At 64.3% G+C, this 54,597-nt stretch carries 58 protein-coding genes, 2 tRNA genes and 1 pseudogene (2 of these 61 only partly in view); 34 read left to right on the top strand and 27 right to left on the bottom strand.

Going from position 1 to position 54,597, the window contains the following annotated elements:
• From puuE to ltaE, 5 genes are all read left to right on the top strand, one after another.
• On the top strand, positions 1 to 573 hold the 3' portion of the coding sequence (gene puuE / locus QCE62_RS06230; protein WP_309808114.1) for an allantoinase PuuE. Its footprint begins 378 nt before the window's first position; only the last 573 of its 951 coding nucleotides appear in the window; its start codon lies off the left edge, out of view; its stop codon occupies positions 571 to 573.
• Positions 570 to 1,091, top strand: a complete 522-nt coding sequence (gene uraD, locus QCE62_RS06235) for a 2-oxo-4-hydroxy-4-carboxy-5-ureidoimidazoline decarboxylase (protein WP_309915575.1) — start codon at positions 570 to 572, stop codon at positions 1,089 to 1,091. Before puuE ends, uraD begins: the two co-directional genes overlap by 4 nt.
• Positions 1,092 to 1,131: 40 nt before the next feature.
• The gene (gene alc, locus QCE62_RS06240; protein WP_309915578.1) at positions 1,132 to 2,145 is read left to right on the top strand and encodes an allantoicase; all 1,014 of its coding nucleotides are present in this window, start codon (positions 1,132 to 1,134) and stop codon (positions 2,143 to 2,145) included.
• Complete coding sequence (locus tag QCE62_RS06245; RefSeq protein WP_309915582.1) at positions 2,142 to 2,645, top strand: ureidoglycolate lyase; 504 nt, start codon at positions 2,142 to 2,144, stop codon at positions 2,643 to 2,645. The genes alc and QCE62_RS06245 overlap by 4 nt, the downstream gene beginning before the upstream one ends.
• Positions 2,646 to 2,750: 105 nt before the next feature.
• Entirely contained in the window at positions 2,751 to 3,755 is a 1,005-nt protein-coding gene (ltaE, locus tag QCE62_RS06250; protein ID WP_309915585.1) for a low-specificity L-threonine aldolase, read from the top strand.
• 169 nt (positions 3,756 to 3,924) lie between these two features.
• Here ltaE and QCE62_RS06255 read toward each other — a convergent pair whose 3' ends face one another.
• The 3 genes from QCE62_RS06255 to uraH all read right to left on the bottom strand — a co-directional run bounded on the left by QCE62_RS06255 (position 3,925) and on the right by uraH (position 6,971).
• The gene (locus QCE62_RS06255) at positions 3,925 to 4,449 is read right to left on the bottom strand and encodes a hypothetical protein (protein WP_309915588.1); all 525 of its coding nucleotides are present in this window, start codon (positions 4,447 to 4,449) and stop codon (positions 3,925 to 3,927) included.
• A gap of 887 nt (positions 4,450 to 5,336) precedes the next feature.
• Positions 5,337 to 6,530 carry a urate hydroxylase PuuD gene (locus QCE62_RS06260; protein ID WP_309808121.1) on the bottom strand — a complete coding sequence of 398 codons (1,194 nt, stop codon included), beginning with the start codon at positions 6,528 to 6,530 and terminating at the stop codon, positions 5,337 to 5,339.
• A gap of 87 nt (positions 6,531 to 6,617) precedes the next feature.
• Positions 6,618 to 6,971, bottom strand: coding sequence for a hydroxyisourate hydrolase (gene uraH / locus QCE62_RS06265; RefSeq protein ID WP_309915591.1), 354 nt, complete (start codon positions 6,969 to 6,971; stop codon positions 6,618 to 6,620).
• Positions 6,972 to 7,430: 459 nt separating this feature from the next.
• On the opposite strand from uraH, the gene QCE62_RS06270 reads away from it, so the two are divergent.
• Positions 7,431 to 8,792, top strand: a complete 1,362-nt coding sequence (locus QCE62_RS06270; RefSeq protein WP_309915594.1) for an 8-oxoguanine deaminase — start codon at positions 7,431 to 7,433, stop codon at positions 8,790 to 8,792.
• Positions 8,793 to 8,828: 36 nt separating this feature from the next.
• Here QCE62_RS06270 and QCE62_RS06275 read toward each other — a convergent pair whose 3' ends face one another.
• Positions 8,829 to 9,761: a LysR substrate-binding domain-containing protein gene (locus tag QCE62_RS06275; protein WP_061124662.1), complete on the bottom strand. Its 933-nt coding sequence runs from the start codon at positions 9,759 to 9,761 to the stop codon at positions 8,829 to 8,831.
• Between the two features lie 271 nt (positions 9,762 to 10,032).
• Between QCE62_RS06275 and QCE62_RS06280 the strand changes: the two genes are divergently transcribed.
• The 4 genes from QCE62_RS06280 (at position 10,033) to QCE62_RS06295 (ending at position 14,856) form a co-directional block, all read left to right on the top strand.
• Entirely contained in the window at positions 10,033 to 11,604 is a 1,572-nt protein-coding gene (locus QCE62_RS06280; protein ID WP_309915595.1) for an ABC transporter ATP-binding protein, read from the top strand.
• 7 nt (positions 11,605 to 11,611) lie between these two features.
• Positions 11,612 to 12,715: an ABC transporter permease gene (locus tag QCE62_RS06285; protein WP_309915597.1), complete on the top strand. Its 1,104-nt coding sequence runs from the start codon at positions 11,612 to 11,614 to the stop codon at positions 12,713 to 12,715.
• Positions 12,716 to 12,736: 21 nt separating this feature from the next.
• Positions 12,737 to 13,666, top strand: a complete 930-nt coding sequence (locus tag QCE62_RS06290) for an ABC transporter permease (protein ID WP_309900712.1) — start codon at positions 12,737 to 12,739, stop codon at positions 13,664 to 13,666.
• Positions 13,667 to 13,770: 104 nt separating this feature from the next.
• Entirely contained in the window at positions 13,771 to 14,856 is a 1,086-nt protein-coding gene (locus QCE62_RS06295) for a BMP family ABC transporter substrate-binding protein (protein ID WP_309915600.1), read from the top strand.
• A gap of 81 nt (positions 14,857 to 14,937) precedes the next feature.
• Here QCE62_RS06295 and QCE62_RS06300 read toward each other — a convergent pair whose 3' ends face one another.
• The 4 genes from QCE62_RS06300 to QCE62_RS06315 form a co-directional block, all read right to left on the bottom strand.
• A complete protein-coding gene (locus tag QCE62_RS06300) occupies positions 14,938 to 15,147 on the bottom strand; it encodes a dodecin (protein WP_309832023.1) in 210 nt (69 codons plus the stop codon).
• 255 nt (positions 15,148 to 15,402) lie between these two features.
• Positions 15,403 to 15,894 (bottom strand): hypothetical protein, encoded by a 492-nt coding sequence (locus tag QCE62_RS06305; RefSeq protein ID WP_309915602.1) that lies wholly within the window; start codon positions 15,892 to 15,894, stop codon positions 15,403 to 15,405.
• Between the two features lie 344 nt (positions 15,895 to 16,238).
• On the bottom strand, positions 16,239 to 16,682 hold the full coding sequence (mscL, locus tag QCE62_RS06310; protein WP_309808131.1) for a large conductance mechanosensitive channel protein MscL: 444 nt from the start codon (positions 16,680 to 16,682) through the stop codon (positions 16,239 to 16,241).
• Positions 16,683 to 16,864: 182 nt separating this feature from the next.
• Positions 16,865 to 18,244, bottom strand: coding sequence for a DUF2252 domain-containing protein (locus tag QCE62_RS06315; protein WP_309919669.1), 1,380 nt, complete (start codon positions 18,242 to 18,244; stop codon positions 16,865 to 16,867).
• A gap of 287 nt (positions 18,245 to 18,531) precedes the next feature.
• On the opposite strand from QCE62_RS06315, the gene glgX reads away from it, so the two are divergent.
• The gene (glgX, locus tag QCE62_RS06320; RefSeq protein WP_309915605.1) at positions 18,532 to 20,742 is read left to right on the top strand and encodes a glycogen debranching protein GlgX; all 2,211 of its coding nucleotides are present in this window, start codon (positions 18,532 to 18,534) and stop codon (positions 20,740 to 20,742) included.
• Positions 20,743 to 20,903: 161 nt separating this feature from the next.
• The gene (locus QCE62_RS06325; RefSeq protein ID WP_309808134.1) at positions 20,904 to 21,026 is read left to right on the top strand and encodes a hypothetical protein; all 123 of its coding nucleotides are present in this window, start codon (positions 20,904 to 20,906) and stop codon (positions 21,024 to 21,026) included.
• 81 nt (positions 21,027 to 21,107) lie between these two features.
• Here the strand turns inward: QCE62_RS06325 and QCE62_RS06330 are convergent, their stop codons facing one another.
• From QCE62_RS06330 to QCE62_RS35255, 3 genes are all read right to left on the bottom strand, one after another.
• Complete coding sequence (locus tag QCE62_RS06330) at positions 21,108 to 22,310, bottom strand: tetratricopeptide repeat protein (RefSeq protein WP_309915608.1); 1,203 nt, start codon at positions 22,308 to 22,310, stop codon at positions 21,108 to 21,110.
• Positions 22,311 to 22,470: 160 nt separating this feature from the next.
• A complete protein-coding gene (locus QCE62_RS06335; protein ID WP_309915611.1) occupies positions 22,471 to 23,151 on the bottom strand; it encodes a PspA/IM30 family protein in 681 nt (226 codons plus the stop codon).
• 267 nt (positions 23,152 to 23,418) lie between these two features.
• Positions 23,419 to 23,844, bottom strand: a complete 426-nt coding sequence (locus tag QCE62_RS35255) for a plasmid mobilization protein (RefSeq protein WP_404987299.1) — start codon at positions 23,842 to 23,844, stop codon at positions 23,419 to 23,421.
• A 517-nt stretch (positions 23,845 to 24,361) separates the two neighbouring features.
• Here QCE62_RS35255 and QCE62_RS06345 point away from each other — a divergent pair.
• Complete coding sequence (locus QCE62_RS06345) at positions 24,362 to 26,947, top strand: penicillin-binding protein 1A (protein ID WP_309915614.1); 2,586 nt, start codon at positions 24,362 to 24,364, stop codon at positions 26,945 to 26,947.
• Positions 26,948 to 27,038: 91 nt separating this feature from the next.
• On the opposite strand, the gene QCE62_RS06350 is transcribed toward QCE62_RS06345, so the two are convergent.
• The 4 genes from QCE62_RS06350 to QCE62_RS06365 form a co-directional block, all read right to left on the bottom strand.
• Positions 27,039 to 27,470, bottom strand: a complete 432-nt coding sequence (locus QCE62_RS06350) for a copper chaperone PCu(A)C (protein WP_309915618.1) — start codon at positions 27,468 to 27,470, stop codon at positions 27,039 to 27,041.
• 5 nt (positions 27,471 to 27,475) lie between these two features.
• Positions 27,476 to 27,838 (bottom strand): copper homeostasis periplasmic binding protein CopC, encoded by a 363-nt coding sequence (gene copC, locus QCE62_RS06355; RefSeq protein ID WP_309915621.1) that lies wholly within the window; start codon positions 27,836 to 27,838, stop codon positions 27,476 to 27,478.
• A 92-nt stretch (positions 27,839 to 27,930) separates the two neighbouring features.
• On the bottom strand, positions 27,931 to 28,326 hold the full coding sequence (locus QCE62_RS06360) for a DUF2946 family protein (RefSeq protein ID WP_309915624.1): 396 nt from the start codon (positions 28,324 to 28,326) through the stop codon (positions 27,931 to 27,933).
• Between the two features lie 211 nt (positions 28,327 to 28,537).
• Positions 28,538 to 28,614, bottom strand: a tRNA-Met gene (locus tag QCE62_RS06365).
• A gap of 262 nt (positions 28,615 to 28,876) precedes the next feature.
• Between QCE62_RS06365 and QCE62_RS06370 the strand changes: the two genes are divergently transcribed.
• Positions 28,877 to 29,374 carry a heme-degrading domain-containing protein gene (locus tag QCE62_RS06370; protein ID WP_309915627.1) on the top strand — a complete coding sequence of 166 codons (498 nt, stop codon included), beginning with the start codon at positions 28,877 to 28,879 and terminating at the stop codon, positions 29,372 to 29,374.
• A gap of 43 nt (positions 29,375 to 29,417) precedes the next feature.
• Positions 29,418 to 29,756: a multidrug efflux SMR transporter gene (locus tag QCE62_RS06375; RefSeq protein ID WP_309808146.1), complete on the top strand. Its 339-nt coding sequence runs from the start codon at positions 29,418 to 29,420 to the stop codon at positions 29,754 to 29,756.
• A 42-nt stretch (positions 29,757 to 29,798) separates the two neighbouring features.
• Here QCE62_RS06375 and QCE62_RS06380 read toward each other — a convergent pair whose 3' ends face one another.
• The gene (locus tag QCE62_RS06380) at positions 29,799 to 30,191 is read right to left on the bottom strand and encodes a hypothetical protein (RefSeq protein WP_309915630.1); all 393 of its coding nucleotides are present in this window, start codon (positions 30,189 to 30,191) and stop codon (positions 29,799 to 29,801) included.
• 330 nt (positions 30,192 to 30,521) lie between these two features.
• Here QCE62_RS06380 and QCE62_RS06385 point away from each other — a divergent pair, with 330 nt between their 5' ends.
• The 6 genes from QCE62_RS06385 to QCE62_RS06410 all read left to right on the top strand — a co-directional run bounded on the left by QCE62_RS06385 (position 30,522) and on the right by QCE62_RS06410 (position 33,923).
• The gene (locus tag QCE62_RS06385) at positions 30,522 to 30,788 is read left to right on the top strand and encodes a hypothetical protein (protein ID WP_309915633.1); all 267 of its coding nucleotides are present in this window, start codon (positions 30,522 to 30,524) and stop codon (positions 30,786 to 30,788) included.
• A complete protein-coding gene (locus QCE62_RS06390) occupies positions 30,785 to 31,141 on the top strand; it encodes a hypothetical protein (RefSeq protein ID WP_309915636.1) in 357 nt (118 codons plus the stop codon). Before QCE62_RS06385 ends, QCE62_RS06390 begins: the two co-directional genes overlap by 4 nt.
• 160 nt (positions 31,142 to 31,301) lie before the next feature.
• A complete protein-coding gene (locus QCE62_RS06395) occupies positions 31,302 to 31,595 on the top strand; it encodes a DUF1488 domain-containing protein (RefSeq protein WP_309915639.1) in 294 nt (97 codons plus the stop codon).
• 231 nt (positions 31,596 to 31,826) lie between these two features.
• Positions 31,827 to 32,006, top strand: coding sequence for a hypothetical protein (locus QCE62_RS06400; protein ID WP_309808151.1), 180 nt, complete (start codon positions 31,827 to 31,829; stop codon positions 32,004 to 32,006).
• Positions 32,007 to 32,067: 61 nt separating this feature from the next.
• Positions 32,068 to 32,817 carry a TetR/AcrR family transcriptional regulator gene (locus tag QCE62_RS06405; protein WP_309915642.1) on the top strand — a complete coding sequence of 250 codons (750 nt, stop codon included), beginning with the start codon at positions 32,068 to 32,070 and terminating at the stop codon, positions 32,815 to 32,817.
• Positions 32,814 to 33,923 carry an enoyl-CoA hydratase/isomerase family protein gene (locus QCE62_RS06410; RefSeq protein ID WP_309915645.1) on the top strand — a complete coding sequence of 370 codons (1,110 nt, stop codon included), beginning with the start codon at positions 32,814 to 32,816 and terminating at the stop codon, positions 33,921 to 33,923. Before QCE62_RS06405 ends, QCE62_RS06410 begins: the two co-directional genes overlap by 4 nt.
• A 72-nt stretch (positions 33,924 to 33,995) precedes the next feature.
• Here QCE62_RS06410 and QCE62_RS06415 read toward each other — a convergent pair whose 3' ends face one another.
• Both QCE62_RS06415 and QCE62_RS06420 read right to left on the bottom strand, forming a co-directional pair.
• Positions 33,996 to 34,421, bottom strand: coding sequence for a hypothetical protein (locus QCE62_RS06415; protein ID WP_309915648.1), 426 nt, complete (start codon positions 34,419 to 34,421; stop codon positions 33,996 to 33,998).
• Between the two features lie 126 nt (positions 34,422 to 34,547).
• Complete coding sequence (locus QCE62_RS06420; RefSeq protein ID WP_309915650.1) at positions 34,548 to 34,700, bottom strand: hypothetical protein; 153 nt, start codon at positions 34,698 to 34,700, stop codon at positions 34,548 to 34,550.
• 296 nt (positions 34,701 to 34,996) lie between these two features.
• Between QCE62_RS06420 and QCE62_RS06425 the strand changes: the two are divergent.
• Positions 34,997 to 35,617 (top strand): annotated as a pseudogene (locus QCE62_RS06425) (IS3 family transposase).
• Between the two features lie 167 nt (positions 35,618 to 35,784).
• Here QCE62_RS06425 and QCE62_RS06430 read toward each other — a convergent pair.
• Both QCE62_RS06430 and dusA read right to left on the bottom strand, forming a co-directional pair.
• Positions 35,785 to 35,860: transfer RNA gene (locus tag QCE62_RS06430), tRNA-His, on the bottom strand.
• A 121-nt stretch (positions 35,861 to 35,981) separates the two neighbouring features.
• The gene (gene dusA / locus QCE62_RS06435; protein WP_309915653.1) at positions 35,982 to 36,986 is read right to left on the bottom strand and encodes a tRNA dihydrouridine(20/20a) synthase DusA; all 1,005 of its coding nucleotides are present in this window, start codon (positions 36,984 to 36,986) and stop codon (positions 35,982 to 35,984) included.
• A 192-nt stretch (positions 36,987 to 37,178) separates the two neighbouring features.
• Here dusA and QCE62_RS06440 point away from each other — a divergent pair, with 192 nt between their 5' ends.
• From QCE62_RS06440 to QCE62_RS06450, 3 genes are all read left to right on the top strand, one after another.
• Positions 37,179 to 37,481: a hypothetical protein gene (locus QCE62_RS06440; protein WP_309915655.1), complete on the top strand. Its 303-nt coding sequence runs from the start codon at positions 37,179 to 37,181 to the stop codon at positions 37,479 to 37,481.
• A gap of 169 nt (positions 37,482 to 37,650) precedes the next feature.
• A complete protein-coding gene (locus QCE62_RS06445) occupies positions 37,651 to 37,854 on the top strand; it encodes a hypothetical protein (RefSeq protein WP_309808158.1) in 204 nt (67 codons plus the stop codon).
• A gap of 134 nt (positions 37,855 to 37,988) precedes the next feature.
• Positions 37,989 to 38,726 (top strand): SDR family oxidoreductase, encoded by a 738-nt coding sequence (locus tag QCE62_RS06450; RefSeq protein ID WP_309915656.1) that lies wholly within the window; start codon positions 37,989 to 37,991, stop codon positions 38,724 to 38,726.
• Positions 38,727 to 38,772: 46 nt separating this feature from the next.
• Here the strand turns inward: QCE62_RS06450 and QCE62_RS06455 are convergent, their stop codons facing one another.
• On the bottom strand, positions 38,773 to 38,973 hold the full coding sequence (locus tag QCE62_RS06455; protein ID WP_309808160.1) for a hypothetical protein: 201 nt from the start codon (positions 38,971 to 38,973) through the stop codon (positions 38,773 to 38,775).
• A gap of 67 nt (positions 38,974 to 39,040) precedes the next feature.
• The gene (locus QCE62_RS06460) at positions 39,041 to 40,468 is read right to left on the bottom strand and encodes an MFS transporter (RefSeq protein WP_309915659.1); all 1,428 of its coding nucleotides are present in this window, start codon (positions 40,466 to 40,468) and stop codon (positions 39,041 to 39,043) included.
• 187 nt (positions 40,469 to 40,655) lie between these two features.
• Between QCE62_RS06460 and QCE62_RS06465 the strand changes: the two genes are divergently transcribed.
• The 3 genes from QCE62_RS06465 (at position 40,656) to gnd (ending at position 45,199) form a co-directional block, all read left to right on the top strand.
• Positions 40,656 to 41,708, top strand: coding sequence for an NADP(H)-dependent aldo-keto reductase (locus tag QCE62_RS06465; protein ID WP_309915660.1), 1,053 nt, complete (start codon positions 40,656 to 40,658; stop codon positions 41,706 to 41,708).
• A 411-nt stretch (positions 41,709 to 42,119) separates the two neighbouring features.
• On the top strand, positions 42,120 to 44,213 hold the full coding sequence (gene tkt / locus QCE62_RS06470; protein ID WP_309915664.1) for a transketolase: 2,094 nt from the start codon (positions 42,120 to 42,122) through the stop codon (positions 44,211 to 44,213).
• 5 nt (positions 44,214 to 44,218) lie between these two features.
• Positions 44,219 to 45,199 (top strand): phosphogluconate dehydrogenase (NAD(+)-dependent, decarboxylating), encoded by a 981-nt coding sequence (gene gnd / locus QCE62_RS06475; protein ID WP_309915667.1) that lies wholly within the window; start codon positions 44,219 to 44,221, stop codon positions 45,197 to 45,199.
• A 60-nt stretch (positions 45,200 to 45,259) separates the two neighbouring features.
• On the opposite strand, the gene QCE62_RS06480 is transcribed toward gnd, so the two are convergent.
• Together QCE62_RS06480 and nodI are read right to left on the bottom strand one after the other, a co-directional pair.
• Complete coding sequence (locus QCE62_RS06480) at positions 45,260 to 46,042, bottom strand: ABC transporter permease (protein WP_409017847.1); 783 nt, start codon at positions 46,040 to 46,042, stop codon at positions 45,260 to 45,262.
• A gap of 91 nt (positions 46,043 to 46,133) precedes the next feature.
• Positions 46,134 to 47,105, bottom strand: coding sequence for a nodulation factor ABC transporter ATP-binding protein NodI (gene nodI / locus QCE62_RS06485; RefSeq protein ID WP_309915672.1), 972 nt, complete (start codon positions 47,103 to 47,105; stop codon positions 46,134 to 46,136).
• 359 nt (positions 47,106 to 47,464) lie between these two features.
• Between nodI and QCE62_RS06490 the strand changes: the two genes are divergently transcribed.
• Positions 47,465 to 47,974, top strand: coding sequence for a universal stress protein (locus QCE62_RS06490; protein ID WP_309915675.1), 510 nt, complete (start codon positions 47,465 to 47,467; stop codon positions 47,972 to 47,974).
• A gap of 30 nt (positions 47,975 to 48,004) precedes the next feature.
• On the opposite strand, the gene QCE62_RS06495 is transcribed toward QCE62_RS06490, so the two are convergent.
• The 3 genes from QCE62_RS06495 to lexA form a co-directional block, all read right to left on the bottom strand.
• A complete protein-coding gene (locus tag QCE62_RS06495) occupies positions 48,005 to 48,607 on the bottom strand; it encodes a DUF2939 domain-containing protein (protein ID WP_309915677.1) in 603 nt (200 codons plus the stop codon).
• A gap of 97 nt (positions 48,608 to 48,704) precedes the next feature.
• Entirely contained in the window at positions 48,705 to 49,034 is a 330-nt protein-coding gene (locus tag QCE62_RS06500; RefSeq protein WP_309915680.1) for a hypothetical protein, read from the bottom strand.
• Between the two features lie 224 nt (positions 49,035 to 49,258).
• Positions 49,259 to 49,936 (bottom strand): transcriptional repressor LexA, encoded by a 678-nt coding sequence (gene lexA / locus QCE62_RS06505; RefSeq protein ID WP_309808170.1) that lies wholly within the window; start codon positions 49,934 to 49,936, stop codon positions 49,259 to 49,261.
• A 258-nt stretch (positions 49,937 to 50,194) separates the two neighbouring features.
• On the opposite strand from lexA, the gene QCE62_RS06510 reads away from it, so the two are divergent.
• The 5 genes from QCE62_RS06510 to QCE62_RS06530 all read left to right on the top strand — a co-directional run.
• Positions 50,195 to 51,229, top strand: a complete 1,035-nt coding sequence (locus QCE62_RS06510; RefSeq protein ID WP_309915683.1) for a sulfate ABC transporter substrate-binding protein — start codon at positions 50,195 to 50,197, stop codon at positions 51,227 to 51,229.
• A 99-nt stretch (positions 51,230 to 51,328) separates the two neighbouring features.
• Positions 51,329 to 52,216, top strand: a complete 888-nt coding sequence (gene cysT, locus QCE62_RS06515; RefSeq protein ID WP_309808172.1) for a sulfate ABC transporter permease subunit CysT — start codon at positions 51,329 to 51,331, stop codon at positions 52,214 to 52,216.
• Positions 52,213 to 53,121, top strand: coding sequence for a sulfate ABC transporter permease subunit CysW (cysW, locus tag QCE62_RS06520; protein WP_309915686.1), 909 nt, complete (start codon positions 52,213 to 52,215; stop codon positions 53,119 to 53,121). Before cysT ends, cysW begins: the two co-directional genes overlap by 4 nt.
• Before the next feature lie 15 nt (positions 53,122 to 53,136).
• On the top strand, positions 53,137 to 54,195 hold the full coding sequence (locus tag QCE62_RS06525) for a sulfate ABC transporter ATP-binding protein (protein WP_309915689.1): 1,059 nt from the start codon (positions 53,137 to 53,139) through the stop codon (positions 54,193 to 54,195).
• Between the two features lie 61 nt (positions 54,196 to 54,256).
• A protein-coding gene (locus QCE62_RS06530) for a CysB family HTH-type transcriptional regulator (RefSeq protein WP_309808175.1) crosses the window boundary here: on the top strand, positions 54,257 to 54,597 show its beginning. 586 nt of this gene lie beyond the right edge of the window; only the first 341 of its 927 coding nucleotides appear in the window; it begins with the start codon at positions 54,257 to 54,259; its stop codon lies beyond the right edge, outside the window.

Here is a 54,597-nt window from a genome sequence, read left to right on the forward strand (position 1 = left end):
CATGGCTATCGCTGGATTCACTATCAGGACATGTCGGCGGAGCGCGAAGCGGAACACATGCGCCTCGGCATGGAAGCGATCGAACGCGTGACCGGCGTGCGGCCGCTCGGCTGGTACACCGGCCGCGACAGTCCCAACACGCACCGGCTGGTGGCGGAGTACGGCGGCTTCCTCTATGACTCGGACAACTACGGCGACGACCTGCCGTTCTGGACCGAAGTGGAGGTGACAGGCGGCGAGAAGAAACCGCATCTGATCCTGCCGTACACGCTCGACACCAATGACATGCGCTTCGCGACGCCGCAAGGCTTCAATACCGGCGATCACTTCTTCACCTATCTGAAGGACGCGTTCGACGTGCTGTACGCCGAGGGCGACGAAGCGCCGAAGATGCTCTCGATCGGCATGCATTGCCGTTTGCTGGGCCGTCCGGGCCGCTTCCGCGGCCTGCAGAAATTCCTCGATCACATCGAGCAGCACGACCGCGTGTGGGTCACGCGGCGCGTGGACATCGCGCGGCACTGGCGCGAGCACCATCCTTTCGATCAATCCAGCAACGGGACGGCGGCATGAAGGCGATGACCTACTCACTCGACCAACTCAATTCCATGCCCGCCGACACCTTCGTGACGGTGCTCGCCGGCATCTTCGAACATTCGCCGTGGGTGCCGGAAGCGGCGGCGCGGCAGCGTCCCTTCAAGGACATCGACACGCTGCATGCGGCGATGTCGCGCATCGTCGAGACGGCGGGCGAAGAGAAGCAGCTCGCGCTGATCAACGCCCACCCGGAACTCGCGGGCAAGGCGGCGGTGCGCGGCGAACTGACCGCCGAGTCGACGCGCGAGCAAAGCGGCGCGGGCCTCGACCTGTGCACGCAGGAAGAATTCGACCGGCTGCAGTCACTCAATACGCGCTATCGCGAGAAGTTCGGCTTTCCGTTCATCCTCGCGGTGCGCGGCTATGACCGGCACGGCATCATCGCGAACTTCGAGCAGCGCGTGCATCACGATCGCGCCGAAGAGCTGCGCACGAGCCTCGACCAGATCTACCGGATCGCCCGTTTCAGGCTGAACGACCTGATCCAGGCTTGATCCGTCTTCACCGCCACGCTCCACGATAAGGACTTGATAAATGGCTATTCCGACACTCGATCCCAACGCACCCGAATTCACGCGCCGCCATGTGAACCTGGCGGATCCGCGTCTGGGCGCGCAGGCACTCGAGGCGAGCGACGATTTCTTCGCGCCGAAGGAGCGCATGCTGAATCCCGAGCCGGCCGTGTTCATTCCCGGCAAGTTCGACGATCACGGCAAGTGGATGGACGGCTGGGAAACCCGCCGCAAGCGTTCGACCGGCTATGACTGGTGCATCGTCAAGCTGGCGCGGCCGGGCGTCATCAAGGGCATCGATCTCGATACGAGCCACTTCACCGGCAACTTCCCGCCGGCGGCGTCGATCGAGGGTGCGCATGTGATCGAAGGCGCGCCGAACCAGTCGACGCAGTGGACCGAGATCGTGCCGTCCACGACCTTGCAGGGCAACAACCATCACTATCTGGACGTGAAGACGGAGCAGCCGTTCACGCATTTGCGCGTGAACATCTATCCGGACGGCGGCATTGCGCGGCTGCGCGTCTATGGCCAGCCGCAGCTCGACTGGAGCCGTGCGGACCGCAATACGCTGGTCGATCTCGGCGCGATGGAAAACGGCGCCTATCTGGTCGGCACCAACAACCAGCACTTTGGCTTGGCGTCGACGCTGCTGATGCCGGGCCGCGGCGTCAACATGGGCGACGGCTGGGAAACGCGCCGCCGACGCGAACCGGGCAACGACTGGTGCATCGTCGCGCTGGCGCAACCGGGCGTCATCAAGAAGGTGGAAGTGGATACCGCGCACTTCAAGGGCAACTATCCCGACCGCTGCTCGCTCCAGGCGGCGTATGTGAAGGGCGGCACGGACAGCTCGCTCGTCACGCAGGCGATGTTCTGGCCGGTCCTGCTCGGCGAACAGAAGCTGCAGATGGACAAGCAGCATTTCTTCGAATCCGAGCTCGAAGCGCTCGGTCCGGTGACGCACGTGCGCTTCAACATCTTCCCTGACGGCGGCGTGTCGCGCCTGCGTCTTTTCGGAACCCTGGCATCATGAAGAAACTCGTCATCGAACCGTTGACGCGCGCTGCATTCGAGCCGTTCGGCGATGTCATCGAGCTCGATGGCGCGAAGCAGATCCCGATCAACCTGGGTACGACGATCCGTTTCCACGATCTGTGCCGTGTCGATGTGACGGACGGCGGCGGTCACGCGATCGTCAATCTCTTTCGCGGGCAGCCGCGCGCGCTGCCGTTCGAATGCACGATGCTGGAACGGCATCCGTTCGGCAGCCAGGCGTTCATTCCGCTGGATGACCGACCGACTCTGGTGGTCGTCGCGCCCGCGGGCGATCTCGACGAAACGAAGATTCGCGCTTTCGTCACGCGCGGCTGGCAGGGCGTCAACTACGCGAAGGGCGTATGGCATCATCCGTTGCTCGCGCTGGACAAGGTGAGCGATTACATCGTCGTCGATCGTGGCGGCGGCGAAGGGCATAACCTCAACGAGCAGGACCTGAGAGAGTCGTTGTGGCTGACTGAAGAAGCCATGCGCTGAGACGCATCGTCGGGCGGACAGGGAAGGACCGGTTGCAGTCGAGCCGGTCCTTTTTGTTTTGGGGCGTTAAGATAGGCGGCTCATTTCCCCGACGACCCACACACGATGATCGATCTGCGCAGCGATACCGTTACCCGTCCCAGTCAGGCCATGCTCGCCGCGATGTCGGCGGCCGAAGTCGGCGACGACGTCTGGGGCGACGATCCCACCGTCCTCAAGCTCCAGGCGACGCTCGCCGAACGCACCGGCAAGGAAGCCGGACTGTTCTTTCCGAGCGGCACGCAAAGCAATCTCGCGGCACTGATGGCGCATTGCGCGCGCGGCGACGAGTACATCGTCGGGCAGGCGGCGCATACCTACAAGTACGAAGGCGGCGGCGCCGCGGTGCTGGGCAGCATCCAGCCGCAGCCCATCGAGAACGCAGCGGACGGCTCGCTGCCGCTCGAGAAGATCGCGGCGGCCATCAAGCCTATCGACAATCACTTCGCGCGCACGAAGCTGCTCGCGCTCGAGAACACCATCGGCGGGAAAGTGCTGCCGGCGTCGTATGTCGACGAGGCGACGCGTCTTGCACGCGCTCGCGGGCTGTCGGCGCATCTGGACGGCGCGCGCGCATTCAATGCGGCGGTGGCGTCGGGCAGGCCGATTGCGGACATCTGCGCGCCGTTCGACAGCGTGTCGATCTGTTTTTCGAAGGGGCTGGGTGCGCCGGTCGGCTCGGTGCTGGTGGGGCCGCGTGCGTTGCTGGACGTGGCGGGCCGCTGGCGCAAGGTGCTGGGCGGCGGGATGCGGCAAGCGGGACTGCTCGCGGCTGCTTGTCTGCATGCGCTGGACCATCATGTCGAAGGGCTCGCGCGGGATCACGAGAACGCCGAGCGTCTCGCCGCGGGGCTTGCGCAGATCGAACCGATCAAGGTGCTGTCGCAAGCCACGAACATGGTGTTTGCGCAGATTCCTGAAACGCATTGCGCTTCGCTGGAGGCGTATCTGAAGGAGCGGGGCATTCTGATGCAGATGCTGTATGCGTCGCGGTTCGTGACGCATCGGGATGTGTCGCGGGAAGATGTCGATACGGTGATTCAGGCGGTCAAGGGGTATTTTGCGCGGTGAGGTGTTTCGATTGCGTATCGGAGAGGCGGGCTCGATGAAATCGTCTGCCTGGTTGAATCGGCTCGGAGGAAAGGGCCGATTCAACCAGCGGTCAGCAGGAGTAGGGAGCATCCGATAGATGCTTCACTCATCCAGGAATTCGATTCCCTTCGGATATGCGAAGTCGAATTCAACGACTGTCGATGTAAAACCCGTCTAGCCGGATCTGCGCCAGATAACCGTCTTCCGTTGCTCCAAACGCAAGCTTTTCATTGATTGCGTACCAGGAGGCCGCAGTGAACCAAGACAGATAGAGCGTGCCGTTTGTGCGTTCGTAGTAGATCCTCGGCTCTTCAATTCCTCCCGCGCGATTGTTTGAATCGACATCCGTCGAGAAGGTGAGTACGGACAGTGGCGCCTCGACATACGGGAAGGTGCAATCAATCCATTGCGCCGGATTCGCCAGAATATCCCAGTCAATCACTCGCTTTCTTGAATCGAGCGCCATTGAGAACGAACTGCCTGTGAGAACGTAGCCACGGGAATGGATACTGAATTGGCAGTCGAGCGCCTGACTTAGCGTCCCGGTGTCTGTCGTAGGTTCGCCATCACCATAAGTAATCTCGCACATCAATGAACAGGCGTTAACATCCCAGTAGCTTTTGACCAAAGGAGGTTCATGCGGTGCCGGCTCTTCCTTGATCATCAGGTTCATTTGATCTGCTTATAGAGAAAATGAAGAATAGTATAGTCTTTCTCGCGTACCAGCACTTCGAGCACATACGCCTTCCCGTTAATCTTGATGGCTTGTTCATACATGGATAACCCTTTCATGTTTCTCGGATCCGGGCCACGCTTTCCAAACATTATTGTGAGTCGCAGGATATGCACGGGCACGAATCGATGGGGGTTTCTCATGTGCGTCAGCGGTTGAGCCGCAAACTTTATTGGTGCACCTGCGCCATCGCAAGATAGCGCGATCGCAATCCGGATAAGGTATGTTCGCCGACAGCCGCCCCTATACCCCGAAGTCCCGAGCGAGTAAAACTTTGCATTCCTGCGCGCCAAAACCCTCCGACCATCAAGATAATGTCGAGTGGATCGAGCAGCGGTGTTTCCAGTGATTTTTCCGTTAAATGCAAGATCCCGCCGAGCGAGTAAATCCGGGAAACGCCCGCAATCTCATCCTGATACCCAATGACGGCGTTCAGATATTCGTCGTAGATTGGTTTCGCCCGTTGTGGGACACCGGGCGGACGCAATTCGAAATGTCAGATGTCACTGGTTTATGCTCATCATCCCAGTGGTACGACGGCTCAGTATGGTCATACTGTACGGACGCTGGAAAATCCATTGTTGACTAACCCGTATCAGAATAAGCGCACAAGCGCGCTATCCAAGCGATACTCTCGCGCCGGATCGAAGGCTGATACACGAATAGTCTTAAAAATACGGATCTGTTCTCGTAAAGCGGTCGCGAACGTATTCGATACCCCGCAATCGGCGCTGCAAAACAAAAACCCCGGTTTCCTGGACCGAAGTCCACCGAACCGGGGTTCCGTTCAAACTTGAACCAGGCTTTTTCAAGCCAGAAGCACCACCTTACTCCACCGCCCCTCCCGCAAACCACGCCGCCACCTTCTGCCGCTCGGCATCGGTCATCTGCGTGACATTCCCCAGCGGCATCGCCTTCAGCGTCACCGCCTGCTGATTCACGCGCTGCGCGTTCTGCTTGATCTCCGCCGGCGTATCCAGCAACACGCCCGCCGGCGCGCTGCCCATCATCGTCGGATGCGCGGAATGACACGTCGCGCAGCGCTGCTGAATGATCGGCTGGATATCCGCGACCTTGATCGTCGGCGCACCGGCGGCCTGCGCGACGGGCATCGTCGGCGCGGGCATCGTCCACGCGAACGCGCCCAGCACCAGCACCAGTCCCGCGACCGGCATGTACCACAGCACCTGGCCGCGATGACGCATCACGAAGAACTGGCGGATCAGCGCGCCGGCCAGCATGATCAGCACCAGAATCAGCCAGTTGAACTTGTGCGTGTAGGTCATCGCATAGTGGTTCGACAGCATCGCGAACACCACCGGCAGCGTGAAATACGTGTTGTGCACCGAGCGCTGCTTGCCGCGCTTGCCGTAGATGGCATTCGGCGTTTCGCCCTTGAGCATCGCGGCGACCATCTTGCGCTGCCCCGGAATGATCACGAAGAACACGTTCGCCGACATGATGGTCGCAATCATCGCGCCGGTGATCAGGTAGGCGGCACGGCCCGCGAACACGTGGCACGCGATGAACGCCGCCACCAGCACATACACGCCTACGCAGATGCCGAGCAGCTTGTCGTTGGTGCCGAGCAGGCGGCACAGCGTGTCGTACACGATCCAGCCGGCCATCAGGAAGCCCAGCGCCGCCGACACCGCGACCACCGGGCCCATGTCCAGCACGCTCTTGTCGATCAGATACGTCGACGGCGACAGCAGATACAGCACGAAGAAGAGGCCGAAGCCGGACATCCACGTCGTGTACGACGGCCAGAACGACCAGTGCAGGTTCTCCGGCATGTCCTGCGGCGCGACGGAATACTTCTGCATGTGATAGAACCCGCCGCCGTGCACGTGCCAGAAGTCGCCGAAGACGCCGCGACGGCGCGCGTTCGGGTCGGTCGGCGGTTTCAGGCTGTTATCCAGGGCGACGAAGTAGAACGATTCGCCGATCCAGGCGATCGCCACGATGACGTGCAGACAGCGCAATACGAGATTGAGCCAGTCGGTGACAAAGCCTTCCATGTACTCCTCCACTACCGATTTGTTTTATGCGCGCCGTCTGCGAGGGGACCAGGGGCAGGGCGCGAAGTCATTGTCTTGAGCGTGTTCTCAGCTGCCGCGATACGTGCTGTACGCCCACGGCGAAACCAGCAGCGGCACGTGATAGTGCGACGCCGCGTCCGCGATGCCGAAGCGCAGCACCACGCGGTCGACGAAGCGTGGTTCGGGCACTTTCACGCCCAGCTTCGCGAAGTAATCGCCCGCATGGAACACGAGTTCGTATTCGCCGATGCGGAATTCGGCGCCTTCGAGCAGCGGCGCATCGGCGCGGCCGTCGTCGTTGGTGTGGATGGTCTTGAGCGCGCGGCGCGAGTCGCCGTCGAGCGCGAACAGTTCGACCTGAAGATGCGCGCCCGGGCGGCCGTGCGCGGTGTCGAGGACGTGGGTAGTGAGCTTGCCCATTCGCAGTTTCCTTGAGTTATGCGAGATCTGGCGGAGCGCTGATCCGAAATTCCGCGTCCCCGGGGCGGGGTGCGTGTGCGGCGGATCGAGGCTCCACGTCAGTGGCTACATACCCGTCGGCGTTTCGGATGCGCGCCGTGTACAGCATTGTAGGAAGTCGCCGCGCGCTGTGCGCCCGCGATAGGAAAGATAATGCCCAACGCATGAGCGCGGTCCGAACAGCCCTCGCGCGCATCTGCCGGGGTCTCCCGGCGATGCTAACCGCGCCAAAAATCAGGAATATATCGGCGGGCTGAGGACGACCATGACGGGAGTCTGATTGCGTCCGAATTTTTGGCTGCGGACAGTGGCAGTGCGCGCACGATATCTGGATACTGTGCCGCGTCCCGAAGACGGCGTCCTGCGCTGGGTAACCGGGGCTTCACCGGACCCCATCACCGTTTTCAGGAGGAACATTCGATGCAAGCCAGAACCCTGTTGGTCAGAAACGCCCACATGCTCGTCACGATGGACGCGCAGCGCCGCGAAATCGCCGACGGCGGCATGTATATCGAAGGCAACCGCATTGTTGCAGTCGGCCCGACGAGCGAACTGCCGTCCACCGCCGACGACATCCTCGACATGCGCGGCCAGCTTGTGATTCCAGGCTTCGTCAACACGCACCATCACATGTACCAGAGCCTGACGCGCGCGATTCCTGCCGCGCAGAATGCCGAGCTGTTCGGCTGGCTCACGAACCTCTACAAGATCTGGGCGCATCTCACGCCGGAGATGATCCACGTTTCCACCCAGACTGCGATGGCCGAGCTGCTGCTCTCCGGCTGCACGACGTCCAGCGACCATCTTTACATCTACCCGAACGGCAGCCGGCTCGACGACAGCATCGCGGCCGCGCGCGAGATCGGCATGCGCTTCCACGCGGCGCGCGGCAGCATGAGCGTCGGCCAGAAGGACGGCGGTCTGCCGCCCGATTCCGTCGTCGAGCAGGAAGACGCGATCCTGAAGGACACGCAGCGCCTCATCGAGACGTATCACGACGCCGGCCGCTACGCGATGCTGCGCGTCGTCGTGGCGCCGTGCTCGCCGTTTTCCGTGAGCCGCGAGCTGATGCGCGACGCCGCGCTGCTCGCGCGCGAACACGGCGTCTCGCTGCACACGCATCTGGCCGAAAACGTCAACGACGTCGCCTACAGCCGCGAGAAATTCGGCATGACGCCCGCCGAATACGCGGAGGATCTCGGCTGGGTCGGCCATGACGTATGGCACGCGCACTGCGTGCAGCTGGATCGCGCCGGTATCGAACTGTTTGCGCGCACCGGCACCGGCGTCGCGCATTGTCCGTGCTCGAACATGCGGCTGGCTTCCGGCATCGCGCCGATTCGCGCCATGCGCGATGCCGGCGTGCCGGTGGGGCTCGGCGTGGACGGCTCTGCGTCGAACGACGGCGCGCAGATGGTCGCGGAAGTGCGCCAGGCCTTGCTCTTGCAGCGCGTGGGCTTCGGCCCCGACGCGATGACCGCGCGCGAGGCGCTCGAAATCGCCACGCTCGGCGGCGCGAAAGTGCTCAATCGCGACGACATCGGCGCACTCGCGCCCGGTATGGCAGCGGACTTCGTGTCGTTCGATCTGGCGCAGACGGCGTTCGCGGGCGCGCTGCACGATCCGGTCGCGGCGCTGGTGTTCTGCGCGCCGTCGCAGGTATCGACGAGCGTGATCGACGGCAAGGTTGTCGTGAAGGACGGCCGCCTGACGACGCTCGATCTCGGCGCGGTCGTCGAACGGCACAACCGTCTGGCGGGCGAGCTGGCAAACCAGGCGTAAAAAGCAGCGGGGCGCCCGAAGGCGCCCCGTGCGGCATCACGGCTGATCGATCAGCGAGCGCGTCGCCTCCGCGACGAGCCCGCGCAGCCAGCGGACTTCATCGGAGTAATGGCAGCGCTCGTGCCACAGCTGGTAGTACTGCATCGGCGGAAAATCCAGCGGCGCGGGCACGACGGCCAGCGGCAGGAAGCGCGCGTAATGATCCGCGAAGAGCCGCGTCGTCGTGAACACGAGGTCCGACTTGATCAGCACGTAAGGCGCGAGATTAAAGTACGGCAGCGTCACGACCACATGGCGCTTGAGCCGCTCGCGCGCCAGATGCACGTCGATCGCGCCGCGCTGGCCGACCGAATAGGGCGTCGGCGCGAGATGCGGGGCGTTCAGGTACTGGTCGAGCGTCAGGCCGCCGCGCTTGGCGAAGGGATGCGTATTGCTGACGAGACAGACGATCTTGTCGACGAACAGATTGGACAGATGCAGTTGCTCGGGCGGTTCGGGCCAGTTGCCGACGACGATATCGAGCTTGCCGTCCTCCAGCGCGAGCTCGTAGTCGAACGCCGGGCCGAGCGAATGAAATTCGAGCGTGGCGTCGGGCGCGGCCTGGCGAAAGCGTTCGACGACCGTCGGCACGAACAGCACGTTGAGATAATCGGGGCAGCCGATGCGATAACACCGGACCGACGTCGACGGGTCGAAGTTGTGCTGCTGCACCTTGATGCGCTCGATTTCGCGCAAGGCGTTCTGGGTGGGTTCGAGGAGGCGCAGGCCGTATTCGGTGGGCACCATGCCGGACTTGCCGCGTACCAGCAGCGGGTCGCCGGTGATGTCGCGCAGGCGACGCAGCGCTGCACTGATAGCCGGTTGCGACTGGTTGAGCTTGACGGCCGCGCGGGTCACGCTGCGTTCCATCAGCAGAGTGTGCAAGACGCGCAATAAGTAAGTATCGATCGCCTCGCGTTGCTGACTCATGTTATCTCCACTATACGTTCTGCCTGATATCAGCAGGGGTTGTCCATATCATTTTTAATATGTAGCAAAAATTTCGTCAAGGTGTGGCTTACCCGCAAAGCCTGGCTGTACGTGATTTGGCGCGTTATTTTGAGTGATCGACTTGGAGACCCGAATTCTGTACATTCTGCCCGCGGCCCGATTTGCGTGACGTCCATTTGTCGCGCGCCGGTTTCGCGGTAACTTTTTCCAGCCTGGCCTGCTCGGTGGCCGGGCGCATCTCTGGATCTCAATGGGCGACGCCATCCAATCGTCGACAACGCCACCGCGCCTGGCGTTGTCAGGCATCAGCAAGCAGTATCCGTCGGTCAAGGCGAACGACGGCGTGAATCTGGTCGTCATGCCGGGTGAAATCCACGCCGTGCTGGGCGAAAACGGCGCGGGCAAGTCCACGCTGATGAAGATCATCTACGGCGCCGTGCGGCCCGACGAAGGCGAGATCCGCTGGGAGGGCGAGGCCATCGAGATCGGCAGCCCGGCGGCGGCGCGCAAGCTCGGCATCGGGATGGTGTTCCAGCATTTCTCACTGTTCGAAACGCTGACGGTGGGCGAGAACATCGCGCTCGCGCTCGACGAAAAGTTCGACATGAAGGCGCTCGGCAAGCGCATTCGCGAGGTGTCGAAAGACTACGGGCTCGATGTCGATCCGCAGCGCCATGTCCACAGCCTGACGGTCGGCGAACGGCAGCGCGTGGAGATCGTGCGCTGCCTGCTGCAGAATCCGCGTCTGCTCATCATGGACGAGCCCACGTCGGTGCTCACGCCGCAGGCGGTCCAGAAGCTGTTCAAGGTGTTGCGCCGGCTCGCGTCCGAGGGCTGCAGCATTCTCTACATCAGCCACAAGCTCGACGAAATCCAGTCGCTTTGCGAGAACGCCACGGTGATGCGCGGCGGCCGCGTGACCGGCAATGCCGATCCGCGCCGTGAGACGCCGGCGTCGCTCGCGCAGATGATGGTCGGCCATTCGCTGCCGGACTACACGCGGCGCGAGCACCAGCCGGGCGAGATCCGGCTCGCGGTGAAGAACCTGTCGGCGGCGAGTCCGGATCCGTTCGGCACCTCGCTCGACAACGTCTCGTTCGCCGTCCACGCGGGCGAGATCTTCGGCATCGCGGGCGTGTCGGGCAACGGCCAGGCCGAATTGCTGGCGGCGCTCTCGGGCGAGATCCGCGACAAGCACGTCGCCGCCGATGCTGTGTCGATCTGCGGCAAGCCCGCCGCGCGCCTGAGTGCGGGCGGACGGCGGCGGCTGGGCTTCGCGTTCGTGCCGGAAGAGCGGCTCGGACGCGGCGCGGTCCCGGCGATGTCGCTCGCGGACAACGGCCTGCTCACGGCCCACAGAGAGAACATGGTGCGCGGCGGCTGGATCCGCTCGGGCGCGGTGCAGGCGTTCGCGGATCGCTGCATCAAATCCTTCGACGTGCGCTGCGGCGGCAGCGGCGCGCTCGCGCAGAGCCTGTCGGGCGGCAACCTGCAGAAGTTCATCGTCGGGCGCGAGATTCTCCAGGAGCCGAAAGTGCTGGTGGTCGCGCAGCCCACCTGGGGCGTCGATGTCGGCGCGGCGGGCTTCATCCGACAGCAACTGCTCGATCTCGCGGCGCGCGGCGTCGCGATTCTCGTGATCTCCGAGGAACTGGAAGAACTCTTCGACATCTGCGACCGGCTCGCGGTGATCGCGGGCGGCAAGCTCTCGCCGGTGCGCCCGACCAGCGAGACCAACGCGGAAGAGATCGGCCTGTTCATGGCCGGCCTGTTCGACGGCAAGCGCGCGCAGGCGGCCGAACTCGATTCACTCCCGAAGTAAGCGAACGATGATCTTTCCCTATCGACTCGAAGCGCGCCCGACGCCGTCGCGCGCCATGCAGCTTGCCGTGCCGGTGGTCGCCGCGGTCGCGACGCTCGTCATTGGCTTTTTGATTTTCAGCCTCGTCGGCCAGGATCCGCTGCGCGCGATGCACGCGTTCTTCATCGAACCGCTGTCGAGCGTCAACGGCTGGTCGGAACTCGTGCTGAAGGCTTCGCCGCTGTGCCTGATCGGTCTGGGTCTCGCGGTCGGCTATCGCGCGAACGTGTGGAACATCGGCGCGGAAGGGCAGATGCTGCTGGGCGGCATCGTCGCGGGCGGGATCGCGATCCATGCCGGCGATGCCTCAGGCTGGTGGACGCTGCCGCTGATGATGGCGGGCGGCGTGATCGGCGGCATGTTGTGGGCGGCGATTCCGGCGTTGCTCAAGAGCCGTTTCAACACCAACGAAATCCTGACGAGCCTGATGCTCACCTACGTCGCGGCCCAGTTGCTGATCTATCTGGTGAGCGGCCCGTGGCGCGACCCGGACGGCATGAACTTCCCGATCTCGGCCATGTTCGGCGACGACGCGCTGTTCCCGCGCCTCTACGGCGACTGGCACTGGGCGTGGCTCAAGGGCACGCGCATCAACGCGTCGGTGTTTCTCACGGCAATCGCGATTCCCTGCGTGTGGGTCTTCATGCGCAAGAGTTTCGCGGGCTTCCGGATGAACGTCGGCGGCCTCGCGCCGCTGGCCGCGCGCTATGCCGGCTTCTCCGACAAGAAGACCATCTGGACCTCGCTGCTGCTCTCGGGCGGCCTCGCGGGCTTGGCCGGCATGGGCGAGGTGGCCGGGCCGATCGGCCAGCTGCAGGCGGGCTGGTCGCCCGGCTATGGCTTCACGGCGATCATCGTCGTGTTCGTCGGCCGGCTGCATCCGGTGGGCATCGTGCTCGCGAGTCTGCTGATGGCGCTGCTCTATCTCGGCGGCGAAGCCGTGCAGACCTCGCTGCAACTGCCGCAGGCGCTCGCGGGCGTGTTCCAGGGCCTGCTGCTGTTCTGCCTGCTCGGCTGCGATCTCTTTGTGAACTACCGCATTACGCGGCGTTCGGCGCATCACACCGCTTAAGCTTAACGAGAGCAGAAGACCATGGATATCAATCAGGCCAGCAACCTCGCCTCGAGCGCCGTCATCGCCGCGATCCCGCTGATGTACGCCGGCGCGGGCGAACTCGTCGCCGAGAAGTCGGGCGTGCTCAACCTCGGTGTGGAAGGCATGATGCTGATGGGCGCCGTCACCGGCTACGCCGTCACCGCGATCACCGGCAGCCCGTGGCTCGGCATTGTCGCCTCGGTGTTCGCCGGACTCGCGATGGCCCTGCTGTTCGGCTTTCTCACCATCACGATGCTCGCCAACCAGGTCGCCACCGGCCTCTCGCTGACGATCTTCGGCATTGGCTTCTCGGCCTATGTCGGCAAGCCGTACACCTCGGCGGCGGTGCGCGCGAGCATCGACGTGATGCCGATTCCCGGCCTTTCGTCGATTCCCGTGCTCGGCCCGGCGGTGTTCTCGCTGACGCCGCTCGGCTATCTCGCGTTCATCATGTTCGCGGTGATCGGCTGGTTCCTCTACAAGACGCGCGCGGGGCTCGTGCTGCGCTCGGTCGGCGAATCGCCGGCGGTCGCGCATTCGGTGGGCTTTCCTGTCGTCGGCGTGCGCTACGGCGCGACGCTCTTCGGCGGCGCGATGGCCGGCATCGCGGGTGGCTATTACTCGATCGTCTATCTGCACGTCTGGCAGGAGCAACTGACCTCGGGTCGCGGCTGGATCGCGCTCGCGCTCGTCGTGTTCGCGACCTGGCGGCCGGGACGCCTGCTGATCGGCGCGCTGCTGTTCGGCGCGGTGATGGCGTTGCAGTTCTACGCGCAGGCCATCGGCGTGCCGGTGCCTACACAGTTTCTCGCGATGCTGCCGTACATCGCGACGATCGTCGTGCTGGTGCTGATCTCGCGCAACCCGAACACGATCAAGCTCAATGCGCCGGCGTCGCTGGGCAAGCCGTTTTTCGCGGCGAGCTAGCGGTCCGTCACGGCACGCCCGGCGGTTTCGTCCGTTTTTTTGGCCGACCACACTCTGTCACACGCACAACCGATTCACACACAACATCGACCAGGAGAATCACAATGAATAAACCATGGCTCAAGGCCGTCGCCGCGACGGTCGCGCTGTCGGCCAGCGTCGCCGCGATGAGCACGCAGGCCGCCGACGCGCCGGGCGTCGCGTTCGTCTATCTCGGCAATCCGGGCGATGCCGGCTGGACCTTCGCACACGACGCGGGCAGCAAGGAAGCCGAAGCGAAGTACGGCAGCAAGATCAAGATCACGCGCGTGGAGAACGTGCCGGAATCGGCCGACTCGGAACGCGTGTTCCGCGATCTCGCCAACAAGGGCAACAAGGTGATCTTCGCGACGAGCTTCGGCTATCAGGACTTCGCGCTGAAGGTCGCGAAGGACTTTCCCGACACCACGTTCCTGACGGCCACCGGCTTCAAGAAGGCGAAGAACTTCGGCACCTATGACGTGCGCATGTACCAGGGCGCGTATCTCGCGGGCGTCGCGGCCGGTTACGTGACGAAGACCAACACGCTGGGCTTCGTCGCCTCGGTGCCGATTCCGGAAGTGGTCCGCAACATCAATGCGTACACGCTGGGCGCGCGTTCGGTGAATCCGAAGATCCACACGAAGGTCATCTGGATCAACAGCTGGTTCGATCCGGGCAAGGAAAAGCAGGCGGCTGAAACGTTGATCGGCCAAGGCGCCGACGTGCTGTTGCAGAACACGGATTCGAACGCGACGCTCAACACGGCCGCCGAGAAACACGTGTATGCCTTCGGCTGGGATTCGAACATGAAGAAGTTCGGCCCGAACGCGCATCTGGGTTCGGTGGTCGCGCACTGGGGCGTCTATTACAACGACGTGATCCAGAAGGTGATCGACGGCAAGTGGAAGAACGATCCGGTGTGGCTCGGCATTCCGCAGAAGGCCGTGGACCTCGAAGACCTGAATACCGGCGTGATTCCCGCGAAGGCGGTGCAGGCCGTCGCCGCGAAGCGTGACGAAATGCATGGCGGCAAGTGGGATGTGTTCAGCGGTCCGATCAAGGATCAGTCGGGCGCGGAGAAGGTGCCGGCCGGCAAGACGCTGACGGATCCGGAACTGCAACGCATCAACTGGTATGTGGAAGGCGTGGACGGTTCGCTGCCGAAGTAAGGATGCTGGCTGCCGTCGAAACAAAAGCCGCGCTTCGTTGTGAAACGAAGCGCGGCTTTTTGCATCCGGCGTGTGAACGCGTCAATCCTCGAGGCGGATGCCGACCTTGAGCGTCACCTGCCAGTGCGCGACCTTGCCGTCCTCCACGTGGCCGCGCGTTTCCGTGACTTCGAACCAGTGAATGTTGCGCAGCGTCTTCGAGGCTTTGGACAGCGCGACGCGCACGGCGTCGTCGCTGGACTGGGGCGAGGAACCGGTGAGTTCGATCTGCTTGTAGACGTGTTCCGACATGGTGTTCTCCGTTCTTGATGATGGGCGGCGCGAATGGCCGGTGGCGTCGCGAGAAGCTTGCAATGTCGTTGCAGCAAGGCGCGCGCCATTGTCTGCGGCGGCGCGCGGCTTCCATTAGAGAACATGCAGGCGTGCGGGAATAGTCGGGGTTTGCGCGAGGGACGTGCCTGAACCCAGGCCCTGAACGCATCGGGCCTCGCAGGGAGGCCCGATCGTTTCATGCTGCTTCACGCTACCGGAGGTTCGGAAGAGAACTCAGCGCAGCGGACGCGATGCAGCGTCGCCCGCATCCTGCCGGCGCGCGCCGCGCCGCCTGCGCGCCGAGACGGTCGCGCCGAAGTCGTTCAGGATCTGGGTGCGCGCGCGGCTTGCGAAAACCAGGAAGCCGAAGCCGTTGGCTTCATACCAGTAGCCGCCGTTCTCGAGTCCGTCGAGCGGTTGTTCGAGCGCATTGGTGATGGATTCGACACAGCGCCGGTGCAGTTCATCGATGGCCGGATAGGGCGGCTGGGCGCCGCGCACGCTGCACAGGAGGACATCGAGTCCGGGCAACGCATGGGCATAGAGCACCGGTTCGTCCTGCGCGCGAGCGCGCGCGATCTTGGTGTCTAGCTGACCGAAAGGCCTGAAATGCCGGAGCACGGCGAGAAACGACTCGTCGCCGTCGGCTTTCACGCGTCTACGCTTTTTCGGGAAGGACATAAAAACTCGCCTGAAAAAGAATTGCAAGAAACGCAGCGTCCTCATGCGGCCACTCCCGTCTTGCGCGCCGCACGTCGATCTTTTATAGCGCATCGATGTGAATAGGTCACGGTGATTCGGGCCAAGGATCACGACCGGCGATTTGCACGGCCTCCTGCCTGATTGCACGATCCTGGCGCACGATTCATGCCGTTGACCGATTGGCGGCCCGCTTGGCATCCATCTGGGCATCGAATCCCAATAATAGTCCCGCTCCTGCCCGCAAGAACAGCTTTCGTAAAGAAAAAAGCGGCAGGGCGCACTAATGGACACCCACGGAAGTGGGCTGCTGTGGTTGGAGACCCGCGCACGCCGCGCGGGTTCCTGAAAATCTCAATCCACAGGCGTGGCTAGACGCGCGGCGCGTTCTTCAGTTCGTCGCGGATTTCGCGCAGCAGCAGCACATCTTCCGGCGTGGACGGCGGCGGGGCGGCTTCGGTGGGCTTGCGCAGGTTGTTGATGAACTTGACCATCAGAAAGATGATGAACGCGAGGATGATGAAATTGATCAGCACCGTGATGAACGAGCCGTAGCCGAACACGGCCACGCCCGCGGTCTGCAGGTCCTTGTACGAATCCGGGTTGCCCTTGAAGGTTGGGGGTATGGGCCCGAGTTTGATGAAGAGATTGGAAAAGTCGAGGCCGCCGGTGGCGAGGCCGACCACCGGCATGATCAGGTCTTTCACAACGGAGTTGACGATCGTCGAAAATGCGCCGCCGATGATGACGCCGACCGCGAGGTCCATGACGTTGCCCTTCAGGGCGAAGTTCTTGAATTCTTCGATCATGCTCATGCGCGGCTTCCTCCAGTTGAAGTTCGAAACGATGAATCGGGGTAAGGCGACAGCAAGGGCTATGCCATTGAAACGCCGGCGAGCCGCGCCGCGTCGGGCATTGCGGCGTGGACAGCGTCCATGATAGTCAATTCGACTGGGAGCCGCCCGCGCACCGCACATCTCATCCTGCTGCCCAGGCGTTACTTCGCCGGCACGCGTCCCTGGCTGATCGCCGCGCAGAACGCGGCGTGATCGGCCACGGTCTGCGCGCCATAGCGCTCGGCCCAGGTCGCATAGGCGGCATCGAGCCGGTCCGAACTGCCGCAATAGCCGGCAATGAGCGCAGCATCGCCCGTGCGGGCGTGGGCGCGCGCGAGCAGCATGCCGAGGCACCAGGCGTAGAAATCGAAGGTGGCGCCGTGCAGCCAGTCCACCGGAATCGAGCCGCGAATCTGCTTCATCTGGCGTACGTAGAAGTCGCGGCCGGAGATCGTGGTCCAGCCGAGCAGGGCGTCCGACGAGCTCTGCATCAGCCGCTGACCGTGCACGACGCGCCGTCCCTGATGCTGGTACGGCTCGTCCAGCGGCGGCACGAACGGCGCTGCGGCCGGCACGATGCCTTCCTTCACCTGCACGAACAGCGGATCGCCGAGCGCGCGGCCGAGCATCAGCACCAGGTAGGCGCGCGTGCCGACGCTGCCCACGCCGACCACCCGGTGCGCGACATCCGCCACATCATAGCGTTCGAGCATCATGCGCCACTCGCCGGCGATGGTCTGCAGATAGGCCTTCAGGCCATCGATCACATGATTTTTCTCGGCGGCGTCGAGTTGCGTGAGGATCGGCGGATCGACCTTGAAGCGATAGCCCTTGCCCACCGGCTCGGCGACCTTCGCGAGCATGGTCGCGTGCGAGCGCTTCATCGCGCGCTCGACGGTCTTCTCGATGGTGGCTTTCTCGTGAGCGTCGAGCCGGGTCGGCGCATCCATGTGCAGGGCGCTCGCGTAGCTGCGCATCTGCCAGAGATCGTACGGATTCACCTGCCAGAGCGTCGCCATGGTCGTGCGATAGCCCGCGCACGCTGACCGCACCGCGCGCTCGCGTCCGGCCGCGTCCACGCCGTTCTCGCGCGCCGCGACATTGATGCTCGCAGTCAGGCGTTTCAGGTCCCATTCCCACGGTCCGACGAGCGTCTCGTCGAAGTCGTTCAGATCGAACACCACGTCCTGACGCGGCGTGCGGAACAGGCCGAAATTATTGATATGGGCGTCGCCGTCGATGATGACGTTGTGCCCGATCGAAGGCGATTTCGCCAGGTCCCATGCCATCACGGTGGCGGAGCCGCGCAGGAATGCGAACGGTGACTCCGCCATGCGCTGCATGCGCAGCGGAATGAGCCGCTCCTGCCGGCCGGCGTTGCCCGCGAGGACGCGCTCGACCGGATCGGGCCGGGCAGGGTCTGGCTGCCATGCGGCGTGCTGCTCGAACGGCACCGCGTCGCGCAGCGCGCGCCCGGCGGCGCGGCTGGCTTCGGCCGTGCCGCCGGCCTGGGGATTCGTCGGAGTGGAACCGGGGCGCATGGACAAGGCAGGTTCTCCTTGGGACTTGAATGCGGTGAAGCGTCGGGCAGATGCGCAACGGTGTCATGGACAGGCACGTTTTACACGCTGTACGCGTCGGGCGGACGGCAGCGCACACGAGCACGCGGCGCATCCACGTCCAAGGGAGCGCCAGCAAGCCGCGCGCCGTGCCCTTCCATGGGCACGCAAAATGCTGTTTTCGATCCGCCTTACACGTCCGCAATGCACGCAGCACACACCGTACGATCCCGACGCCGCGCGCGTCATTACTCGAATCCGATCATCTCATGCCGAACGAATTCCGCATTGCCGAAGGCTCCCCATTTCCGCTCGGCGCCACCTGGGACGGTAACGGCGTCAACTTCGCGCTGTTTTCCGCGAACGCCACCCGGGTCGACCTGTGCCTGTTCGACGAGAAAGGCGAACAGGAACTGCAGCGCATCGAACTGCCCGAATACACCGACGAAGTCTGGCACGTCTATATCCCCGACCTCAAGCCCGGCGCCGTCTACGGCTATCGTGTGCATGGTCCTTACGAGCCGGAAGCCGGCCATCGCTTCAACCCGAACAAGCTGCTGCTCGACCCGTACGCGAAGGCGCATGTCGGCGAGCTGAAATGGGACCCGGCCGTGTTCGGCTATACGCTGCTCGCCGAAGGCGACGATCTCACCTTCGACGAGCGCGACAGCGCGCCCTTCATGCCGAAGTGCCAGGTCGTCGACCAGAGCTTCTCCTGGACGCACGCCACACGCGTGCGCGTGCCCTGGGAACACACGATCTTCTATGAAACCCACGTGCGCGGCTTCACGAAGCGCCATCCGGCGGTGCCCGAGCACCTGCGCGGCACCTTCGAGGGCCTCGGCCAGAAGGAAGTGGTGGAGTACATCAAGAGCCTTGGCGTGACATCGGTCGAACTGCTGCCGATTCACGCGTTCGTCAACGACAGCCATCTCACCGACAAGGGCCTGACGAACTACTGGGGCTACAACACGATCGGCTTCTTCGCGGCGGACCCGCGTTACTTCGCGCGCGGCGCGGGCGTCGTCGCCGAATTCAAGGAGATGGTGGACCGTCTGCACGAAGCCGGTCTCGAAGTGATTCTCGACGTGGTCTACAACCACACGGCGGAAGGCAACGAGCGCGGCCCGACGCTGTCGTTCCGCGGCATCGACAACGCGTCGTACTACCGGCTGATGCCGGAAGAGTCGCGCTATTACATCAACGATACCGGCACCGGCAACACGCTGAACCTGTCGCATCCGCGCGTGCTGCAGATGGTCACCGACAGCCTGCGCTACTGGGTCACGGAGATGAACGTCGACGGCTTCCGCTTCGACCTCGCGACGATTCTCGGCCGCGAGCCCTACGGCTTCGACGAAGGCGGCGGGTTCCTCGACAGTTGCCGTCAGGATCCGATTCTGTCCAGCGTCAAGCTGATCGCCGAGCCGTGGGATTGCGGCCCGGGCGGCTATCAGGTCGGCGGTTTTCCGCCGGGCTGGGCCGAGTGGAACGATCGCTATCGCGACACGGTGCGCGCTTTCTGGAAGGGCGACGAGGGCGAAGCGCCCGAGCTGGCGACGCGCATGACCGCGTCCGGCGACAAGTTCAACAAGCGCGGCCGGCGTCCGTGGGCGAGCGTGAACTTCATCACGGCGCACGACGGCTTCACGCTGAACGATCTCGTCTCCTACAACGACAAGCACAACGAGGCGAACGGCGAAGACAACAAGGACGGCCATTCGGATAACAAGTCGTGGAACTGCGGCGCCGAAGGCCCGACCGACGATGAAGAGATCCGCACGCTGCGCGAGCGCCAGAAGCGCAACCTGCTGGCGACGCTGCTCTTTTCTCAAGGGACGCCGATGCTGCTGGCCGGCGACGAGTTCGGCCGCACGCAGCAGGGCAACAACAATGCGTATTGCCAGGACGACGACATCAGCTGGGTGAACTGGGATATCGATGAAAACGGTCTCGCGCTCACCGAGTTCGTGCGCAAGCTGACGACCTTGCGGCATACGCTGCCGGTGCTGCGCCGGCAACGCTTCCTGACCGGGGAATATCGCGAGGATCTGCAGGTCGCGGATGTCCGGTGGCTCAGTCCGAGCAGCGACGAGCTGACGCAGGAGCAATGGGACGATCCGAACATGCGCTGCTTCGGCGTGGTGATGGACGGGCGCGCGCAGGCGACGGGCATTCGCAAGCCGGCGTCGGATGCGACCTTGCTGCTGATCGTGAATTCGTACCACGATGTCGTCGACTTCACGCTGCCGGACGTTCCGGGACCGGACGAGTGGATCTGTCTGATCGACACCAACGCGCCGGTCCGCGAGGAGCTGCCGGTGTTCGGTTCCGACGATGTCTACCAGGTGACGGGCCGCTCGCTGCTGCTGTTCGCGCTTCAGCCGCGCGGCGCGACGCGACGCATCTTCAAGCGCCTGGAAGAAGCGCTGACGGATGAGATCCCGCCGCAGGACGAGTCGAAGCCGACGGATCAGTAAGACGGCAGGTGAGTCGCTGATCGGCGGGGCGGTATCATGCGATCTTTGCGATGGCAATCGAAGGCGGCGCGAGCCGCCTTCTTTTTTTCTCCGATTTCGCCGATGGCCGCTTCAACCTTGCCTGACCGCGCGCGGTTTCTCTGCCGCGCCGCGCGCGCCGCATGATGCTGCGAACGCTGCTCTATCTCGCGAACTGGGATCAGCTCGAACGGATCTGGGCGTTCGTCGTCGGCTTCTTCAAGTTCCTGTGGGGCCTGCTGCGCTTTCTCGGCGGAGGCGGCTGAACGCGCCTGTTACTCGCGCCAAAAAACAAGGCCCCGCGTGCGGGGCCCTGGCTTATGCAGATGAGGCGGATACGAGGCGGATCAGGTGTCGCGCCAGCCGTCGTCGTTGTTGCCGAGATCCATGCCGCCGCCGCCGCCGTCGCTCCAGTCGTTGGAGCCATTGCCGAAGTCGAGGCCGCCACCGCCGCCGTTGTTGCCGAAGTCGAGACCGCCGTTGTCGTTCTGCGCCGGACGATCGACCGGCACATCGCGCTCGATCACGCGATCGCGTCCGTGCGACAGCGCCTCGCCGAGCAGCACGCCGGTCAACAACCCGCCCATGCCGCCGCCGAACCCGCCGCCGCCTTGCTGGATGATGACGGGCGGTTGTCCCTGCTGCGGGGGATAGGGTCCTTGCTGTTGCGGATAAGGCGGCTGCTGGCCGCGGCCGAAGCGCTCGGCTTCCTGCGCATACGGCGACGCGTTCGGGGCGCCAGCCTGCGCAGCGGCGGCCGGGTCCGGGCGGCCTTCGGCGCGGGCCTTGAGGCTCGCGACCTGATTCTCCAGATCCTCGATGGCGTACGGCGGCACCGGATTCTTCGCGTTCGTCAGGGACTCGACGGTGTCGCGCAACTGCGCTTCCGCGCCCTCGACGTCCTTCAGCAGCGCCTCATGTCCCGGCGCGGTCGAGAGCCGCACATCGAGCTTGAGCGAGCGCACTTCGTTGAGGAGGTCGGTGGCGCGCTTCAGTTGCCCGCGGCGGTCGGTTTCGGCCTGGCCGTCGTCGCGTGCCCGCGCGCGCCGCAAGCCCCAGCGCAGCACCAGCGCGATGGCCGCGATCAGCACCGCGAAGCCGATCCACGCACCCATGCCGATACCGTGCTTCTGCGGCGCGGCAGCGGCGGCCTGATCCTGGTTGAACGGATTGCGCACCGCCGTGGTGTTCGCGCCGTTGTCCGAGCGCGGCGAGATGGTCGCGCGGGTCGAATCGGCTTGAATGCGCGCCTGGGTGGCGGCGAAGCGCGACGGGTCGGTGAAGCTCAGCGAAGGATCGATGGCCTTGGCCTGCTGCAGATGCGACAGCGCATCGCTGTAGCGTCCTTCGCGATCCAGCACCTGCGCGTACAGGTAATGCGCATGGGCATTCTTCGGATGGGCGTCGAGCACTTCGCTCAACTGCGAGTCGGCTTTCTGCCAGTTGCCTTGGGTCATCGATTGCTCGACCTGCTGCACCGTCGGTAGGGCGAAGGCGAGCGGCGAAGCGAGCGACAGCGACAAGGCGAGGGCCGTCAAAAACTTTTTCATGAGGCGGGCCGGACGCGATTAACGTCCGTCTCCTTTCGAAGCTGCAAACATGTCCTGCTCAGAGTCCTGCTCAAGATAGCGCATCACGCTCCGGCGCGTTGCGAACCGGTGAGTCCACGGCGCGCCAGATGATTCAACTGCACATGCAGCCATCGCGCAATTACTGCGCCGGCGGATTGACCTGCTTCTTCAGCGCTTCGAGGCGGTCTTCCACCGACGGCCCGCGATTGAGCGCGGCAAGCTTGTCGTCGAGCGCCTTGCCGGATTTCTGGTCGGCGGAGTTCAGGCGGGCGTCGGAGCGCGCGTTGGCCAGCTGGATCTTGTCTTCGAGCTTCTGAAAGTCTTCGGAAAGATTCTTTCCGCCGATCCCGCCCAGCGCCGTGGCCGCGGTGTCCTTCGCCTGCGCGATCTGCTGCTTGGCCTGGAGGATGTTCGAACGCGCGTTGAGGTCGTTGCGGCGTTGACGCATGTCGGCGATCTGCGTCTTCAGATGCTCGACCGACGGTTCCAGCGTCTGCAGTTCACCGGCGAGTGCGTCGCGCTCGGTTTCGGCGTTGGCTTGCGCCGCGAGCGCTTCACGCGCCAGGCCTTCGTCGCCGGATTGCAGCGCGCGGCGGGCGCCGTCCTCGTACTTCTTCGCCTTGTCGGCGGCGGCGTCGCGCTTGCTTTGCTGCGTCGCGACCTGCGCCTCGATCTCGATGAGCGAGTTCTCCGCCTTCGCAATGCTGTCGTCGAGCTCGCGCACGATCTGGCGCGCGTCACGCGACGGGTCCTGCATGGTGTCGGCGGCGTCGTTCAAGAGACCCTTGACCGTGCGGGTGATCGAATCGAAAAGCGACATGTATTTCTCCTGGATGAAGACTGCGGCTCGCCTTGTGCCGCGTGCCCCTGTGCACGTTCAGCAGGCGTGCGCGGCGCGTAGGTGAAGGGCAAGGTGCGGGATTGCAAGCGTGGCTCGAGAAAAACTTCCGGCGAGGGCTTGCGCGACCGTGCGAATGCGTCGGGTTGATCCGCCCATTAGAGCACGCCCGGGCTTAATCCGACCTTAACCTGACGTTAGGGAGTGTAACGAAGGACGCGTCAAGGCTGGTACGGAGGCGAGACGGCCTCAATGACCGGAGCGCGAGCCATCGGTGAGCGAGGCGTCTTCGCCTGTACCGATCGAGTTGTCTTCGTTGAGGGAGTCGGCCGTGTGCGGGGTCGTGGCGCCGGCGCCAGGCAGTTCCGGCCGAATCCGGGGCGTCAGGGCAGCGCGCTTGGTGGCGCTTGCCGCCGCTTCACGCGCCTCGCGGGCGGCGGCCTTGGCGGCGACGCTCTTCAGCGCGACATCGAGCGGATCGGGCGCCTTCGGGGCGCGCAGGCGGTCGACGATGCCGGCCGCCTTGATCTGCTCGCTGGTGGCGTTGAAGTTCAGCACGGCGCGGCGCATGAGTTCGCTCACGCTGATGCCGAGCGTATCCGCTGTCTTGCTGATGGCCAGCTTCTGCGCGGGAGTGACAAAGACAACGATGCGTTCGCTGGGTTTGGTCGACATGGGCGGCTCGCAAACAGTAAGGCGATCGTAACCGGACGAGTGGCGGGACGAATCGCAACTTCGGTTCATCAAACGGCACGACATCTTTACCGCAGGGTTCGCGCATGACCGACCGGGAACCTGCAATCCATGCATCCATCATATCGGTTTGCGCGCGGGCGTGGGTTTGGGGGAGCGGTGTGCCGCCGCTCGCTGATCACGCTTTGAGCACGCACCGAAACTGCCGTGTGTTCAAACACTTGCCTATATTCTCATACAGTTGTCCACAACTCTGTGCTCAACCTCTGTGGGTAACCCAACACAAGTGCGGTTACGGGCGCCGTGCGCATCCATCCGCGCACTCACTTACAAAAAAATCCGTGCGGTTTTGGGGTGACGCGCGCGAATTCTTTAAAATGCGCTGTTACCCTCGGTCGACACCGGCCCGCTCATTCGCTCGCCCGTCTTTGCAGTCGCGCCCGCACAGCAGTGCAGCGGCGCAGCGCGCGCCACCGGCGCACGCCGAACGAACCCAGTCATGCCAATCATCAAACGACCCGACTCATCGAATTCCACGCGACACGATCGCGAACCCAGCTGGAACGAATCACGTAACCAGGCACGCAACGACTCCGACGCCGGCAGCCGCAATGGCCGCGGCGGCGGTGATGGCGGCGGCCGCCGAGGCGGCGGCAACGGCCGCAATGATCGCAACGGCAGGAACGGCGGAGGCGGCCGTGGCGGCCGCTCCGTGCTCGGGCGCATCGCGCTCTGGTGCGCCGGCCTCGTGGCGCTGGGCGCCGTGGTGGGCGGACTCATCGTCGGCTATGCGCTCGTCGTGATGGAGCCGAACCTGCCGTCGCTGAATGCGCTGATCGACTATCGGCCGAAGGTGCCGCTGCGCGTCTACACGGCGGACCACGTGCTGATCGGCGAATTCGGCGAGGAACGCCGCAGCCTCGTGCGCTTCCAGGATATCCCCGACCAGATGAAGAAGGCCGTGCTCGCGATCGAGGACTACCGCTTCTACGATCACGGCGGGGTGGATTTCGTCGGCATCCTGCGGGCGGGTGTCGCCGACCTGATGCACGGCGGCGCGTCGCAGGGCGCCAGCACGATCACGATGCAGGTGGCGCGCAACTTCTTCCTCTCCAGCGAAAAGACCTACACCCGCAAGGTCTACGAGATGCTGCTCGCGTACAAGATCGAGCGCGCCTTGAGCAAGGATCAGATTCTCGAGCTGTACATGAATCAGATTTATCTGGGCGAGCGCGCGTATGGCTTTTCGGCTGCGGCGCGCGTGTACTTCGGCAAGGACCTGAAGGACATCTCGCTCGCCGAGGCCGCGATGCTCGCGGGCCTGCCAAAGGCGCCTTCCGCGTATAACCCGGTGGTGAATCCGAAGCGCGCGAAGGTGCGCCAGCAGTACATCCTGAAGCGCATGCTGGACCTGAACTTCATCACGCGCGAGCAGTACGACCAGGCCGCTGCGGAAGAAATCCACACGAAGTCCGCCGGCACCGAGTACGGCGTGCATGCCGAATACGTCGCGGAAATGGTTCGGCAGATGATGTACGCGCAGTACAAGGAAGAAACCTACACGCGCGGCCTGACGGTGGTCACGACCATCGATTCCGCGGATCAGGACGCCGCCTACAAGGCCGTGCGCAAGGGCGTGATGGACTATGAGCGCCGCCACGGCTATCGCGGGCCGGAAGGCAACATCAACCTGCCGTCGAACGCGGACGATCGCGCCGAGGCCATCGAGGACGCGCTCGTCGATCACCCGGACAACGGCGAACTCGTGTCCGCCGTGGTGACGTCGGCGAGCCCGAAGCAGGTGACGGCGCAGTTCGTCGGCGGCGATACCGCGACGCTGTCCGGCGATGCCCTGCGCTTCGTCGCGGCCGCGCTGCGCAGCAATGCGTCGAAGGCGCTGGCCATCAAGCCGGGTTCGATCGTGCGCCTCACGCGCGACGACAAGGAGAAGGGCGGCTGGCAGATCACGCAACTGCCGCAGGTCGAAGGCGCGCTGGTGTCGATGGTGCCGCAGGACGGCGCGATCCGCGCGCTGGTCGGCGGCTTCGACTTCAACAAGAACAAGTTCAACCACGTGACGCAGGCCTGGCGCCAGCCGGGTTCGAGCTTCAAGCCGTTCATCTACTCGGCGGCGCTGGACAAGGGGCTCGGGCCGGCGACCATCATCAACGACGCGCCGCTGTACTTCCCGGCGACCAACGGCGGCGATCCGTGGGAGCCGAAGGACGACGACCAGCCCGATGGCCCGATGTCCATGCGCACCGGCTTGCAGAAGTCGAAGAATCTGGTGTCTATCCGGATCCTGTCGTATATCGGCACGAACTACGCGCAGGACTTCGTCACGAAGAACTTCGGCTTCGACAAGGACAAGACGCCGCCGTACCTGCCGCTCGCGCTCGGCGCGGGTCTTGTCACGCCGCTGCAGCTGTCCGGCGCGTATTCGGTGTTCGCGAACGGCGGCTATCGCATCAATCCGTATCTGATCGGCGAAGTCGATGACGCGCGTGGCGCCGTCATCTCGCGCGCCAATCCGTTGACGGCGGGCAGCAATGCGCCGCAGACGCTGGAGCCGCGCAACGCGTACATCATGAACAGCCTGCTGCACACGGTGGCGACGCAGGGCACGGGCGCGGGCACCAACGTGCTGAAGCGCAACGACCTGCAAGGCAAGACCGGCACGACCAACGATGCAAAGGATGGCTGGTTCGCGGGCTATCAGAAGCAGCTGGTTGCCGTGGCCTGGATGGGCTATGACCAGCCGAAGACGCTCGGCAGCCGCGAGTTCGGCGCGCAATTGGCGTTGCCGATCTGGGTCGAGTACATGGGGCGCGCGCTGCGCGGCATTCCGCAGCAGGAGATGACCCAGCCCGACGGCGTCACGACGGTCGACGGCGAGTTGTTCTATGCCGATCGGACGCCGGGCATGGGCTTCGTCGCGAGCGTCGGGCTCGACAACACCAATCCGATGGCGGGCGATGCGACCACCATGGGCGGTGTCGGTCCGGCGGGCATGCAGGCGCCGCCGCCGCCGCAAGTCACCACCGACGAGCGCAAGCAGATCATGGACATGTTCAGCAAGCCTTAGGCTGTGCTGTTTTCAGACGCTGCGTCGTAAAGCAAACGCGCCGGGTTCTTTCCGAATCCGGCGCGTTTTTTCTGGGTCAGGCGGCCGCTGGTCAGTGACCGGTCGCTCCCGCCGGCTTGACCGAGCAGTTCATGTTCAGCGTGGACTTGTCCGCGAACGTCAGCGTCAGCGGAATCGTGGAGCCCACCTTGAGCGGCTTTGCCGGTTCCTCGAGCATCAGGTGATAGCCCTTCGGCGCGAAGTCGAGCTTGCCGTGGGCGGGGACATCGACGGAATCGACGGGCGACATCGTGGCCGTGCCGCTCTTCATTTCGGACTTGTGCATCATCGCCATGCCGAAGGCAGGGGTTTGCGCGTCGGTGAGCGTGACGGGCGTGTCGCCGTTGTTTGCGAGGCTGAAATACCCCGACGACGGCAGCGTGGGCGGCATCGCGCGAATCCAGCAGTCATGCGCTTCGAGCGTGGCCGCCTGAGCGAGGGACGCGCACGCGAGCGCGCCTGTGAAGAAAGCGATTTTTTTCATGATGCTCACTTGACGGTGAAGTTGTAGTGGCCTTGCGTGCGATGTCCGTCCGCGGCAAGCGCGGTCCATTGCACCTTGTAGACGCCCGGTTGCAGCGCAGGAAGCGCGACGCTCATGTGCTTCTTGTCGTTGTCGGCGACCACGGACTTTTCGGTGTTGACCTGGGTGCCTTGCGCATTCGTGACGATGAGCTTGCTGAAGGTCGGTTCGAGCGCTTCGCCGAAGTCGATGGCGACTTCGTGCGGCGCGCTGACGGTCGCGCCGGGGCCGGGCTGCTGCAATTTGGGCAAGGCGTGGGCGAGCGCGAGTTGCGCGGCCAGGGCGCAGGCGAGCGCGAGCGCGCCGCGCACAAGCGATGATGACTTCATGACGTGTCCTTGAAGGTTCCGGACGGGGTGCGTCGCGGAAGGGTGTTGAAATGGAGGCGCGGCGTGGTGGTTTCAGGCGCGCGCGTCAGACGTCAGAAAGCGGCGGGCGGGGCGCGGGGCTGTGCGGCGCGCAGTCGTGCGCTGAATGGTGCGTCGGCGGGAGCTTGGGTCACGAACGGCTCGCGCGTGGCTTGCAGAATGTTGGGGCTGGATGGCGTTGCGGGCGGAGTGGGCGCGTGCGCGATGAAGTCGCAATAGGCGCAGGCCTGCAGGTGCGCGAGACTGTCGTGTTTAGTGCGATGCGCGGGAGGCAGCTGGTCTGACAGCGCGGTGGGTGCAACGGAAGCGCAGACTGACGCGAGCAATGCATCGATGCGCGCGTGTTCGAGCGCCTGCGACGTGACGGGCACAAGCGAGAGCAGCAGGATCGCGCAAAGTGCCGCGATTCCGCCGATCTTCCTGACGATGGCCCGACGCAAATGATGCATGCCGCGTTCGATGGTTGGACGATGCTGAGCGAGGGATTATGCCATGGGGGTCTGGCGGGGCGGCGTCTCGGGGAGCGACGGTTCGACGCGGAGGAATGCAGAAGAAGAACGGCAGACAACAAAAAACCCGCTCGATGGCGGGTTGATGTGTACGACGTGTTGCCTGATTCACTTGTCTTGACTGACGCGCTGCTGCATGAATCTTCAACTGTGGTTGCGGGGGTAGGATTTGAACCTACGACCTTCGGGTTATGAGCCCGACGAGCTGCCAGACTGCTCCACCCCGCGTCCGTCGAAGAAAAGATTATAAGTCATCGCTTACTTGAGCGCAATGGCTTGCTCGTCTCTCAATGCATGTCGAACCGAAATGCCTGTACGAGACGATGCTGCATCGAGTCGCTTTAGCACCGATGCATGGCCGGTTCGCATGTTGCTGTTGCATCCGCGCATGTCAAAATCGCAAGCCTCGGCCGTGTGCCACGCACAGAGGTGCCGTGACTCAAGCGCGGCACACACCCACCAGACAAGCCAGTCAAGGAGTCGCACGCTCATGGACATTCCACACGTTCTGCAGGCCATCGCGCATCAGGAACGCACGCTCGTGTTCCCGCAGTTCCATGCCGAACAGGCGTGGCAGATCGGCTCGCAATTGCGCGAGATGGCGGTGGCGCGCGGCGCGGCCGTGGCCATCGATGTGCGCACCTTCGGCCGCAAGCTGTTCTATATCGCGCTCGACGGCACCACACCCGACAACGCGCGCTGGATCGAACGAAAGTCACGCACCGTCGAACACTTCCGCCGCAGTTCGTATGCGCTCGGGCTCACGCTGCAACAGGCGGGCACCACGCTCGCCGACAAGTTCAGCCTCGATCCCGCCGAGTTCGCCACGCATGGCGGAGCCTTTCCGCTGCGCGTCGCGGGCGCGGGCGTGATCGGCTCGGTGGCGGTCTCGGGACTGGCGCAGCGCGACGATCACCAGATGGTCGTCGAAGCGCTCTGCGCGGTACTTGGCCACGACTTCAGCCAGCTCTCGCTCGGTCAGGACTGACGTACGACGACCGACACGCAACCTCCCAGCCTTGAAGGAATCGATGCGCTCAACCGCTTATGTCCTGCTCGCGATCGCGATCGTCGCCGAAGTCATCGCAACCTCCGCGCTGCGCGCCTCCGATGGCTTCACGCGCCCGCTTCCCGCGGCGATCGTCGTGGCCGGATACGGAGTGTCGTTCTATCTGCTGTCGCTGACGCTGCGCGCGTTGCCGGTCGGCGTCGTCTATGCCGTGTGGTCGGGCGCGGGCATCGTGCTGATCACGCTGGTCGCCGCGCTGCTCTTCAAGCAGACGCCTGATCTGCCCGCGATGCTCGGCATGGGTCTCATCGTGGCGGGCGTCGTCGTGCTCAACGCGTTCTCGAAGATGAGCGCGCACTGAGAACCATCGAATGATCGGACCGCGCGTGCGAACGCTGCGGCGTTATTTGCAGCGGACGATCATCGAACGATTCTTCACGTTCGCCGAGATCACGTTGGTGATGCCGCCGCCGGTGGGGCCGCCTTCCTCGTTGTCCTTCGACACGATGTCGTAGCCGGTCGCGCCGCATTTCTCGCCGGCCAGGACGTAGCAGCTGGCCCAGCTGGATCCGGCATCGGCGCCGCTGCAGTTGACCGCGTAGCCCGTCTGGCCATCGGGCAGGTTGATCAGCGAAGCATCGTTCGACGATGCACATGCGCCGAGACTCGCCATTGCGAGCGCGGCCGCGCCAGTCAGCGCGGCACGCAGCCAGGAAGCCTTCGAAGCAACGTCCGAAGCGTCGGGTTGAATTGCGCATGCGGAGTGTCGGCGCGTGCGCCGGCCGTGATCCTTCATCTTTACCTCGTGAAAACGAATGATGTTGCGCCGCTCACAGGACGGTCACAGGACAGTCGCATGAGGGCCTTTTTGAGAGAGCGCATTGTCCCATACACGCCTTACGCAACACGTAAGCGCTTGTTAGCGAAGCCGTCCGCCGGGCGCGATGCTTGCGAAAGAAGGCTGAAGGACCTACGCCGCGGCGAGACGACCGCGGCGCCGATGAAACAATGGGAACGAATGAACTAATTTCCGGATCCGACGCCTTACTGTTCTGATCGGCGGTTGAAATTGCCTGATCGAAGCGTCGTGAGCCGCGGCGCGCGGTCCGTCAAAGGAGGAAGAAACATGGCAGAACGAGTCACGGGGCCATACCGGGGCTACTACATCAGCGCTTCGGCGCGGCTCGTGCAGAACCACGAGCCACAGAGCGAGGCCGGGCCGATCTACGTCGGATCGGTGAGTCTCGCGCAGGGCGGCCCGGACGACGTGCATCGTTTCGAGGCGCTCGTCGACCTCGGCCCGGAGCAGCGTTTCTCGACCGAAGACGAGGCGCTCGCCCACGTCGAACAGGCAGCGCGCGAGTATATCGACCGCTTGCTGCGTCCGGCATGATACGCCCCATTCACCTGAGACACGCGGTGCTGTTCGACGTCGCGAGCTGCCTGGCCGACTTGTTTCCGAGCGGCGCAGACATCGCGGAGATCGGACTGGAGGCGGCGCCTTCGCTGTTCGTCAGTTGGCGCACGGGTGGGGTGGCCAATCATCCTGGCAACATCGCATGGGGCGTGCATTACCGCTTCGATGCGCAGGTGCTGCGCACCTATCCGCAGCTCGCCGACGACGCCCGCGAGCGGGTCTGCGAGCGCGTGCGCGAGATGAGCCGTCTGCTGGATTTCAATTACGCCGATCCCTTGGCGAGCTCGCTGCTGGTGGTCGATATCGACGAGCACGTGCTTGCTGCGTAACGCACTCGCTGGCGTTATCGCGAAGGCCGCGGGGTATGGACCGCACGACGGCCGCGCAGTTACCATAGTCGCCGCACCGCTTTACGCGAAGCATGAGCCGGTCGAGCGCTCCGCATCATTCGCGTGGAGCGGGCCGTCACGGCCAAGCTACGAGACCATCATGGACATCCGATTTCTTCAGGACGCGCCCGACTATCGCGATTCCAATCTGACCGTCGAATTCGCCGCGCTCGTCGATGGCCGGCGCGTGCCCTGCGCGATCTCGGTCGAAGCGCTCGAAGATCATTTCGGCGCGCAGACCTATGACAGCGCGGGCTGGATCAATGCGTTCGACGCCGCGCGCACGCACATCGAAGCCGTGGCGCGCGAGCATTTGCGCGTGACCAATGGCATGCCGGTGCTCCTGAAAAGCGGCCACTTCCCGCCCGGTCCGGTAACGCCGACGCAGCACTGAAGCCCACGCGAATTCCACTCTTACATGGCGCGATGTAAGACCTGCATCGCGGTGTTTGTGCCCGCCGATAAAAAGATGCGAACGCCCCCGAGCGTCTGCTTTCGCGTTATCACGCAACGGAGTACCATCTCCAGACTCGCCGCACGCGATGCGATTCGCTCGGCATAGTACTTGCTCGACGCCATGCGCTCGGCTTGAGCAACCACATTATAAAAATCGCACGGGGTCGTCATGTTCCATTCCTTTCTTCACTCGCTTGTCGAGTCCAATGCGCTATGGCTCATCTGGGCAGCCGTCGGTGTGCTGATTCTGGCGGTATGCATCGTGTTCGCTTCGGTCGTCCTGCGCGACTCGGACGAGCCGCTGTACGAGTCGGTCGCGCGGCCGGACAACGACCGCATGCCGGTCTGACCGGGTCATCGGCGGCGCAGGGCGGGGCCGCGAATTGACTTCGAAATTGACGGTGCCGACAATGCCTCGCATGGGACCGCGAGCGCACCGCACCGAGCAGAGACGCGAGCAGCGCATGGCGCTGCGCGAGCGCATACTTGAAGTCTCGCGCGAGATCGTCAGGCGGGAAGGCTTCGCTTCGCTGTCGATGAGAAAGCTTGCCGGAGCCATCGATTATTCTCCCGCCGCGCTCTATCTTCACTTCAGGAGCCGCAGCGAGATTGCGCGGGCGCTGTGCATGGAAGGCCACCTGCGTTTGCGCGAGGCGTTCGTTGCGCAGGCGAGCATCGTGGACCCGGCCGCCCGTATGCATGCGATGGCGCGCGCGTATGTCGAATTCGGTCTGGCCGAACCGCAGACGTATCGGCTGATGTTCATGGAGCCGGCGCTCTCCGGCGAAGCCGCGACGAATGATGTCGGGGCGCGGGCTCCAGCAGATGCTCAAGAAGCCTCCGGCGCCGTTGCGGCCATGCTGGCGCCGATCGCCGACGCGTTCCTCGAGCTGCGCGCGGCCGGACGCCTGCCGCCGCACGCCGTGCCCGCGGCCTGTGCGGAAGGACTCTGGGCGAGTCTGCATGGCATCGTCGCGCTGAAGCTGAACGGCGCGGCATGGCCCGCCACATTAGTGGAAACGCTCGTCGAGCTGTCGCTCGAAGCGTGGTGCAAGCAGGCGGACGAGCGCGCCGGCCAGACGCGAAACACGGGAACCAAACCTCGGAAAGCAGAACCTCAAGGCAATTCAGCGAACCGACCCGACACCTCAACACGATGACCACCGAAGACATCCGAATCGACACCGCCAACGGCATCGGCTTCATTGCGCTCGAACGTCCGAAGGCACTCAATGCGCTGACCGCGCCGATGCTGGGCGCGATCAGCGAGGCGCTGCGCGCATGGCGGCACGACCAGGCGATCCGCGCAGTCGTCATCTTCAGTCCGCACGTGCGCGCGTTCTGCGCGGGCGGCGACATCCGCTTCCTGTACGAATCGGCGAAGGCGGGCGAGCGCGAAGCCATCGACGCTTTCTTCACCGAGGAATACAAGCTCAATCACGCGATCTTCACGTTCCCGAAACCATATATCGCGGTGGTGAACGGCGTCGTGATGGGCGGGGGCATGGGTATCTCGCAGGGCGCGCATCATACGGGCGGCCTGCGTATCGTCACGCAATCCACCAGGATGGCGATGCCCGAGACGCGCATCGGGCTGTTTCCGGATGTCGGCGTGAGCTGGTTTCTTGCGCGCGCGCCGGGCGCGATCGGCCGCTATCTCGCGGCAACCGGCGCGACCATGGCCGCTGCCGATGCGCTCTATGCCCGCATGGCCGACGCCTATCTCGACGACGGCGCGTTGCCCGGCTTGATCGAATCGCTGCGACATCAGCGCTTCCTCGATGGCGTGGAGATCGTGCGTTTCGTGCAGGGTGAAACCACGAAGTACAAGGTGGCGCCGATTCCCGAACGCAGCGCGCTCGCCGATGCGCGCACCCTGATCGACAAGCATTTTGCGGCGGGCAATGGCGCGTCGATTCTGGCGTCGCTCGAGCGCGATGCCGATGCCGGTCAAGAGTGGGCGCGGCAGACGGCCATGGAATTGCGCGAGCGTTCGCCGCTATCGGTCGATGTGGCCTTGCAGCAAGTGGACCGCGCGAAGTTCTCGACCATGGCGGAGACCTTGCGTCGCGATCTCGACCTCACGCGCACGGTATTCGAACGCGGCGACGTGGTGGAGGGCATCCGCGCGCGCATCGTCGACAAGGACAATCAGCCGCAATGGAAGCTGGCGCGGCTGGAAGACGTGAAGGCCGCGGACGTCGAGCGCATGTTCGAAAGCGCGTGGACGCCGGCGGCGCATCCGCTCAGGCTTTTGAAGGATTGAACGGGGGGAGCCTCGCGGCGTGCAAGCGGCCCGGTCGGGCCGTTTTTGTTTTATTTGCGGCGTGAGCGCGGATCAGCGTGTGTCGCTGCCTGCCATGAAGGCGCGCATGAAGACGAGGGCGCCCCAGCCCCAGATCGCATTGGCGATGAAACTGGGCGCGAGGCGCGGCAGCATGTTGCCGGCGGGCCAGATGCCGCGGATGGGATCGATGATGAACGCGCCGACCGCCGTCAATACGATGCCGCCGAACACAAGTGCCCCGATCCATGGTGCGCTGCGGTCCGGCGCGACACGCAGCAGCCACGCCATCAGAACGCCGAAGACCGCGCTCCAGAGCGCGTTGGCGATGAATTCCGGGATGCCGAGCGGAAGGAAGGGCAGGGTGGAGAAGCCAGCGGGATCGATGAGGCCTGCCGCGTGCAGCAGTGCCAAGGTCGATTCGCGAAAAAAGAGTGCGGCGAGGAAACCGGAAACGAACGGCAGAATGATTTTTTGCATTGGCAGGACCGCTTGGATCGCTTGAACATGTCAAGCCCGGAGCCGCGGTTCTCTCGGAGTATCGTGACGAGCGCCATTATAGGGGCGTCGCGGGTGCTTCCAGCGTGCGACCGGCGCCGCGCATGACTATTTCGCGATTGCGTCGCTCGCGGGGCTGTGGTGCAGCATGCGATCGCTGTTCTGCGGCGGAGTGGGGCGCTTGACCGGCATGTTGTCGGGGTTGTCGGGACGGGTCGCGCTTGCGGATGGCGCACCGGGCGTGGTCGGCGGTTTGACCATCGAGGCGCCGTTGTCCGGGCGGCTGGGCTGGGCTTGCGCTGGGTGGGCAAGCGCGGCGCTGAGAAGGAGAGCAGCTGTCGCGAGACGATGGCGGGGCATGATGGTTCTCCGGGCGGCGTAGGCGAAATGCCTTGGCTGAGTGCACAGAGAAGTGCAGCAAGTTTCTGCCCAGCCCGGAGAGGTTAAGTGGACGGGCCTTCTGTCCAGTCGTACGCGGGTCTGCGACCGGACTAGGGTGAGGTCGGCTGAAAAAAGTGGAAGCCAACGTTTCGTAAAATCGTGAAACGGAGGCATGAATGAATCGAATTCCCAAAGCGGTCTACACGAGCAAGTTTCGCGAGGAGGCGGTCAAGCAGGCATTGACTGAAGGTGTCGGTGTTTCGGAAGCGGCACGCCGGCTCTCGGTTCCGCTCAAGACACTGGCGAACTAGGTGCGTTCAGCCAAGGCAGGCAAACTGCAGAAGGTCGGCAGGGACCAGAAGCCGCTGACCGAACTGGAGGCCGAGCTGGCGCGCGTGCAGCGAGAACTGGCGGAAGTGAAAATGGAGCGCGACCTGTTAAAAAAATTCGCGACGCACTTTGCGAGGGAGTCGCGGTGAAGTACGGCGTGATTGAACAGATGCGACAGGATTATCCGGTGCCACCGATGTCCAGAAGCTCCTCAGGCAGTTCGGCATGCGCGCGTCGATGAGTCGCCGCGGAAATGACTACGATAACACGCCGATCGAATCGTTCTGGGGGCACTCAAGAACGAACTGATCTGTCATCAGCGCTTCGCAACGCGCGAGCAGGCCAGGCTCGCCATCGCCGAGTACATCGAAATGTTCTACAACCGGCAGCGCACGCAGGCACGTCTGAACTACCTGTCGCCTGCCGCATTTACGCGGCGATTCTATCTGGATCGTACCGTTGCTTAACGCGTTGGCCTCCACTGATTCCGACCGACCTCATGCGCGAGCGAGCGCTCGCCTGAGAAGAATGCAAACATCATTTTCGCGTTGCCCGGATTGCCGACCTAGCGCAAACACGAACCCCGAAAAGCAAAAAGCCCAGTTCATGGAACTGGGCTTTTTGCATGAATTCTTGGGGTGGCTGATGGGACTCGAACCCACGACGACAGGAATCACAATCCTGGACTCTACCAACTGAGCTACAGCCACCACTGTTACTGCGATCCCGACTGCTTTGAAACAGCTACCGCAGCAATCAAGAAGCGAGATTATACGAACAAAGACCACACTTGACTAGTCCTTTTGAGCATCTTTTTCCGCCCATCGGCGTTCACGATTCGATTGCTTCCATCGCCTCACGCAGATGCCCGCGCGCTTCGTCGAAGATCGCGAGATCGCCGGTGGCGAGGCGGCGGCTGTCGGACAGGACACGACGCCATCCGCGCGCACCCGCCACGCCGCGATACAGTCCGAGCGCATGCCGTGTCACCGCGCCGAGATAAGTGCCGCGCGCGAGCTCGCCGCGCGCATATGCAATCAGCGCTTCCTCGATCTCTTCACGCGAAGGCACTGGCGTGGACGCGCCATAGAACCGCGTGTCCACGGCTGCCAGCACGTAGGGGTTGTGATAGGCCTCGCGGCCGAGCATCACGCCGTCGACGTGCTTCAGATGCTCTTCGACTTCGTCCAGCGTCTTGATGCCGCCATTGATCGAAATCTCCAGATGCGGAAAATCCCGCTTCAGCCGATACGCATAGTCATACTTCAACGGCGGAATCTCGCGATTTTCCTTCGGGCTTAGCCCTTTCAGGATCGCGTTGCGCGCGTGCACGATGAAAACCTCGCAACCCGCGTCCGCCACGGTCCCGACGAAATCCCGCACGAACGCGTAATCCTCGACCTCGTCCACGCCGATGCGATGCTTGACCGTGACCGGTATCGTTACGGCGTCGCGCATCGCCTTCACACCGTCCGCGACGAGCTGCGGCTCCTTCATCAGGCACGCACCGAACGCGCCGCGCTGCACGCGCTCCGACGGGCAGCCGCAATTGAGGTTGATTTCGTCGTAGCCCCACTGTTCGCCGAGCTTCGCGCTGCGGGCGAGATCGGCTGGCTCGCTGCCGCCAAGTTGCAACGCGACGGGCGCTTCGGCCGGCGTGAAGGCGAGATGACGGGCGACGTCGCCATACAGCAGGGCGCCGGTCGTCACCATCTCTGTATAAAGCCAGGTGTGCCGTGACACCAGACGATGCAGAGAACGGCAATGGCGGTCGGTCCAATCCATCATCGGAGCGACGGAGAGACGACGGGACTTGAGCTTGGGTACGGCGGCCATGAGCGAATGAGCAACGGGCCCACTGAACGCGAGCCGCTTGAAAATAAAGGGAATTTGCGATTTTACCGCACTGCGGCGGAAAACCGGGCAGGAAGGCGTCGCGCGGCGTCCGGGACCCCGTTCGCTCCGCCCACCCCCACGCCACCCCATGCTACGATTTTCCCTTCCCCCGGGACGAAATTGGAGGCAGCCATGGCAACCTTGGCGATCGACGGCGTGCGCTGGGTCAACGACCGCGTGACCAGCGTGCGATGGGGCAGTTTCGATTCATCCACTAACGACTGGACCGCGCCCACCACCATCGTGGACGTTCAGCAGGTCGTGGACGCCATCCACAGCGGCAAGGAAGTGCGCACGCTGTTCACGCTCGGCGGGCGGACCTTTCTCGGGCCGAAAGTGGGCGCGCTGCCTTATACAAACGGCCACGTGGGCATCGAGGCGCGGGTTCAGGACGGGCAGATCGAGAAATCGCTCGAGGATCTCCCCGCCGTCTGATCCCGGCGCGGTCCGTTTCCTCCGACATCCGATCGCGCGTGCGCAAGCGGCGCTGCCCTCATCGCACGCGTGATGCTGGCCGACGGCTGCGCCCGTCCAGCCAGTGCAACACGCAGCGGCGCTGCATCCGCGACGCCGCCGGTGCGTCACCATCCACAAGGAGGTCGGTATGGCATCGTCGAATGAAGGGAATCTGCGCGCGTTCGTACAAACCGCGGAACAGGCGGGCGGTTTCGTCTGGGTCATCGCGCTGGTTGATTTTTCCGCGAAGGAGGTCAAGCGTGCATTGGTCTCGGAGGAAAACTTCTCGACCGCCGACGCCGCGCGCGATGCCGGCAATGACCGCCTGAAAGGCATGTCGAACGACCGCTGAACCCATCCGTCGCACAAAGCTGGACAGAAACTCGTTCGATGACTTCGAACGAGTTCGCCAAGCTGCTTGTACGGCAACGCGCAAACCCGCGCCCATAATGCCTTCACACAGATCAACGTTCAAAGGAGAACGTCATGAATCGCTTCGAAGGCAAGACAGTCCTGGTTACCGGCGGCAACAGCGGCATTGGCCTGGCGGCCGCGCAGGCGTTTGTGGCTGAAGGCGCGCGCGTCGTCATCACGGGTCGCGACGAGGCTTCACTCGCCGAGGCGCGCGCCACGCTCGGCGAACATGCGCTCGCGATCCGCAACATCGCGGGCACGGTCGCCGCCGCACGTGAACTCGCGCAGCAACTTTCAGACGCTCAAATCCGCCTCGACGCGGTATTCGTCAACGCGGGCATCGGCATCTTCGCGCCGTTCACCGACATCGACGAAAACGCCTGGGACGACACTTTCTCGATCAACGTGAAAGGCCCGTACTTCCAGATCCAGGCGTTGGTGCCTCTGTTCAACGAAGGTGCATCGATCGTGCTGAACGGTTCGATCAACGCGCACATCGGCATGCCGACGTCATCGGTCTACGCAGCCAGCAAGGCGGCGCTCGTGTCGCTGGCGAAAACGCTCTCGGCGGAACTGCTGCCGCGCGGCGTGCGCGTCAACGTGGTGAGCCCCGGTCCGGTCGCGACGCCGTTGCACGAAAAGCTCGGCATCGTCGATGACGCGCGTGCGCAGCTGCAAGCCCAGATTCCGCTCGGCCGCTTCGGCAAGTCGAGCGAAGTGGCGGCGACGGTTTTGCATCTCTCCGCGCCGGAGTCGGGATTCATCGTCGGGACGGAGATCGTGATCGACGGCGGGATGAGCCAGCTCTGATCTCATCCAATACGGCATGGACCTGCTTCCGGCCATGCCGCGCGGATCACTGCATCGGCCACCAGGCGCCGATGCCGGGCTCGGCGTCGAGGGCGCGCAGGAAGTCGTCGGCGAAGGCGGCGCTAGCCAGCTCATGTTCGAGCGAGCCTGCGGTGAAGTCGTGAGGATTCTTGAGGCCTTTGGCGTGGCGGATGACGGCGACCGTTTCGGTCAGGGCGGCGATGGAGTCGAGCGTGTGCGAGTTCATAGCGCACTTTTACGGCAGGGACGGATCAGCCTTTAGAGCGGACGCGCAAATTCGGCGCGCCCGCGCATCAGGTCCTCGATTTGCCGTGCCCTGAAACCAGCGCGCCCGCATCCGGTGCGAGCGTAAAGAGATCGGCGACGCCGATCAGCCCGATCAACCCGACGATCAGGAACGCCACGCTGAAATCCTCCGGGCCGATGCTATGGGCATCGTGCCCATGCAGCCATTCGCCGAAGCGCAGCGCAATGGCGCCGATCGCCACACCGATGCCCATCGTCATCTGGAACAGTGTGCTCGACAGCGCGGAGGCCGCGCTCATCTGCGCCTTGGGCACGTCCGCGAAACTGAGCGTGTTGAGCGCCGTGAACTGCAACGAGCGCGACAGCCCGCTTGCGAACAGCACGGCGGCGATCACGAGCTTGGGTGTCGACGGCGCGAGCAGGCTCATCGCGGCGAGCGAGAGCGCGGCGAGCACGCCGTTCACGATCAACACCTGCCGAAAGCCGAAGCGGCGCATGACGGGCGTCGTGACGAGTTTCATCGAGAGGTTGCCCGCGAACACCGCGAGCGTCAGCAGGCCCGATTCGAACGCGTTCATGCCGAAGCCGACCTGGAACATCAGCGGCAGCAGGAACGGCGCGGCGCTGATCGCGATGCGAAACAGCGAACCGCCGCCCATCGCCACGGCGAAGGTCTTCACGCGCAACGCGGCGAGGTCCACGACCGGTTGCGCCGCGCGGCGCAGATGCAGCCACGACGCGATGCCCGCGATTCCCCCCACCAGCACGAGCACGCCGACCGAGGTCCAGTCGGCGTCGCTGCGGCCGCTCAGTTCCATCGCATACAGCAGCGTGGTGCAGGCGATGCCGCACAGCGCGAAGCCGGGCAGGTCGAAGCGGCGCCGCGCGTCCTCACGCGTGTTGTCGAGATAGCGCAGCGTGAGCAGGAGGCCGATCAGCCCGAGCGGCACGTTGAGATAGAAGATCCAGCGCCATGACGAGTACGTGGTGATGAAGCCGCCCAGCGGCGGCCCGATCACCGGCGCGACGAGCCCCGGCCACGTGATGATGGCGATGGCGCGCATCAAGCCTTCCTTGGGTGTTGCGCGCAGCACGGCGAGCCGTCCGACCGGCACCATCATCGCGCCGCCGATGCCCTGCAGCACGCGCGCCGCGGCGAACGCGGGCAGGGTCGAGGTGGTCGCGCACAGGACGGACGCCGCCGTGAACACGGCGATCGCGCTGCCGAACACGGTGCGCAGGCCGAAGCGGTCGGCGGCCCAGCCGGAGATCGGAATGAAGACGGCGAGCGTCAGCAGATACGCCGTGATGCCGAGACTCATGTCGGCGGGATGCACGTTGAAGGAGCGTGCCATCTGCGGCAGCGCCGTGGCGATGATCGTGCCGTCGAGGTTCTCCATGAAGAAGGTCGCAGCGACCAGCATGACGATGAGCGACGCGCTGCGCTGGCGGGCGCGCTCGCTTGCGGACGGCATCGGATCGGGCATTCCTGAACGGGCGGATGGACGGTGGGCGAGGCTGCCATTCTAGCCGCGACAGCAGAGCTTGCGCGCCTATGGTAGTTTTCGCGCTTGCCTGGAAGCCCGCCACAGCCAAGGCTGGCCACGCGCTGACGAAGCGCTGACGGCATGCAGACATAACGCCAACAAGAGGGATTGGACAATGAAGTTTCGGAAACTGGGTGACTCGGGTATCGATGTGAGTCTGATCGGACTCGGCACCATGACCTGGGGCGAGCAGAACACCGAGCGCGACGCGCACGAACAGATCGACTACGCGCTGGCGCAGGGCGTCAATCTCGTCGATGCCGCCGAAATGTACCCGGTGCCGCCGCGTCCTGAAACACAGGGCCGCACCGAGCAATACATCGGCACGTGGCTCGCGCGGAACCCGTCGAAGCGCGCCGATATCGTGCTCGCCACCAAGATCGCCGGACCCGCGCGCCAGCCGCACAATCCGCGTCACATTCGCGGCGCGGGCAACCAGTTCGACCGCAAGAACCTGAACGAAGCCATCGACAGCAGCCTGAAGCGCCTGCACACCGACTATGTCGACCTGTATCAACTGCACTGGCCCGACCGCAGCACGATGACCTTCGGCCGTTCGGCGTATCCGTACGTCGACGACGAGTACACGGTGCCCATCGAGGAGACCCTCGCCGCGCTCGCCGAACTCGTGAAGGCAGGCAAGATCCGTCATGTCGGCGTGTCGAACGAAACGCCCTGGGGCGTCGCACAGTTCCTGCACGCGGCCGAGAAGGCCGGGCTGCCGAAGATCGTCAGCATTCAGAATCCCTACAGCCTCGTGAATCGCACCTATGAACTGGGGCTGTCGGAGTTCACACACCGGGATGGCGTCGGGCTGCTCGCGTATTCGCCGCTGGCGTTCGGCTGGCTCTCCGGCAAGTACGAAGGCGGCGCACGTCCGGCCGGCGCGCGCATCACGCTGTATGAGCGCTTCCAGCGCTACAGCAAGCCGCAGTCGGTCGCGGCCATCACGTCCTATGTCGAACTTGCCGCGCGCCACGGCCTCACGCCCACGCAGCTCGCGCTCGCGTTCGTCAATCAGCGGCCTTTCACGACCAGCACACTGATCGGCGCGACGACGATGGAGCAGTTGAAGGAAAACATCGGCAGCGTGGAGATCGAACTGTCGGAAGAAATTCTGGCCGAAATCGACGCGCTGCACGAGCGTCAGCCGAATCCTGCGCCCTGAAGTTTTCCGGATGCGTCGGCCGGACGCGCCGCGGAATTTCCTGTGCGTTCAGGGATTTGCCACGCTTTTTGCGGGCAACGCCGTGAATGTGTCAGCATGGAGGTTCTCGCGGCGGCGGGCCTCGGCGCTTCATCGCCCGGCCTCCAGGAAAACCGCTTGAAGACATTACCCGCTGGAAGTGCCGCACGTCGCAAGGTAACAAGGCAGGACAGGAAGCACTTCGCGCCCGCATCCTGCATCAACAACGCCGTCTGAACGCCCGTAGCGCCGCATCGCCGCGCGCCACGGCGCGTCCTTCGCATCACTCGCGGTGCCGTGCCGGCTGCAAGGCACTACACTTGCTCGATGGTCCTGGTTGCCCGCTGCGGCGCCTCAAGCCACAGCGCGCTCTTCGCAAAGGAGTCGTCGCTCATGTCTCAAGCATCACCTCAAGCAAAAGACCTCGATCGCCTGTCGATCGACACCATCCGCACGCTGTCGATGGACGCCGTGCAGAAGGCCAACTCCGGCCACCCCGGCACGCCGATGGCGCTCGCGCCCGTGGCGTTCCACCTGTGGCAGAACCATCTGCGCTACGATCCCGACGCGCCGCTGTGGCCGAACCGCGACCGCTTCGTGCTCTCGGTCGGCCATGCGTCGATGCTGCTGTACTCGATGCTGCATCTCACCGGCGTCAAGGAAGTCGACGAACACGGCAAGCCGACCGGCAAGGCCGCGGTCTCGATCGACGACATCGAGCACTTCCGTCAGCTCGACAGCAAGACGCCCGGTCACCCGGAGTTCCGCATGACGACCGGGGTCGAGACGACCACCGGTCCGCTCGGGCAGGGTCTCGGCAACAGCGTGGGCATGGCGATGGCCGCGCGCTGGAAGGAAGCCCACTTCAACCAGGGCGGCGACACGCTGTTCGACTATCACGTCTGGACGCTGTGCGGCGACGGCGACATGATGGAAGGCATCTCGCACGAGGCGGCATCGCTGGCGGGGCACCTGAAGCTGTCAAACCTGACGTGGATCTACGACAGCAACACGATCACCATCGAAGGCCACACGGAACTCGCCTACAGCGACGACGTGGCCTCGCGCTTCCATGGCTACAACTGGAACGTGCTCCACGTCGATGACGCCAACGACGGCGCCGCGCTCGAAGCCGCGTTCAAGGAGGCGAAGGCGACCCAGGACAAGCCGACGCTGATCATCGTCAAGAGCATCATCGGCTGGGGCGCGCCGCACAAGCAGAACACGGCGGGCGCGCACGGCGAGGCGCTGGGCGAGGACGAAGTGAAGCTCGCCAAGAAGTTCTATGGCTGGCCCGAGGACAAGCAGTTCTACGTGCCCGACGGCGTGATGCAGCACTTCGCCGAAGGCATGGGCGCGCGCGGCAAGAAGCTGCATGCCAAATGGAAGCAGCGCTTCGACGCCTACGAGAAGAGCCATCCCGAACTCGCGAAGGAAGCCCGGCAGATGCTGGATCACACGCTTCCCGAAGGTTGGGAAGACGCGATTCCGAACTTCGACGCAGATCCGAAGGGCCTCGCCACGCGCGACTCGTCGGGCAAGGTGCTGAACGCGATCGCGCAGCGCATTCCCTGGCTGATCGGCGGCGCGGCGGACCTGTCGCCGTCGACGAAGACGAACCTCAAGTTCGAGGGCGCCGGCAGCTTCGAACATGACGACTACTCGGGACGCAACCTGCACTTCGGCATCCGCGAGCACGGCATGGGCTCGGTCTGCAACGGCATGGCGCTGTCCGACATGCGTCCCTACGGTTCCACCTTCCTGATCTTCAGCGACTACATGAAGCCGCCGATCCGGCTCTCGGCCATCATGGAAGTGCCGGTCATCTACGTCTTCACACATGACTCGATTGGCGTGGGCGAAGACGGTCCGACCCACCAGCCGATCGAACAGCTCGCGTCGCTGCGCGCGGTGCCGGGGCTCACGCTGCTGCGCCCCGCGGACGCGAACGAAGTGGGCGAGTCGTGGCGCGTCGCGCTGACGCACAACAAGGAACCGTCGTGCCTCGTGCTGACGCGCCAGCCGCTGCCTACGTTCGACCGCTCGAAGTACGGCTCGGCGGAAGGCGTGCGGCGCGGCGCGTATGTGCTCGCCGACGCCGACGGCGGCAAGCAGCCGGAGGTCATCCTGATGGCCAGCGGCAGCGAAGTGTCGCTGTGCGTGGAAGCCTTCGAGAAGCTCACGGCCGAAGGCGTTGCGGCGCGCGTCGTGTCGATGCCCTCGTGGGACCTCTTCGAAAAGCAGGATGAAGCCTACAAGGAGTCGGTGCTGCCGACAGACGTGCATGCGCGCGTGTGCGTCGAGCAGGCGGCGACGCTCGGCTGGGACCGCTATGTCGGCCGGCTCGGGGCGCAGATCGTCATGCATACGTTCGGCGCGTCGGCGCCGTTGAAGGCGCTCAAGACGAAGTTCGGCTTCACGCCGGAAGCGGTGGTCGACGCCGCGAAGAAACAGCTCGAACGTGTGAAATCCAACGGCAAGGAGTAACGGACATGCAGATCGGCATCGTGGGACTGGGGCGCATGGGCGGCAACATCGGGCGCCGCCTGATGCGCGACGGACACCAGTGCGTCGTGTACGACCACAACCCCGAAGTCACCGCCACGCTCGCGGGCGAGGGCGCGACCGGCGCGAAGGATCTCGGCGATCTCGTCGCGAAACTGGAGACGCCGCGCGTCATCTGGCTGATGCTGCCGGCGGGCAAGATCACCGAGGACACGCTCGGCGACCTGCGCAAGATCCTCACGGCGGACGACGTGATCATCGACGGCGGCAACAGCTTCTACAAGGACGACATCCGCCGCGCCGCGCAGTTGCGGGAGCAGGGCCTGCATTACGTCGACGTGGGCACGTCCGGCGGCGTGTGGGGCCTGACGCGCGGCTATTGCATGATGATCGGCGGCGAAGAGGCGATCGTGCGCCGCATCGATCCGATTCTCGCGACGCTCGCGCCCGGACGCGGCGACATCCCGGCGACGCCCGGCCGCGAAGGCCGCGATGCGCGCGTGGAGAACGGCTACATGCATTGCGGACCGGTCGGTTCGGGGCACTTCGTCAAGATGGTCCACAACGGCATCGAGTACGGCCTGATGCAGGCGTATGCCGAAGGCTTCCACGTGCTCGAACGCAAGGACTCCACCGACCTGCCGGAGAACGAGCGCTATTCACTCGATCTCGCCGATGTCGCCGAGGTGTGGCGGCGCGGCAGCGTGGTGTCGTCGTGGCTGCTGGATCTCACGGCGGGCGCGCTCGCCGGCGACGGCTCGCTCGATCGCTATTCAGCCGAAGTCGCCGACAGCGGCGAAGGACGCTGGACCATCGAGGCGGCGATCGAAGAAGCGGTGCCTGCGCAGGTGCTGTCGGCGGCGCTGTACACGCGCTTTCGCTCGCGCGACGCCGAGTCGTTCCCCGAGCGGATGCTGTCGGCCATGCGCTTCGGCTTTGGCGGCCATCACGAGTTTCCGGTGAAGTAGCGGCCGTCACGCTGGCGGTATGAAACAACGGCGCCGGACCTTCGCGGTCCGGCGCCGTTTTCATTTCATCATGCGCCGCCTGAAAAGCCAGGCGCACAGGAAGAACGGCACCATGGCGTACGCGCACAACGCGAGCACATGCAGTGCCCAGCCATCGAGCGGACGGCCGAGCATGGCAGGACGGATCAGCTCCACCGCATGATAGAGCGGCAGCACCTGGGTGACGTGCTGCGCGAGCGCGGGCAGTTGCGCGATGGGGAAGAACACGCCGGAGAGCAGCAGCATCGGCGTGAGCGCGAGCGTCTGGTAGAACATGAAGAAGTCGTAGCTCGGCGCAAGCGCCGTCACGATCATCGCCGTGCTGGAGAAAGCCAGCCCGGTCAGCACGATCACCGGCACCGCGATCAGCATCGACGGAAAGCTCGCGTAGCCAAGCGCGCCCGCGACGATCATGATCGCGACGCCCGACAGCACCGACTTGCTGGCGGCCCAGACAATCTCGCCCAGCACGATGTCGCCGAGCGTGAGCGGCGTGTGCATGATGGCTTCCCAGGTGCGCTGCACGTGCATGCGCGAGAAGCCGGAGTACATCGCCTCGAAGCTCGACGACATCATCACGCTCGATGCCGCCGTGCCCGCCGCGAGAAACGCGATATACGACACGCCGTCGACATGCCCGACCATCAGGCCGAGACCCAGGCCCAGGCCGAACAGATAGATCATCGGGTCGGCGAGATTGCCGATCATCGAGGCGATCGCGAGCTTCTTCCACACAAGGTAATTGCGCCGCCACACGGACATCCAGTGGGTGGCGTTGGCGGGCAGCGCGCTCGAGAGGGGCATGAGGTTGTCGGCTTGCGCTTGCGTTTGTTTCCGGCGCGCGGCTTTGGCCTTGGCGCTGGATTGATCGAAGGTATTCATGAGCGTGTGCGGTTCAGTCCACCATCTCGCGGCCCGTGAGGCGCAGGAACACATCTTCCAGATTCGCCGGACGATGCAGATAACGTACGCCGGCGCGCCCGCGGACGAGCGCATGCACGGGTTGCGGGTCATCGACGTAGCAGAACAGCGTCTCGCCGCTGACTTCCATGCGCGCAACGAGCGGTTCCAGTTCGGCGGCGAGGGCTTTCGGGTCCGGCCCGTAGATCTCGATCACGTCCGAGCCGATCACCGACTCGATCAGTTCGCCCGGCCTGCCTTCGGCGATCTTGCGTCCTTCCTCGATCACGCACAGGCGGTTGCACAGACGCTCCGCTTCTTCCATGAAATGCGTGGTCAGCAGGATGGTCTTGCCGCGCGCGAGCAGGGAACGAAGCCGTTCCCAGATCAGATGGCGCGCTTGCGGATCGAGACCGGTGGTCGGTTCGTCCATCACGAGCACGTCGGGGTCGTTGACGAGGGCGCGCGCCAGCGTGAGGCGCCGTTTCATGCCGCCCGACAGCTCGCCGACGCGCGCATCGGCCTTGCTCTCCAGCCGCGCGAATTCGAGCAGCGACGGCACCAGCGCGTCCATGCGCGCTCCCTTCAGGCCGAAGTAACGACCGAACACGACGAGGTTTTCGCGGACGGTGAAATCGGGATCGAGGTTATCGAACTGCGGCACCACGCCCACGCGTTCGCGAGCGAAGCGGGCGCGCGCCGGAACGGGTTCGCCGACGAGCCGGATCGAGCCGCTGTCCGGCGACGTGATGCCGAGCAGCATCTTGAGTGTCGTGGTCTTGCCTGCGCCGTTGGGACCGAGCAGGCCGAAGCACTCGCCGGGACGCACATCGAACGAAAGGCCGTCCACCACCGTGCGCGTGCCGTAGTGCTTTCTGACCTCGCTGAACTCGATGGCGGGTGCGCAGGCGCCGGCATCGTCGTGAAGGCCGGCACGCGATGGCTGCTGCAATGTTTGATCAGTCATGCAATCGTGTTGCGAGGAAAAAGCGATGGGAAATCCAGCGGGCTAGTGTAATCCAATGCACCAGCGTGGCGCTCGACGTGCTGCTGCAAGCGGCAAGCCCGTTTCGAATCCGTGCGGAAGCCCCGTGCTTTTTTCGGCCGTAGCGCGCGACGCCTGCCTGGCAAGGATGTTGCACGGCTGGCACGACGCCAGCTTGCATGCACGGCGCACGCATCCGGTTAGCGTTTTCCACCGTTGTGACGCTCCGGGCGACACACGATCATGAAGATGCGACACCACGGGAAATCGCATTGCCTTCATCTGCCTCGTTCCGGTCCGGAGCGCCGGCGCGAAGGGCAAGTCTGGCCAGGGAGGTCAAGATGGATAGCTATCGAAAAATCCTGCTGTGCTATGACGGCTCCAGAGAGGGCCGCAAGGCGCTGCGTCAGGGCGCGAATCTCGCGCTCGACCTGAAGGCGGAAACGCACATTCTGGCCGTCGTCGACATGCGCTCGAGCATCGCACAGAGCGCCGGGATGCTCACCGACATGGCCTGTGGCCGCTTCGAGGATGCCGCGCGCGACATCCTTCAGGAAGGCGTCGACTGGTTGCGCGAACGCGGTTTGCCGGCGCAGGGACACTTCGCGTTCGGCCATCCGATCGACGAGATTGCGGCGCTCGCCGAACAGTTGAACGTGGATCTGGTAGTCGTCGGGCACCGCTGCCGCAATGGACTCGCGCGCTGGTGGATGGGCGCGGGCAACACGCCGCTGCTCGATCGCGTGAAGTGCAGCATTCTGGTCGCAGTGTGTCAGGCGGGTGAGTCGACCGAGGCGGAAGAAGAGGCCGCCATGGCGGCCCGGCCTGTGAAGGCGGAAGTGGGCGCCTGAACGACGCTTCAGCGACGCTTCAGAAACGCCTCAGCCGTCCAGATTCACCGCGACGAGCTTCCATGACACGAGGCCATCGCGATGAAAGATGGCCGAGTAACGGGCGTCGCCGGCGCCGTGCTGATAGGTCACGGCGAAGGTATTCAAGTCGCGATAGCCCGCGGTGGTGGCAGGCGGTTTCGGCGCGGCTTCGGGTGTCGGGGCGACGCTGCCCGATGCCGGTCCTGCGGATGAAACCGCCGCCTCGTTCGTTCCGGCCGGCGGCGGGCGTTCGCCGGGGGTGCCGCGCGGCGGGATGCCGTTGAGAATGGCCGCGACGCCGTCAGGCGTGGCATAGGTGTCCACCAGCGGACCGACGACCGCCGCGCCGATCATCGCGCCGATGATGGCGAGCGGATTTCCGCTTTTCTGGATGTCCACACGCCGCGTGAGCAAGGCGGCGACTTGCTCCTTGAGGCTCGCGCGCAGCGCGGGATAATCGACGTATTCATTGACCGTCTGCGCGTCGCGCGCATCGGCTGCGCGCTTGAGGCGATTCAACGCGATGTAGGGCGATGCATAGATATAGCTCAGCAGTCCGATGACGATCAGGACGACGAGCGCGGTCAGGATGGAGCGGGTAGTGCGGGACATGCGGTGAAAGGGCCTCGCGCGGAACGTGAATCCCGATTGACCGCGCAAGGGCCCGATAAATCCCGCGAACCCGAAATCGGCGTCTGCCGGAACCCGCTTACGCGAGGATCCCGCCCGCCAGCCCGGCGCTTTCCTCCGCGATGCAGCGGTCGATCATGCGCGACACTTCATCGATCTTGCCGACCAGGATCACGCGCGATTGTCCGCGATACACGCGCACCGGCGCGCGTTCGGCTGCTTCCGCATGCACGCCGCTGTTCAGCGAAACCCGCGCAAACGCCGGCTGACGCGACGGCAGTGCGGGCATGTCCGTCTCGAAGAGATCCGGCGTGGTTTCGGCGCGCGGCATGCCGCACGAAATCAGCGTGCGCAGATGACGCAGACGGCCGAATTGGCGGAAGGGCAACAAGCGGGCGAAACGTTCCATGGTGACTCTCCAGACGATAGGGCGCACAGCGGCCCGCCGCGAACGGTGGCCGTCATGCTGGTTTTTTCGGTTGAACGCCCGGGTGAGCGTCGCTGCGGTTGGTGAGTTGATATTCCGCTATTACCAGGACATTTCTTGTCTCAGTGAGACAGGCGAAACATAAAAACTTCCAATCTTTTCTGAGGCTTGGTCTCACCACGCTCACCACCGCGTATGCCGGAATATCAGAACTCGCCGGAGCGAATCAGGCCGACCGCGATGCCTTCGAGCGCGAACTCGCCGCTGCCGGAGCGCACGAAAATGTTCTCGTAGTCCGGATTCTCGGCGATCAGTTCGACGCCATCGCGATGACGCTTCCAGCGCTTCACCGTCACGTCGTCGCCCAGACGCGCGACCACGATTTGCCCGTCCTTCGCTTCGGTGCGCTTTTGCACGGCCAGCAGGTCGCCGTCGAGAATGCCCGCGTCGCGCATGGACAGCCCGCGCACCTTCAGCAGGTAGTCCGGCTTGCTCGAAAACAGCGCAGGGTCGCAGGCGTAGTGCTGCGAGATGTGCTCCTGCGCGAGGATGGGACTACCGGCCGCGACCCGGCCGACCAGCGGCAGCGAAAGCTGCATGATGCTCGCATGCGGCAGCGTGAACTGATGCGGCACGTCTTCCGGCCGCTCGATGCGCGCTGAGTCGCTCAGCAGGCGAATGCCGCGCGACGAGCCCGCCGCGAGTTCGATCACGCCCTTGCGCGCCAGCGCCCGCAAATGCTCCTCGGCCGAATTGGCCGAACTGAAGCCGAGTTCGGCGGCGATCTCGGCGCGCGTGGGCGGGAAGCCCGTACGCTCGATCGCGCGCTGGATCAACTCGAACACCTGCTGCTGCCGCGCGGTGAGTTTGGATGTCTTGTTCACTGGCTCGGACCCCTGGGGCACTGTATGGATGGACAGGTGACTGTATTTTTATACAGTATTCCGCGCTTTTCAAGCTTTACTTTAAGTTCGGTTGTGCAGGCCCGCAGCGAGCGCGTTCGAGCCCCAGCCACCCTTTCTACGTAGAGGAATAAGCTTCTTAGCAGTTTCACGTATAAAAAAGTGACAAACGATTATTTCTAATCATATAGACCCGTCGTTAGACTGATTCCGTCAATTCGATAAGACGGAGAACGGGGAATGCAAAGCTTGAAATGGGGATTGGGTCGGGGCGCGCGACGCCTGCTCGCGGCGGCTGCGCTGACAGCGGCGGGCATCGGCATGGCGGCGTCCGCGAGCGCGGAGACATCGTTCCTGAACGTGTCCTACGATCCGACGCGCGAGCTCTATCAGGACTTCAATCAGGCCTTCGCGAAGAAGTGGAAGGCCGAGACGGGCGAGACCGTCACCTTCAAGCAGTCCCACGGCGGCTCCGGCGGCCAGGCGCGCGCGGTCCTCGACGGCCTGCAGGCCGATGTCGTCACCCTCGCGCTGGCGTACGACATCGACGCCCTCGCGGGCAAGGGCCTCGTCAACGCGGACTGGCAGAAACGCCTGCCGGACAATGCCTCGCCGTACACCTCGACCATCGTGTTCCTGGTGCGCAAGGGCAATCCGAAGCACATCAAGGACTGGGACGACCTGGCGAAGCCGGGCGTGTCCATCGTTACGCCGAATCCCAAGACCTCGGGCGGCGCGCGCTGGAACTACCTGGCCGCGTGGGCGTATGCGCAGCACAAGCCGGGCGGCAACGAGCAGACCGCGAAGGACTTCGTGACGAAGCTCTACAAGAATGCAGGCGTGCTCGATTCCGGCGCGCGCGGCGCAACGACGAGCTTCGTGCAGCGCGGTCAGGGCGACGTGCTGATCGCGTGGGAGAACGAGGCGTTTCTGTCGCTGAAGGAGTTCGGTCCGGAGAAATTCGAGATCGTGGTGCCGTCGGTGAGCATCCTGGCGGAGCCGCCGGTCGCGGTGGTGGACAAGGTCGTCGACAAGCACGGCACCCGCAAGCTCGCCGAGGCGTATCTCAAGTACCTGTATAGCGACGAAGGCCAGCAGATTGCCGCGCGCAATTTCTATCGGCCGCGTTCGAAGACGGTGCCGGCCGAGCTCACGAAGCAGTTTCCGAAGCTGAAGCTTTACACCATCGACGATACGTTCGGCGGCTGGGCCAAGGCGCAGAAGACGCACTTTGCCGACGGCGGCGTGTTCGACTCGATCTATCAGCCGCAGTAAGGACAGGTCCCGGCGACGCGGCGCACTCATGACGCCGCGCGTCGTTCATGCAGTACCCGGCAGCACGCGCCTCCCCCGGCGCAAAAGGAAGACTCAAGGATGACGACCCTCACATTCAGGAAGCCGAGCGCCTTGCCCGGCTTCGGCCTGACCCTCGGCATCACGCTGGCTTATCTGAGCCTCGTGGTGCTGATTCCGCTTGCGGCCACCTTCGCGAAGACCGCGACGCTCGACTGGGCCCAATTCGTCCGCGCGGTCACGTCGCCGCGCGTGCTGGCCTCGTACCGGCTGACCTTCAGCGCGGCGCTCGGCGGCGCGCTCATCAACGCCGTGTTCGGCTTTCTCGTCGCGTGGGTGCTGGTGCGCTACACCTTCCCGTTCAAGCGCATCGTCGATGCCATCGTCGACCTGCCGTTCGCGCTGCCCACGTCGGTCGCGGGCATCTCGCTCGCCGCGGTCTATGCGAGCAACGGCTGGGTGGGCCAGTATCTCGCGCCGCTCGGCATCAAGGTCGCCTTCACGCCGCTCGGCGTGCTGGTCGCGCTGACGTTCATCGGCTTGCCGTTCGTCGTGCGCACGGTGCAGCCGGTGCTGGAGGACTTCGAGCGCGAGCAGGAGGAAGCCGCCGCGTGCCTCGGCGCATCGCGCTGGCTGACGTTCCGCCGGGTGGTGCTGCCGTCGCTGTTGCCCGCCTTGCTGACGGGCTTCGCGCTCGCGTTCGCGCGTGCGCTCGGCGAATACGGCTCGGTGATTTTCATCGCCGGCAACGTGCCGATGAAGTCCGAGATCACGTCCCTCCTCATCATCACCAAGCTCGAACAATACGACTATGCCGGCGCCACCGCGCTCGCCGTCGTGATGCTGTGCGTGTCGTTCCTGATGCTGCTGCTCATCAACACCTTGCAGTGGTTCCTGCAACGGCGCACGAGCAAGACCGGCGCGGCGCCGGCACAGGTCGCGCAGGCGACGGCAGGAGAACCGGCATGAGCAAGGTCCTGCCATTGCAAACCTCGTCGCAGCGCGAGACACACACGCTCAATCCCGTCACCGAGCCGCGCGCGGTGCGCTGGCTGCTGACGGGCATCGCGCTCGCGTTCCTCGCGTTCTTTCTCGTGGTGCCGCTCGCCGCCGTGTTCGCGCAGGCCTTCGCCAAGGGCCTCGACTATTACTTCGAGTCGCTGAAGGACCCGGATGCGTGGTCCGCGATCAAGCTGACGCTCCTCACCGCCGCGATCGCCGTGCCGCTCAATCTCGGGTTCGGGCTGGCGGCTTCGTGGGCCATCGCGAAGTTCGAGTTTCGCGGCAAGGCGCTGCTGACGACGCTGATCGATCTGCCGTTCTCGGTGTCGCCGGTAATCTCCGGCCTTATCTACGTGCTGATGTTCGGCGCCCAGGGCTGGTTCGGTCCGTGGCTCGCCGCGCACGACGTGCAGATCATCTTCGCGGTGCCGGGCATTGTGCTCGCGACCATCTTCGTGACGTTTCCGTTCGTCGCGCGTGAACTGATCCCGCTGATGCAGGCGCAGGGCAACGACGAAGAAGAAGCAGCGCACGTGCTGGGCGCATCGGGCTGGCAGATCTTCCGCCGCGTGACCCTGCCCAACGTGAAGTGGGGCCTGCTGTACGGCGTGATCCTCTGCAACGCGCGCGCCATGGGCGAATTCGGCGCGGTGTCGGTGGTCTCCGGGCACATTCGCGGCCAGACCGACACGATGCCGCTGCACGTCGAAATCCTCTACAACGAATACAACTTCTCGGCGGCGTTCGCGGTGGCGTCGCTGCTTGCGCTGCTCGCGCTCGTGACGCTCGCGCTCAAGCTCCTCGCGGAGCGGCGCATGACGCAGTCCGTGAGCGAAGCCAAAGCCTCCGCCACCGCCCCCGCACAGAACTGACAGGCCGACATCATCATGAGCATCATCGTTCGCAATCTGCAAAAACGCTTCGGCGATTTCACCGCGCTCGACCAGGTCTCGCTGGACTTTCCCGCCGGCGAACTGGTCGCGCTGCTCGGGCCGTCGGGCTGCGGCAAGACCACGCTGCTGCGGGTCATCGCGGGCCTCGAATTCGCCGATGCAGGGCAGGTCGTCCTGCATGGCGAGGACGTCGCGGAAGTGGGCGCCCGCGAGCGCCAGGTCGGCTTCGTGTTCCAGCATTACGCGCTGTTCCGTCACATGACGGTGTTCGAGAACGTCGCGTTCGGCCTGCGCGTGAAGCCGCGCCGCGAGCGCCCGAGCGAAGCCGTGATCCGCGAGAAGGTGCACGAACTGCTCAAGCTCGTGCAGCTCGACTGGCTCGCGGAACGCTTTCCTTCGGAGCTGTCGGGCGGACAGCGGCAGCGCATTGCATTGGCGCGGGCGCTGGCTGTCGAGCCGAAGGTCCTGCTGCTCGACGAACCGTTCGGCGCGCTCGATGCCAAGGTGCGCAAGGAACTGCGCAGCTGGCTGCGGCGCCTGCACGACGACCTGCATATCTCGACGCTGTTCGTCACGCACGACCAGGAAGAAGCGCTGGAGGTGGCGGACCGCATCGTCGTGATGAATCACGGCCGCGTGGAGCAGGTCGGCAGTCCGCAGGACGTGTACGATCATCCGCAGACTTCGTTCGTCTACGAGTTTCTCGGCGCGGCGAACCGCCTGCAAGGGCAGGTCGATGCCAACGGCTTCACCGCCGACGGCGCCGCGAGCCCGATCGCCGCGCAGGCCCATTTCAGCGGCCGCGCGCTCGCTTACGTCCGGCCGCACGATCTCGCGCTGTATCCGGCGGACGGCGCGCATCGCGACGGCATCACGGTCGGCGTGCGGCGCGTCGTGACGCTCGGCGGTTCGGTGCGTGTGGAGCTGGAAGGCAGCGCGGGCGGCGTGATCGAAGCGGAGCTGGATCGCGAGGCCTGGCGCGCGCTGCGGCTCGAGGTCGGCGACGGCGTGACCGCGGTGCCGCGCTCGCTGCGCGTGTTTCCGGCGCAATGACAAACAGAAATACACAGAAACACACAGAACAAGCGACAAAAAGCATCACGGAGAGACTCCCATGAACTTCCAGCAACTGCGTTTCGTGCGCGAGGCCGTGCGTCAGAACATGAATCTGACGGAAGTGGCCAACGTGCTGTACACGTCGCAATCGGGCGTGTCGAAACAGATCAAGGACCTCGAGGACGAACTCGGCGTCGATATCTTCGTGCGCCGCGGCAAGCGTCTCACCGGACTGACGGAGCCGGGCAAGGAAGTGCATCAGCTGATCGAGCGCATGCTGCTCGACGCCGAAAACCTGCGGCGCGTCGCACGCCAGTTCGCTGATCAGGACAACGGCCATCTGGTCGTCGCGACCACGCATACGCAGGCGCGCTACGCGCTGCCCAAGGTGATTCGCCA

The organism is Caballeronia sp. LZ033 (genome assembly GCF_031451265.1).
Classification (GTDB): Bacteria; Pseudomonadota; Gammaproteobacteria; order Burkholderiales; family Burkholderiaceae; genus Caballeronia.

Coding starts and splice junctions, on each gene's coding strand:
- uraD (WP_309915575.1), top strand. CDS start 570: ATGAAGGCGATGACCTACTCACTCGACCAACTCAATTCCATGCCCGCC.
- alc (WP_309915578.1), top strand. CDS start 1,132: ATGGCTATTCCGACACTCGATCCCAACGCACCCGAATTCACGCGCCGC.
- QCE62_RS06245 (WP_309915582.1), top strand. CDS start 2,142: ATGAAGAAACTCGTCATCGAACCGTTGACGCGCGCTGCATTCGAGCCG.
- ltaE (WP_309915585.1), top strand. CDS start 2,751: ATGATCGATCTGCGCAGCGATACCGTTACCCGTCCCAGTCAGGCCATG.
- QCE62_RS06255 (WP_309915588.1), bottom strand. CDS start 4,449: ATGAACCTGATGATCAAGGAAGAGCCGGCACCGCATGAACCTCCTTTG.
- QCE62_RS06260 (WP_309808121.1), bottom strand. CDS start 6,530: ATGGAAGGCTTTGTCACCGACTGGCTCAATCTCGTATTGCGCTGTCTG.
- uraH (WP_309915591.1), bottom strand. CDS start 6,971: ATGGGCAAGCTCACTACCCACGTCCTCGACACCGCGCACGGCCGCCCG.
- QCE62_RS06270 (WP_309915594.1), top strand. CDS start 7,431: ATGCAAGCCAGAACCCTGTTGGTCAGAAACGCCCACATGCTCGTCACG.
- QCE62_RS06275 (WP_061124662.1), bottom strand. CDS start 9,761: ATGAGTCAGCAACGCGAGGCGATCGATACTTACTTATTGCGCGTCTTG.
- QCE62_RS06280 (WP_309915595.1), top strand. CDS start 10,033: ATGGGCGACGCCATCCAATCGTCGACAACGCCACCGCGCCTGGCGTTG.
- QCE62_RS06285 (WP_309915597.1), top strand. CDS start 11,612: ATGATCTTTCCCTATCGACTCGAAGCGCGCCCGACGCCGTCGCGCGCC.
- QCE62_RS06290 (WP_309900712.1), top strand. CDS start 12,737: ATGGATATCAATCAGGCCAGCAACCTCGCCTCGAGCGCCGTCATCGCC.
- QCE62_RS06295 (WP_309915600.1), top strand. CDS start 13,771: ATGAATAAACCATGGCTCAAGGCCGTCGCCGCGACGGTCGCGCTGTCG.
- QCE62_RS06300 (WP_309832023.1), bottom strand. CDS start 15,147: ATGTCGGAACACGTCTACAAGCAGATCGAACTCACCGGTTCCTCGCCC.
- QCE62_RS06305 (WP_309915602.1), bottom strand. CDS start 15,894: ATGAGGACGCTGCGTTTCTTGCAATTCTTTTTCAGGCGAGTTTTTATG.
- mscL (WP_309808131.1), bottom strand. CDS start 16,682: ATGAGCATGATCGAAGAATTCAAGAACTTCGCCCTGAAGGGCAACGTC.
- QCE62_RS06315 (WP_309919669.1), bottom strand. CDS start 18,244: ATGCGCCCCGGTTCCACTCCGACGAATCCCCAGGCCGGCGGCACGGCC.
- glgX (WP_309915605.1), top strand. CDS start 18,532: ATGCCGAACGAATTCCGCATTGCCGAAGGCTCCCCATTTCCGCTCGGC.
- QCE62_RS06325 (WP_309808134.1), top strand. CDS start 20,904: ATGATGCTGCGAACGCTGCTCTATCTCGCGAACTGGGATCAGCTCGAA.
- QCE62_RS06330 (WP_309915608.1), bottom strand. CDS start 22,310: ATGAAAAAGTTTTTGACGGCCCTCGCCTTGTCGCTGTCGCTCGCTTCG.
- QCE62_RS06335 (WP_309915611.1), bottom strand. CDS start 23,151: ATGTCGCTTTTCGATTCGATCACCCGCACGGTCAAGGGTCTCTTGAAC.
- QCE62_RS35255 (WP_404987299.1), bottom strand. CDS start 23,844: ATGTCGACCAAACCCAGCGAACGCATCGTTGTCTTTGTCACTCCCGCG.
- QCE62_RS06345 (WP_309915614.1), top strand. CDS start 24,362: ATGCCAATCATCAAACGACCCGACTCATCGAATTCCACGCGACACGAT.
- QCE62_RS06350 (WP_309915618.1), bottom strand. CDS start 27,470: ATGAAAAAAATCGCTTTCTTCACAGGCGCGCTCGCGTGCGCGTCCCTC.
- copC (WP_309915621.1), bottom strand. CDS start 27,838: ATGAAGTCATCATCGCTTGTGCGCGGCGCGCTCGCGCTCGCCTGCGCC.
- QCE62_RS06360 (WP_309915624.1), bottom strand. CDS start 28,326: ATGCATCATTTGCGTCGGGCCATCGTCAGGAAGATCGGCGGAATCGCG.
- QCE62_RS06370 (WP_309915627.1), top strand. CDS start 28,877: ATGGACATTCCACACGTTCTGCAGGCCATCGCGCATCAGGAACGCACG.
- QCE62_RS06375 (WP_309808146.1), top strand. CDS start 29,418: ATGCGCTCAACCGCTTATGTCCTGCTCGCGATCGCGATCGTCGCCGAA.
- QCE62_RS06380 (WP_309915630.1), bottom strand. CDS start 30,191: ATGAAGGATCACGGCCGGCGCACGCGCCGACACTCCGCATGCGCAATT.
- QCE62_RS06385 (WP_309915633.1), top strand. CDS start 30,522: ATGGCAGAACGAGTCACGGGGCCATACCGGGGCTACTACATCAGCGCT.
- QCE62_RS06390 (WP_309915636.1), top strand. CDS start 30,785: ATGATACGCCCCATTCACCTGAGACACGCGGTGCTGTTCGACGTCGCG.
- QCE62_RS06395 (WP_309915639.1), top strand. CDS start 31,302: ATGGACATCCGATTTCTTCAGGACGCGCCCGACTATCGCGATTCCAAT.
- QCE62_RS06400 (WP_309808151.1), top strand. CDS start 31,827: ATGTTCCATTCCTTTCTTCACTCGCTTGTCGAGTCCAATGCGCTATGG.
- QCE62_RS06405 (WP_309915642.1), top strand. CDS start 32,068: ATGCCTCGCATGGGACCGCGAGCGCACCGCACCGAGCAGAGACGCGAG.
- QCE62_RS06410 (WP_309915645.1), top strand. CDS start 32,814: ATGACCACCGAAGACATCCGAATCGACACCGCCAACGGCATCGGCTTC.
- QCE62_RS06415 (WP_309915648.1), bottom strand. CDS start 34,421: ATGCAAAAAATCATTCTGCCGTTCGTTTCCGGTTTCCTCGCCGCACTC.
- QCE62_RS06420 (WP_309915650.1), bottom strand. CDS start 34,700: ATGGTCAAACCGCCGACCACGCCCGGTGCGCCATCCGCAAGCGCGACC.
- dusA (WP_309915653.1), bottom strand. CDS start 36,986: ATGGCCGCCGTACCCAAGCTCAAGTCCCGTCGTCTCTCCGTCGCTCCG.
- QCE62_RS06440 (WP_309915655.1), top strand. CDS start 37,179: ATGGCAACCTTGGCGATCGACGGCGTGCGCTGGGTCAACGACCGCGTG.
- QCE62_RS06445 (WP_309808158.1), top strand. CDS start 37,651: ATGGCATCGTCGAATGAAGGGAATCTGCGCGCGTTCGTACAAACCGCG.
- QCE62_RS06450 (WP_309915656.1), top strand. CDS start 37,989: ATGAATCGCTTCGAAGGCAAGACAGTCCTGGTTACCGGCGGCAACAGC.
- QCE62_RS06455 (WP_309808160.1), bottom strand. CDS start 38,973: ATGAACTCGCACACGCTCGACTCCATCGCCGCCCTGACCGAAACGGTC.
- QCE62_RS06460 (WP_309915659.1), bottom strand. CDS start 40,468: ATGCCGTCCGCAAGCGAGCGCGCCCGCCAGCGCAGCGCGTCGCTCATC.
- QCE62_RS06465 (WP_309915660.1), top strand. CDS start 40,656: ATGAAGTTTCGGAAACTGGGTGACTCGGGTATCGATGTGAGTCTGATC.
- tkt (WP_309915664.1), top strand. CDS start 42,120: ATGTCTCAAGCATCACCTCAAGCAAAAGACCTCGATCGCCTGTCGATC.
- gnd (WP_309915667.1), top strand. CDS start 44,219: ATGCAGATCGGCATCGTGGGACTGGGGCGCATGGGCGGCAACATCGGG.
- QCE62_RS06480 (WP_409017847.1), bottom strand. CDS start 46,042: ATGCCCCTCTCGAGCGCGCTGCCCGCCAACGCCACCCACTGGATGTCC.
- nodI (WP_309915672.1), bottom strand. CDS start 47,105: ATGACTGATCAAACATTGCAGCAGCCATCGCGTGCCGGCCTTCACGAC.
- QCE62_RS06490 (WP_309915675.1), top strand. CDS start 47,465: ATGGATAGCTATCGAAAAATCCTGCTGTGCTATGACGGCTCCAGAGAG.
- QCE62_RS06495 (WP_309915677.1), bottom strand. CDS start 48,607: ATGTCCCGCACTACCCGCTCCATCCTGACCGCGCTCGTCGTCCTGATC.
- QCE62_RS06500 (WP_309915680.1), bottom strand. CDS start 49,034: ATGGAACGTTTCGCCCGCTTGTTGCCCTTCCGCCAATTCGGCCGTCTG.
- QCE62_RS06510 (WP_309915683.1), top strand. CDS start 50,195: ATGCAAAGCTTGAAATGGGGATTGGGTCGGGGCGCGCGACGCCTGCTC.
- cysT (WP_309808172.1), top strand. CDS start 51,329: ATGACGACCCTCACATTCAGGAAGCCGAGCGCCTTGCCCGGCTTCGGC.
- cysW (WP_309915686.1), top strand. CDS start 52,213: ATGAGCAAGGTCCTGCCATTGCAAACCTCGTCGCAGCGCGAGACACAC.
- QCE62_RS06525 (WP_309915689.1), top strand. CDS start 53,137: ATGAGCATCATCGTTCGCAATCTGCAAAAACGCTTCGGCGATTTCACC.